Here is a 57671-nt window from a genome sequence, read left to right on the forward strand (position 1 = left end):
TACCGGAGCTGGACAGCAAGCTGTAAAAAGCCTGCAGTCAGCACCAACAAAAAACCCGGCCTTGTGCCGGGTTTTTTGTTATGGGATTGCGCTCAATCAGTCTGACTCCGGCTCTGTACACTCCAGCCTTACACTAACCTGAAGATCCGGCCAGGGGTCACTGATGTGGGTGGCGTCGCAGCGAGGCGTCAACCCAAAGGCGGGATCAGTGGGGGAGAGGGTGGCGAACCATTCGCCGCGAGGCCGGCCATTAAAGGCGTCGGTTGACTCACCGGCCCCCAGAGTGATCGGCCCGACGGCAGGATCGCTTGTGCGAAGCTGAATCGCATGTCCCGAGGTATTTGTCACCGTTATCACCTGCACGCTGTCACTGGCATAGCGTCGCTCACGCCATCCGTACTCCCGATCCAGATCGATGGATTGCCATCCGGGTGTGGCGCCGTTGCACACAAAGGGAAAGTCGAAATCCCGGGTACTGGGAGGCGAGAGTTGCAGCATTTCGGTGGCGACGGACATGTCATAGGTCTCGCCATCCGTGATCAGCGTGGCGGTAAACCGGGTACTGGCTCCGGGAGTGACTGTGCGGGAATCCGCCAGGGCCTCGTTTTCGCCATTTACCGGTGGGCTCAGGGTGAGCGTGTCAGCGGTGACCGTGATCGCAAAGGGGGGATAGCAGCCATCATGATTCGGGCAAACCTGGGCAACGCCGGGAGGAAAATCGGAGGGGCAGCAGTAGCCGTCCACACACCGTCCATCACTGGGGCATTCTGATGCCGTGGCACAGCTTGGTGCCGTGCTGTATGCGTCACCGAAAACGCTGCAGTGCGATTCGTCACGGGGCATATTGCGGGCATCCCAGCTGACGGTGATCGGGTCGCCGGGACAGAATAAACGGGGTTCCGCTTTCAGTTGCGCCGGGTCACCGGGTAGTCCATCCAGTTTTACGGCGCAGGCTGAGATCAGTAAAAGAGAAAATAGAAAAGCGGCAGGCAGTCCATTGCGCATCGTTGTTACTCCCTTGTGTTGGTGATAATGCCTCTCTCGGTTGGTGCTATTCCTGCCGCCGGGGTTGGCGCAGGGCGAGTCAGTTAAGTGTAGGGTCCGGCAAACAGGAAAGGGGTGAACTGCCTCACTTTTAGCAGTGATAATGCGTTTCCATCATGACGGACCCTATTTGGCATATCGGGGGCACTCCATGCAGATCTTCAAGGGTAAAACGGCGCTGATTACCGGTGCATCCAGCGGTATTGGTGAGGAAATGGCTAGGCAGCTGGCTGCGGTGGGCTGCAATCTGATTCTGGTAGCGCGGCGCACTGAGCGACTCGATTCCCTTGCCGCGGAGCTGGCATCGGTCACCGTTGATGTGATTACGGCTGATCTGTCTGATCCGCAAGCAGCCGAAGCGGTGTTTGCACAGACGCAGGCCGCCGGGCGGCAGGTGGATATTCTCATCAACAATGCCGGCTTTGGTTTCCAGAAACCGCTGTTGGCGGTGGATCAGCTGGGCATGGTTGATGTGAACGTCCGCAGTCTGCTGGCACTCACGCAGCTTTTTGCCACGCCCATGGCCGAGCGCGGAGAGGGCTGGATACTGAATGTCGCTTCTGTGTCGGCCTGGTTCCCCATTCCCGGTATGGCCACGTATGCAGCCAGCAAGGCCTGTGTGCTGCACCTGAGTCGGGCTCTCCATGAAGAACTCAAGCCTGCTGGCATTGTGGTGACAGCATTGTGCCCTGGCGGCACCCGCACGGAGTTTTCGTCCATCGCCCGTGAGCGGATGGATCCGGATCTGGAAAAAGCCATGATGCCAGCAGACGAGGTGGCAGTGGCAGGGCTGAAGGCGCTGGCCAGGGGGAAAGCGGTGGTGGTGCCTGGTGCCTTGTACCGAACCCTGGTCGCCTTGGTGCGGGTTTTGCCGGCTAGCTGGGTGACCCGCCTGGCGGGGGCGGTCATGGGGCGACATCACTGATGCTGCTCTTAATTTCCGCTGAGCGTAGGGTGCCACTGAGCCTAAGCGAACTGCACCGATCCGGCGTTTGGATGGTGCAGTTCGCTTAGGCTCAGTGGCACCCTACGTGAAGCTTAACCGTGGTTGGCGATGTCTTCCGCAATGGCCAGTGCTGCGGTCAATCCGGGGGATTCGATGCCCAGCAGGTTGATCATCCCTGTGATGCCGTGCTCCTTTTCTCCCTGTATCAGAAAATCCCGATAGGGTTCTCCTGCAATAAACAGCTTGGGGCGGATGCCGGCGTAGGCGGGGGAAAGCCTGTCTGAGTTCAGCTCTGGCCAGTAGTGACGGATGGCGTCTTTGAAGTGCGGCAGCCGGGCCGCATTGATCTGGTAATCCTTGTGTTCGATCCACTCCACATCCGGGCCGAAGCGGGCCTTGCCGGCCAGGTCCACGGTGAGGTGAATGCCCAGTCCGTCTGCCTCTGGTAGCGGGTAGATCAGCCTGCGGGTGGGACTGCGCCCACTCAGGGAAAAGTAGTTGCCCCGGGCCAGTCGTTGTTCGGGGATGCGTTCTTCGGGGAACCCGACACAGCGCTTCAGCAGCGGCACGGCATGCAGCCCAGCGGCATTGATCAGTTGTCGGCACTGTAATTCGAAAGGGCCGTCGTCGCTGTCCACATGGAGTAGCAAAAATCCAGGTTCACAGTCTATCCGGCGCACCCGGTGGCGATAGCAGAGCAGGGCATGCTGCGCCTGTGCATGCTCGGCAAGTCGCGCCATCAGCGCATGGCTGTCGAGGATACCGCTGTGTTCGCTGAGCAGGGCTTCGTTGGTGTGGAGCCAGGGCTCCTGTTGATGCAGCCACTTCTGGCTGCAGCGGTGTAATCCGGTGGCGCCGCTTTCCAGCGCGTTGTGATGCAGTCGCTCCAGTGCGTCCTGTTGTTGTTCATTGGCGACGACCAGTTTGCTGCACTGCCGGTAGGAAATATTCTGTTCCTGGCAGTACCGGTAAAGCAGAGCGTTACCGCGCAGACACAGGCTGGCTTTCAGGGAATCTGGTGGGTAATAGAGGCCGGCGTGGATAACTTCGCTGTTGCGGGAGGAGAGATGCTCGCCAAAGCGGCTTTCCTGCTCGAGCAGCACCACGGATCTTGAGGGCGCAAGTGCACGGGCGATGGCCAGGCCGATAACGCCGGCGCCGATAATGGCGGTATCGATGCTTTCCCGTGGTTGCACAATCATCAGCCCTGAAATGACAACGCCCTCAGTGTGAGGGCGTTGTCTGTATCGGACAAGACTGGCGAGCGTTACTCGTCCACGTTGTCATAGAACATGTAGCGCGCGGTTTCGTATTGCCCGCGAGCCAGCTTGAAAAGTCGGTCGAAGACCTCCGGATGCTCTGCGGCCACGTCTTGCTTCGGGGTATCGCTGTGAAGGTCATGCAGGGTGGCGTTGCTGCCATCCGCATTCATTCGCACCAGAAAATCTTTCGTCACCATGCCGTAGATGGGGTTCGGTCCCTCTCGCAGCACCACGAAATTGGCGCGATCACCTTCCGGGGCGGGGATCTGGAAATCCCGGCCCAGCGTGGTGTTGCGATAGTTGAGCCCCAGCATCCCGGCAACGGTGGGCAACACGTCTACCAGGCCGACGGATTCCTCTATGACCCTGGGTTTCAGATAACGGGGGGCATAAATGATGTGCGGAACATGGTTACTTTCCAGCCCCAGCTGATCCATGGCCGGCATATGGGGCAGGGTGGTAATGCGGTTACTGTGATCACCAAAAAACACGAAGATGGTGTTATCAAAGTAATCGCTTTCCCGGGCCCATTTCATGTACTCGCCCACGTTGTAATCCAGCAGCCGTACGGCATTGAACTGGGCGGCACTGCGAAACCCGAACTTGGCCAGCTCCTCATCGGACAGGTCCGTGCGCGGCTGGAAGTCACCATTATTCTCCGGGATGGTAAAGGGGCGGTGGTTACCGGCGGTCTGGATGAAGGCAAAGAAGGGTTGGTCATCCGGCAGGTCGGCGAGAATCCGGTTGGATTCGCGGAACAGATTCAGATCGGATATCCCCCAGACATCCACGTCCGGAGATTGCCAGTCGCCTTCCTCATGCAGTTCGAGGTCATCAATGGTCTGTTGCACCAGCCCGTCCAGGTTGGCCCAGCCGGCGTTACCGCCAATGAAATAGAAATTCCGGTAGTCCGGAAATTCATTCAGCACGGTACGCTGATGGCTGGTCAGGGGGTTGCGACTGGCGCTTTCAGTGGGAGCCACGTCGGGGATGCCGGTGAAGGTGGCCCAGATGGTTTTGGCGGTGCCGGTGACAGGCACGTAGAAGTTTTCGAACCGCCAGCCATCGCGGCTTAGTTTGTCCAGGTTGGGGGTGCTCTCAATGGGCAATCCATAGCTGCTCACCCGGCTTGCCCCGAGGGATTCCAGCATGATGAAGACCACATTGGGCGGACGCTCATAGTCGAGCTTGTGGCTTTGCACCTCCACCATGCGCTCGAAATTCAGGTCCTTGCGCTGATCTTCGGGGATGCCGAGGTGCTCCGCCATGAGGGGGTAATACTCGGCGACCTTTTCCTTGTCGAACGGGGAAACCGGAATCAGCAGGGTATCGCGAAAATAGAGGACCGGATTCAGGCCCAGGGCGCCAATGGCACGGTCACCGGAGACAAAGGCTTCGCTCCAGCGCAATGGAATCGGGTTAAGAATATTGATATTGCTGACCCGGCCAAGAATGGCAAAGAAGAACAGGGCAAAGCAGACCAGAAAACCGGCTGTGGCCTGGAGCCCGGAGATACCGGCGGCTGACCGCTGCAGCAATTTGCGCTCGGCAATCCGGGCCAGCCAGTAACTGCCTGTCACGCCGCCAATCAGGCCCAGGGTAATCCAGATTACCGGATAGCTTTCCCAGACCATCAGGGTGGAATCCCGGGTGTCCTGGAGGAAGCGCAGGGCGGTAACGTTCAGGCGTTCACCCAGATAGGCATAATGCCCAAAGTCGAGAATATAGGTGAGGCCGAGCAGGGTCAGTGCAACGATCAGGTAGGCATGCGCAAGGACCCGCATCACTGCGCTGGTGAGCAGGTTGAAGCGGGGCAGATAGGCCAGCGCGGCAAGCGGCAACATCATCAACAGGGCCAGACGCAGGTCGAAGCGCAACCCGATCCCCAGGGCGCTGAGCACGGCGCCTGAATCCGCATCCGGGGTGGAGGGAATTTCTGAAAAGCCGAAATAGAAAACCGCCCGCAGAATGACCATCAGGCTGAAAAACAATGCCGTCATGGCCAGCAGGTAGTGCAGGCGTCGTGATTTCAACCAGGTCATGCTGATGTCTCCGTACCGGGGAAACTGAAAAATTGGCGCCTATGCTACCGGGAAGGGGCCAGTGACGCATGGTCAAATCGCCGCTTTTGGCGGTTATTTGAACAAATTTCAGCGGGATGTCGCGGCTGGCTTGGGCGATGACGGGATAATGCCTTTAACCGGCCGGGACGCAATGGTATTAAAGGCATTCGCTGACGGGAGACGGACATGAATTTTGACGAGATCCTGGCCACGGTGGACGGCCAGGGCAGCGGCATGATGCCAGAAGGGTGGGGGCAGGGGCGTGCCCTGTTCGGCGGTCTGGTGGGGGCCGTGTTGTTTGATCATCTGGAAAAAACCGTGGCCGGGGGCAGGACCTTGCGCAGTTTTTCCCTGTCCTTTGTTGCCCCGATGGCGCCGGGCCCGATCAGCCTGCACAGCCAGGTGTTCCGGGAAGGAAAATCCGTGATGCAGGCCATGGTGTCGGCGCGCCAGGAGGGTGAGGTCGTGGCCGCCATGCTGGTCAGCCTGGGGGCTGCCAGGGAATCCGGGGTGATTGTGCCCCCGGCCGCCGCGCCGGCCATGCCGCCACCGGAACGCTGTATAGAGCTCCCTTTCATGCCGGGTCTGACACCGGATTTTCTGCAGCACTTCCAGATGCGCTATGCGGACGGCATGCCTCCCTTCAGTGGCAGTGCGGTGCCGGATTTCAGTGGTTACATGGGCTTTCGAACGCCGCCGCAGGCCATGAGCACGGCGGCCCTGATCGCGCTGGTTGATACCTGGCCGCCCTCGGTATTGCCCATGTTGAAGAAACCGGCGCCGGCCAGTTCTCTGACCTGGACCATGGAGTTGCTGGATGATCCCGGGTCGCGCCCCGCGGATACCCTGTGGCAGTATCGGGTAAAGACGGATCAGAGCAGCGATGGCTATGGCCAGAGCCAGGCAACGATCTGGGACGGGGAAGGCAAGGCGGTGGCATTGAGCCGTCAGACATTTACGGTATTCGCATGAAAAAAGAACTGCCGCCGATCAAGGCGAAAACCCTGGGAGATAAGGTGCCACGCCGTGGGCATTGGCTGTTGGCCGGTCTGGGCCGGGTGATCCTTGCTGCCATGGGATGGCGGATCGTCGGCACGCTCCCCAATGTGGAGCGCGCGGTCCTGGCGGTGGCGCCGCATACCTCCAACATGGATGGTGTGATCGGTATCAGTGCGATACAGAGCCTGCGTGTCCATGTGAAGTTCATGGCCAAACACACCCTTTTCGAGGGGCGGCTGGGCCGCTTGATGGTCTGGCTGGGTGGCATACCGGTGAATCGTGACAGTGCGGACGATGTGGTGGACCAAACGACGGCCGTGATGCGCGAGAAACCTTTCTGGCTGGGTCTTGCGCCAGAGGGAACGCGGGAGGGCGCCGAGCGCTGGAAAACCGGGTTTTACCGGATTGCCGAGCAGATGCAGATCCCCATCGTCGTGATTGGTTTCTGTTATCAGCGGCGTCAGGTCCGTATTGTCGGCAGCTTTATGCCCACCGGTGACCTGGAGCAAGATATGGCCCGGATTGTTCAGGCGTTGGCCGATATCGTGCCGCGTCGCCCGGATCGGCTTTCCGGGCCGTTACGCAACCATGGGCAGGGCCCTCAAGCCTGAGCAGTGCGGTCCCGCTCCCCCATGCGGTCGAGGAAATGCTGGCGGCGTTGGGCGGATTGCAGTGCAAAGGCCAGAGGCCGGTGTAGCTCGTTGAGCAGCGCTTCCTCGGGGGCAGAGAAGGGCCGGGCCCCGGCTACCTCTACAATACCCAGAGCGACGTCGCCCTGGTGAATCGGCCACATCAGCAGAGTGGCAGGTTGACGCTTGCCTTCTCCCACTTCCAGATCCAGATATCCTTCCGGCACGCTGTGTTGCTGTATCAGCAGCTTCTGATTGAGCGCCGCCCCCAGCAGTGTTTCATCCCGGGGAAGTCGGCGGCGCGCTTCTGCATCGGCATTAAGGCCCCAGGCCGCCAGGCGAACCAGCTCCTGATTTTCCAGCGTGTACGCGGCCCCGGCTTTTGCGTCGATTTGTTCAATGAGGTAGCTGAGCACCCGTTCCAGCAGTTGCGCGGGGGTCAGGTTGCCGGCGATACGTTCGAGAAAGAGGTTGAGCTGTTGTTGGCGCAAGGTGTCCCTTTCGGCCTGTTCGCGCCAGCGGGCCAGCTGGGCGGACTCACTTTCCAATAGCAGGTTGTTGGCGAAATTGCGGCGGGCACTGATATCCAGAATGTAGCCATTGAGCGTGCAGATCAGCAACGGAATGGCGAAATAAAGCAGCATGGAAAGAAGCGGCAGGGGCAGTTGTCGTAACAGGGCGAGAAGTAGCGCCGCGGCGAGTGCGCACAGGCAACTGGTCAGCGTCTGTCTTGGCGGCAGGCGCAGGATGGAGAAACCGATAATCAGGATATAGATGGTCTCAAAGGCGGAAATCTGTCCCGGGAAGAGTCCGTCGAAACGGATGGCGCCCAGCAGGGTGCCGGTGAGGGCAAGGCCGAGTGCCAGATAAAGGACTAGGACGGTATGCGGCTTGAGCCAGGACAGGCGGGTGCTGCACCACAGAGCCACCAGCGCCACCGCAATGGGGTATACGCCGTAATTGCGCCAGGCGACCATCTCGGCCGTATCCACCAGCAGCATCACGGGCACGACCACCACCAGATACAATAAACCCAGCAGATAGACGGAATGGCTGATCAGATCCCTGGCGCGGCTGTGAGCATGTTGCCGATACCGGGCTTCCAGATCCCCATCGAATGTCACCAGCAGGCTGTCCAGCGCGTTGCGCAGAACGGCCTCCTGACTTTTGCTGATCGCTGCTTCCGATGCTGCGGGCATGGCGTTACCTGATTATTATTCCGTTGCGGTATCTCTGAATAATGCTTTGCATATCCCGTGTGGCCTGAAGGGAGTGGTTGGCGTGCTTTGTCGCCACGCGCTGCATGGCGCTTCTTCCCTAAAGACTGCGGTGGTATCCAGAGTCTCCTTGATTCGCGAGCTGTGACAGCGCAGTATTTTGTCAGCCTGATCGCGAACAAATGGCGCTCGCGATATTCAATAATGATCACAATCAACAGGAAGCATCATGACCGATACCGCACGTTTTGAACAAGCCCAAAAAGATGTGAAAACCCTGGACCGCAAACCCGGCAATGATGATCTGCTGTTCCTCTATGCCCACTTCAAACAGGGCAGTGCCGGTGATGTCAGTGGCAAGCGCCCGGGGATGATGGACATGGTGGGCCGTGCCAAGTACGACGCCTGGGCCAAGCTCAAGGGCATGTCCGCGGATGACGCCAAGCAAAAGTACATTGATAAGGTCGACAGCCTGTTGAAAAGCCACAAAAGTTAATCGATCAACCTCTGGCTTGCAGCAGTTGGGCCTTGCCCAGCTGCGCTTCCCCGGCCAGGTTACGGTAAAACCGTTGTAGTTCGGGGAGCTGAGCCTGCAGGGCCTGGCGAACCTGTCGCCGGGCCGCCTCCATCTCTTGTTCAACGCGCTGCTGGTTTTCCTGCATCTCCCGCTTTCGTTTTTCCAGTTCCGCAGGCAGGGCGGTGCTTCCCAGTTTGTCCAATCGTGCATTGATACGCTGCAGACGGTCGCGGGCATCGTTCAAACGGGCCTGGAGATCCTTCGCATCCGGGGCGTTGTGCAGAACTCGTTCCAGGTCGGCAATTTCCTGGCGGGTGGCGCGCTTTTCCATCTTGGCTGAGGTGCGAAAGGCGCTGTTGGAAAGGTCCCGGGCGGTGGCATGGTGAATGGCGTTATGCAGGGATTTCTCCTGTTGCCGAAGACACTTGCGCACGTTGTTGGCGTTGATCAATTTACGGGTGGCATCCAGTACTCCGCTGTCATGATCGCGGACCATGGCCAGTACCAGCTGGTCCATGACCGTGGTGCTGTTACCGGCAACACTGTTGGTGAGCGACCGGTAGAGACGGTCCGGGTCATCGGCCAGGGTTTGCAGGGCTTTCATGTTTTCCGCCACCTTGTTCAGAGCCAGGTTGTAGACCGGCAGGGCCTGCTCCATGGCCCCCTGATTGCGCCAATCATCGCCGGCCAGCACCAGACCGGAAATTGCCCGTGGATTGCCCGGAAAGCGCGCGGCTATCCGCACAAACCAGTCCCTGGCCCGTTGCCGGTCCCCGTCCAGTCGATAGCTCTCGGCCAGTAGCAGGGCGGCATCCACCGCTGCCGGGCTGCGCTGTTCTACCTGACTGAGTTGTTGGCGGGCAAACTCGGTATCGCCATCGCGCAGGGCCATGGCTGCCAGGCGCAGACGGGCGTAGTTGCCAAGAATGGGTTTGTTGATACTGTCGGTCCGCTCGTTATAGCGGATCAGCTCGGGGGTGTCGCCGTTGTTGGCGCCTGCGCCCAGTATGGTCAGCAATTGCTGGTCCAGGGAGGACAGATGCACAGTGAACGACCCTTCTGCCTGGCAGTCCGCGGGGGCTGCCTGCAGGGCAGGGGTCTGCAATGCGCCTAGAAGGCAGCAAATGGCCAGGGTGATTGCTCTCATTGTCCCATCGTTTTGTTATTGGTTATCCGGGCTTCAGGCAATGCCGCTGGGGCGTATTGCACTGGCAGGAGCTCAGCGAGAACCTGCCTGGCAAATGGTGCGCCAACTGTGGGCGGAGAGAAGGAACTGGGTCACAGGGCGGTACACAAATTTATGCATTCCGGTGTGGCATTCCCCGCGGGGACCCTGTTGCCGAAGCGGCGGGGCAGGCAGGGCAAAGCCCCGCCTGTGGCACTCAGAAAGCCCTGATATTGGCGATAACAAGGCCGATTACCACGGTGGCTACCAGCAAGCCCACGCCCATAAGAACGGTGGCAATGATGCCCAGCACCTTGCCGGCGCGAGTCATGCCTTCCCCGGCCGGATCCATGTCACCTCTGGCCATGCTGTTCAGGTCCTTGCTGCCCAGTATCCAGGCGACGATCCCCAGCGGCGCGAAAAACAGGATACCCAGCAGACCGAAGGTCAGTACCAGCCCGCCTCGATGGGCCGGAAAATACCCTTCGGGACGAAATTCGACCTGAGGGGGCGCGGAGGCGGGAGCCTCGGGTGACTGGCGACCCGCAAAGGCCGCAAACAGCAGCAGGGCGCTGATGGCCAGATAGAACAGGTTGTAGGCGGCGGTAGCGATGATGGAGTAGGTGTCCGCACTGATCACGTCATCAAACATCCACTCCATCAAGACGATCTGGTTGAAGATGATCCAGCCGTTCTGCAGCAATGTGAGGAGACCGGCGATCAGGACCAGTATGGCGGCCGTGCGGGCACGCTCCATGAATATGCCGGCCAGCACAAAGGCAGTGATTGCTACCAGGGTGCCGGGAGCAAGGGCGGGAATCAGGGTGAGAAGATCCGGTCCCATAAGACATCCTTTTCGTTGGGGGTGAGGAAAGTATCAATCCTGTGTGGAAACACGTGACAGAACCTGTTTCAACAGGCTTCTGACCGCTCGCCAGCGATTGACCAGCAGTGACAGGAAAATCAGCGCGCAGCCAGCCACCTGCCACAATGTCATCTGCTCGGTAAACCAGGCGGCAGCCATAAGGGCCGTCCACATGGGTTCGAGTACCATGATCACAACGCCGTGGCTTTGCAGTGACAGGCTCTGTGCATAGGTTTGAACGAGAAAGCGCAGGGCGGTGCCGACGGTGGCGCTGAGGATGACCCAGATCGCCAGTTCGAGGGTGGCGTCCGCCGCGGCCTCGCCCCAGGGCTCGAAAATGGCGGACAGCATACCCGTCAGCACACCGACCACCGCCAGTACCACCGTGGTCAGCGCCAGGGCGGGAATGCGAGGATGTTCGATGGTGTTGCCACTCCGGTCAAGGGTGGAAATGGTGTTGGCGGCCCGGGTGTTGAGGTTGAAATAGAGGGCGAAAATGGTCGCCGCCGCCACAAAGAATAACTGCCCGGCTTCAAGATGAAGGCCCTGTTCCAGTGACAACAGGGCCAGTCCGGCGGCGGCTACCGGCAGCGCCAGCCAGGTGCTGCCTGGCACCGGCTCGGCAAACACCAGCCGCGCGATTACCGGTACCAGCACCACACCAAGACTGGTGAGAAAGGCCCCTTCGCCCACATGTTCGGCCATGGCCAGCCCCATGACCCAGCAGCTCATGGCAACGCCAAAAACCACACCTACCCGGGCACAGCGAAACAATTGCCGCCCGTTGAGACGGCGCAATTGCGGATAGGCGATCATGGCCAGCAGGCTTGCAGCCAGAAGGAAACGCAGCGACATGAACAGCAGTGGCGGCATGGCCAGTACCGCTTCTCGCGAGAACATCCAGCTGATGGCGGCGAGCAGGGTGACCAGCAGTAGTAGCAGATCGGCTTTGTGGGCTTGGCTAACAGGCACTGAACAGGATTCGCATGGGAAAAGAGCTGGCGATGGTAGCACAGGCCCGGACTCCGGTAACGACTGTTCAGGCGACATGGATCAGGTCAAAGTGGACACGGATTAGCGAGTTACGAGTCACGAGTTGAAAGGAGCGAAAGGCATATAACAATGCGGGCTCTGATCTTTTCGCTCCTTTCGACTCGTGACTCGCGACTTGGAGACTGCCAAGTCCGGGAACGGTGGTGATATATCGTAGCACCCGGACAGGGTGTGGCTTTATGGGTTGAGGTAACAATGTTTGCAGCCTGGCGAAACTGGCGCGACAAGCGCCGGGTCAAAAAAATGGGATACACCGAGGCGGAATGGGAAGCGGCGGTGGCCGACTGGCCGGTGTTGCAGCGCTACCAGGGAGAGGCGCGGGCCCGGCTGCGGGATCTGAGCTTTCGCTTTCTGGCGCGCAAGAGTATCGCTCCAGGTTCCGGTTTCGTGATTACCGACGCCATGTGTCTGCGCATTGCCACCATGGCTTGCGTACCGATTCTGGAATTGGGCCTGGACTGGTACGACGGCTGGTACACGGTCATTCTTTATGAAGGAGACTTTATCCCCAACCGGCCCTGGCAGAGTGAGGACGGTGTGGTGCACGCCAGTGGCCCGGTGCTGGCCGGTGAGGCCTGGCACCAGGGCCCGGTGATCCTGTCCTGGCAATCGGTGCTGGAAGCCGGGCAGGGCAGTAATGTGGTGATTCACGAGATGAGTCACAAACTGGATATGCGTCGCAACGGGGCCAATGGTGCACCGCCACTGCATCCGGGGATGAATCCGCGGCAGTGGCACGAGACCTTCACGGCAGCCTGGGATCGCCTGTTCGATGATTATGAGCAGCACCGGCCCCTGTCCATCGATCCCTATGCATTGACCGGGCCGGGGGAGTTTTTTGCCGTTTGCAGCGAAGCCTTTTTCGAGTCACCGGCGTCGTTGCTTGGGGACTGGCCGGATCTCTACCGGCTGTTGGCGCAGTTTTACCGACAGGGAGAACAGCCATGAAATTTGTTTTCGAAGTGCGCGTGAAACCGGGCTTTACCGTGGAGGAATATGCCCAGGGTTGGGTGGAAGCCAGTGAAATCATTCAGCAAACCCCTGGTGCCCGTGGTACCTACCTGCATCGCAAGATCGGTCACCCCGATACGGTTCTGGCCATCGCCCATTGGGACAGCAAGGCCCACCGGGATGCCAAGGACGACAGCCGCAGTGAAAAGGTGAAAGCGATCCTGGCGAAGCACGCCAAGGTCTGTGAGGTCACGGTAATCGGGGAATTCGACGAACCGGAATGGCAGGTGCTGCCGGAATAGGCGGCCTGCCGTAGCTCGTGGCCGCACCTTTATCACGAAGCCGCTGTAGGAGTTCCGCTTGGGGGACGAACCACGCGTCAGCGTGGAAATCAGGCGCAGAGTCTACCCGGGCTTCGGTCCGCAGCAGCAGAGCAACCGGCTCTCTAGAGTGATCAGGTGACGCTCGCATCGACTGTTTCTTCGCCAAGGCGCGGATTCGTCCCTCAAGAGGAACTCCTACAACAGGGCGTTCGGGGATTTGAAACAAAAGAGCCGCCTTGCGGCGGCTCCTGAAGCCGACTCAGGATTGCTGGGCGGCTTCTTCGGGCAGGGTGATGTTCAACTCGAGAATTTCGCAGCCGGACTCCCGGTCCAGCTGAATATTGACCGCATCCTGATCCACAGGAACATACTTGCGAACCACCTGCAGCAATTCTTCCTGCAGTTGCGGCAAGTAATCCGGTCCACCGCGGGTGGAACGTTCCCGGGCCACAATAATCTGCAGGCGTTCCTTGGCCACCGATGCGGAGCTCTGCTTCTTGGGAAGCAGGTAACTGAAGATGCTCATCCCTTAGCCTCCAAACAGACGGCCGAACAGACCTTTCTTGTTCACATTGACGAACCGATGGGGCAGTTGGTCGCCGAGGAAGCGGGCAACCGCATCGCTGTAAGCCTGACCGGCATCGGAATCGATATCCAGAATCACCGGGCTACCGGCGTTACTGGCGTTCAGCACCGCCTGGGATTCAGGGATCACGCCGAGCAGTTCAATGGCGAGAATTTCCTGCACATCCTCCACGGACAGCATCTGGCCGTTCTCCACCCGTTCCGGTGAGTAGCGGGTCAGCAGCAGGCGAGCCGGGATATCCCCTTCACCCTGTTCGGCACGGCGCGTCTTGCTGGCCAGAATACCGATGATGCGATCGGAGTCCCGCACACTGGAGACTTCCGGGTTGGTCACGACGACCGCCTCGTCCGCGAAATACGCGGCCATCAGGGCACCTTTCTCGATACCGGCCGGGCTGTCGCAGATGATGTAGTCCATCTTCATGTCATCGCGCAGGGCGTTGAGGACGCCTTCCACACCTTCGGTGGTCAGGGCGTCCTTGTCGCGGGTCTGGGATGCGGGAAGGATGAACAGATTGTCCACCTTCTTGTCCTTGATCAGCGCCTGCTTGATGTTGGCATCGCCACTGATCACATTGACCAGGTCATAGACCACTCGGCGCTCACAGCCCATGATCAGGTCCAGATTGCGCAGGCCCACATCAAAATCAATCACGGTGGTTTTGAAACCGCGCAGGGCAAGGCCTGTGGCCAGCGCTGCACTGGTGGTGGTTTTGCCGACGCCACCCTTGCCGGATGTCACGACCACAATCTTCGTCACGCTCTTCTCCTTACCTTCGTCTTTCCGTGGCGCCAGCTACTTTAGCTCAGCGCGGTAAATTGCATGGCGTCACCGTCCAGGGACAGATACACCGCCCGGTTGCGGTGCGCCTCGGGCAGATCTTCGGCTACCCGGTAATGGCCGGCAATGGACACCAGCTCGGCATTCAGTTGCTGGCAGAAAATACGGGCACTGCCGTCGCCGCGGACGCCTGCCAGGGCGCGGCCACGCAGTTTGCTGTAGACATGGATATTGCCTTCCGCCATCAACTCGGCACCGGTGCTCACGGGCGCCAGCACGATCAGATCGCCACGGCTGTAGACCTGCTGACCGGAACGGACCGGCTGATCCACCACCAGTGTCTCGATGCGCTGGGTGGCGGTGGGGACTTTCTCTTCTTCCACCTGCGGGGCCGGCTCACTGCGGCGCGGCACATCGCGGCCGCCAGACAGGCTCAGGGTACCCAGGCCCAACATGGCGGCGGTATCGCTATCGATGCCGGTGGTGCGGGCCAGGGCCACCAGATTCACGCCCAGGCTGCGCAGGGTGTCCACTGCGGCCATCAGGGCCACCGGCTCCACCTCCAGGTCCTTGCTGACGTCAATGACAACCGGAGCTTCCTGCAGCCACTGGGCGGCATCTTCCAGCCGTTGGCTGACTTCCTGGTGCAACAGGTTGGCATCCAGATTTTTCAGTTGCAGGACCGTCATCATCAGCATGCGGCCCTTGAATTCGAGAACGGTATTTTCTTCGACGACTGCTGTCATTCCTGACCTGTTGTCCGAGGGGCAAAGGACGCGGGACAGTCTCCAGGCGGAGGCTCTCCGGAGCACGTCTGGCCCGGTGGGGCGTAATTTTGGCAAAGCCTAGACGAAAGCGGCGAGCCGTAAAAGCGCCAAAAGGGTGATATGAATGTTAAATCTGCGTGATATCCCGGTGACAGCGTAATAACTGGTGGAAAAAGCAGCACTTTCCCTGTCGACGTGGCCTTGTGGCTTTTTGTGAAACTGTGGACGAGTTGGCGACCTTGCCAAAAATCTCCAGTAGGAGGCTGCTGCGACGAAGCCGCTGTAGGAGCTATGCTTGCATGGCGAACCGCGCTTGCGCGGAAATCGCCCGGAGGGCGATCAGAAATCTCAGAGCTCGACAGGTCTTTCCAGAAACGATGGAGGATAAATGTTGACTTCTGCCGCCTCGCTACGCTCGGTTCGCATGTCGCAGATCCCCCTGGGGGGACAAGCATAGCTCCTACGGGGGGCTTCGGAGTATAGGGGAAAGGAAAAAGCGGAGGGGCCTTGCGGCCACCTCCGCCTGGTTGGATTTACATCATCGGCCGCTCTGCGTGCACGTTGACGTCCTTCAGCTCCATATCGAAGGCGTCGGTGAGCAGGCAGTCGTAGCGCATGGCATCGTACTCGTTCACCGCCTCTACCTGATCGGCGTCGATGATGCCCTTGCTGGCGGCATCCTGCAGTTTCTCCAGCATGGTCTTGCCTTCCAGTTGGCCCTTGCCATCGGCTTTCAGGAACGCCAGATAGGCCGGCTCGACTTCCAGCAGTTTGTTGAAGGTTGCCTCCACGCGACCGATGGAATCCTCCGGGTCCTGGGAGATATAGGCCGGCTCCGCCAGGGCATCGCGTACCGAGCTGGGCGCCATGATCATGTCACCCAGGGTGCGGATCTGGTCGTCGCTGGGGGCCTGGGCCTTGCAGGGGCGACCGAACGGGAAGAACAACCCTTTCAGCAGGTAGCCGACACCAAAGAAGCCGAAGTTGCGGTAGAAGGCTTCCAGAGCGTCGTGGGCCTTGCTGAAGGACCGGCGCAGCGCATAGCTGGCATGGGCGTCATTGGCCTCGTCCCGTGGCAGGGTAGCGTGGTACTTGAGAATGGAGCAGGCAATCAGCAGCTGACTGTGCACATCCCCCAGCCGTGCCGAGAGCAGCTCGCGGCGCTTGAGGTCGCCACCCAGCAGGGCCAGTGCCATGTCGGCCGTGCTGGAGAGCACCGCGCTGTAGCGGTTCACCAGTCGATACCAGGGCGCGCTGAAGGCGTCCGCGTTGCCCGGCGCATCGGACAGATAGGGCCCGGCCAATGCCTGGATAATGCCGCTGCTGATATTGCCCAGGGTATGGCCGACGTGGGAGAAGAACAGGGCATCGAAATCCTGCAGCCCCTGTTTCTTGTCTTCCGCCTGGATGGCCTGCAATTCATCGTACAGGTACGGGTGGCAGCGCATGGCGCCCTGACCAAAGATCATCAGGGAGCGGGTGAGGATGTTGGCCCCTTCCACGGTAATGGCGATCGGTGTGGACTGGTAGGGCAGGGCCAGGAAGTTACGCGGCCCCAACTGGATACCGCGACCGCCGGCGATGTCCATGCCGTGGTTGATCAGCTCACGCATCATTTCCGTGGCATGGTATTTGGCCATGGCGGTGACCACCGACGGTGCACCGTCTTCCAGCGAACGGGTGACCAGGTGGCGGTAGGCTTCCAGGGTGTAGCCGATGGCGGCCACTTCCGCGGAAGCTTCCTGTACCCCTTCAAATTGCCCCACAGCGGTATTGAACTGGCGACGAATCCGGCCGAAGGCACCGGTCATCCGGTAGCCGATTTCGCCGCTGGCGGTGGCCAGGGCAGGCAGGGAGACACCGCGACCGGCGCCCAGACATTCGATCAGCATGCGCCAACCGCGGCCGGCCATCTCCGGCCCGCCAATGATCACATCCAGCGGAACGAACACGTCCTTGCCGTTGATGGGGCCGTTCATGAACGGGGAGCCCGGGTAATGGCGGCGGCCGATTTCCACTCCGGGAGTGTCGGCAGGAATCAGCGCACAGGTAATACCCAGCTCTTCCTTGTCGCCGAGCAGTTTTTCCGGGTCGTAGAGCTTGAAGGCCAGACCCACCACGGTGGCCACCGGGGCCAGAGTGATCCAGCGCTTGGCAAAATTCAGGCGCATGCCCAGCACTTCCTTGCCGTCAATCTCGCCTTTACAGATCACCCCGGTGTCCGGAATGGCGCCGGCGTCAGAGCCCGCTTCCGGACCGGTCAGGCCGAAGCAGGGGATCTCGTCACCCTTGGCCAGGCCCGGCAGCCAGCGGTCCTTCTGTTCCTGGGTGCCGTATTCGGCCAGCAATTCACCGGGTCCCAGGGAATTGGGGACCATGGCGGTGACTGCAGCGGTCAGGGAGCGGGTGGCGATCTTGCTCATGATGCGGCTCTGCGCATAGGGAGAGAACGCTTTGCCACCGTATTCCTTGGGGATGATCAGACTGAAAAAGCCTTTGTGCTTGAGGAAATCCCAGACTTCTTCGGGCAGATCCTTCAACTCGTGGAAAATTTTCCACTCATCCAGCATGTCGCACAGTTCCTGGACCTCGTTGTCCAGAAACGCCTGCTCTTCGTCAGTGAGGGTAGAAAACTGGATATGGGCAAATTTTTCCCAATCCGGTCGACCGGAGAACAGGTCGGTCTCGAACCAGGTGGTGCCCGCTTCAATGGCTTCACGCTCGGTGTCGCCAATGGCCGGCATGACTTTTCCCAGCGCGTTGTACACCGGCTTGGTGATAAATTTTTGCCGCAGATCCACATGATTGAGCAGAGCGACACCGGCCGCCAGCAGAATCAGGGAAATCGGGTGAACCAGCCAGGGGGCCAGGAAAGCGCTCAACAGCCAGACTACTACAAAGACAGTGCTGCCTATGCCGCGACTGATTCGCTGGTAGAACAGGGTCATCAGCGTGGCAATTAACACTACAATAGCCAACAGGCTAAGCATGGTGATCTCCTTTGCCGTGAACCCGGGCAAACAGGGCCCAGGTTGTTTTGAATACAATCCAGCGTACTCAAAGGTCATGTACATGGCGTGAAGCCTTACAGACCTTACTGTCTTGAGTCTAACCCGTGAAAGTGATCAGTTGCACAGGATTTAACCGGATTTAATGGCAGCCATCCCTTACAATTACGTGCAGATTCAAAGCTTTCAGGAGCAAGGCGTTGCAAGCGAACAACTACATCATTGAAGCAACTGAACAGAACATTCAGCAAATTCTTGAGCAGTCCCGGCAGGTGCCGGTGATTGTGGATTTCTGGGCCAGCTGGTGCCAACCCTGTCAGCAGATGGCGCCGATACTGGAGCGCCTTGTCAATGAGTACCAGGGCAAGGTGATCCTGGCCAAGGTCAACGCGGATGAGCAACAGATGCTGGCCAGCCAGTTCGGCGTGCGCAGTCTGCCCAGCTTGAAGCTGGTCTATCAAGGGCAATTGGTCAGTGAGCTGGATGGTGCCCAGACGGAGGGGGCGCTGCGGCAGTGGCTGGCACCGGTGGTCGATCCCGAGGCTGCTGAACAGCAGCAGGAAGAGGGCTTTATCGAGCAGATCCGCATGGCCATCGACGCCGGCCATGGTGAGCAAGCGGAAGCAGCCCTGCGACAGACCCTGCAGCAAAACCCGGACAAGCACGCCATCCGCGCCATGCTGGTGGAATACCTGCTCGGCGAGGGGCGACTGGACGATGCGCAATCGGTATTGGCGGAAGTGACGGAAGATGCGGAGCCGCTTCGCCCGTTCCGGGCCCGCTTTGCGTTGCTGGAAAAGCTGGAAGGGGAGAGCGTGTCCCTGGCCGAACTGCGCCAGCGAATCAATGATCAGGCCACACCGGAGGATCTCCATGCCTTCGGCCTGCAGGCCGCCGCCGCAGGCCAGTTCCAGCCAGGGCTGGAGGCCTTGCTGCAGTTGTTGCGGGATCACCGAGATTTCCGTGACGGCATTGCCCGCAGCGCGCTGCTGGAAGTGTTCGAGTGCCTGCCCAAGGGCGATCCCCTGGCCAGCGAATACCGGCGCAAGATGTTCAACTACCTTTACTGATCCTCGCTTCGCGCCCCTTTGCCGTGGCTGGCAGAGGGGCGAATCCCCTTGCCGCTTGTCTTCTTCTCACCCATCGCGCCTTACTGGTGCGCCCTGTGGGCTTTCTCTCTCCTGAATCTCCCTTTCTGCTTCATTTCGGAATGCCGTAGTGCATTAAATGGGTGCGTAACCGTGGTGCATGAGTTCTATTATGGTGCACTTTTGAGGTGTTATGCGTCCAAGTTACTGAAAATAAAACATAATAATGCTGGCCTGATTCTTGTATGCGCTATGCCGGTGCAAACTTTTCGGCACGTATTGTGTTGGTGCATTGCTGGCAGCCTGTCGGGGTGCACGAGGATCAGGAGACAATCATGAAAATGCTGACTGCGGTGATCAAGCCGTTCAAAGCGGATGAAGTCCGCGATGCACTGGCCCAGGTTGGGGTCCAGGGCATGACCATTACGGAAGTCAAAGGTTTCGGTCGCCAGAAGGGCCATACGGAGCTGTACCGGGGAGCGGAGTACGTGGTCGATTTCGTGCCCAAGGTAAAGCTGGAGCTGGCGGTCCGCGAAGAGGATGTGGACCAGGCCATTGAAGCGATCATGAAGGCAGCGGGAACCGGCAAGATCGGTGACGGCAAGATCTTCGTTTCCGACCTGGAACAGGTTATCCGCATTCGTACCGGTGAAACCGGCAACGAAGCCATTTAAGGGGGCCACGATGAAATCATTACTTGCTGTCCTGTTGATGCTGCCCTCACTGGCCCTGGCCGATGGCCTGGATACCGGTGACACCGCCTGGATTCTGACTGCCACCGCCCTGGTGCTGTTCATGACCATTCCGGGTCTGAGCCTGTTCTATGGCGGTCTGGTGCGTAGCAAAAACGTGCTGTCCGTCCTGATGCAATGTTTTGCCATTACCTGTGCGGTATCGCTGGTGTGGCTGATCTGCGGTTACTCGCTGGCGTTTTCCGATGGCGGCAGCATGAATGCCTGGATTGGCGGTCTGGACCACGCTTTCTTTGCCGGCATCGGCAAGGACACGCTGGAAGGGACGCTGCCGAAAAGCCTGCACGGCTTGTTCCAGATGACCTTCGCCATTATTACCCCGGCGTTGATTGTGGGTGCCTTTGCCGAGCGTATGCGTTTCGGCCCCATGCTGGCGTTCTCCGTACTCTGGCTGCTGGGTGTCTACGTGCCTGTCTGCCACTGGGTGTGGGGCGGCGGCTGGTTGGCTGATCTGGGCCTGTATGACTTCGCCGGCGGCACCGTGGTGCATATCACGGCCGGTGTGGCAGCCCTGGTGGCGGCGCTGGTCCTGGGGGGGCGCAAGGGCTTCCCGGGGCAGGGTATGCTGCCGCACAACATGACCATGACCGTGACCGGTGCCGGCATGCTGTGGGTAGGCTGGTTCGGCTTCAACGGTGGCTCGGCACTGGCTGCTGGCGGCGATGCGGCCATGGCCATGCTGGTGACGCATATTTCTGCGGCAGCAGGCTCGCTGGCCTGGATCACCATGGAGTGGAAGAAATTCGGCAAGCCCTCGGCGCTGGGTATTGCCACCGGTATGGTGGCTGGCCTGGGTACCATTACCCCGGCATCCGGTTTTGTCGGTCCGGCGGCGGCGCTGGTGATCGGTCTTTCCGCGGGCGTGATCTGCTTCTACGCGGTGATTTTCATCAAGCACAAGCTGAAGATCGATGACTCCCTGGATGTCTTCCCGGTGCACGGGGTGGGTGGCATTCTCGGTACCCTGTTTGCCGGTCTCTTTGCCTCCACCGAGCTGGGTCTGTTCTCCGGTTACGGGTTTGCCAAGCCGGAGTACACCATGCTGGATCAGTTCGGTGTTCAGGCACTGGGTGTGGTCGCCACGTTTGTCTACACCGCCGTGGTGACCTGGGTGTTGCTGAAGCTGGTTGGTCTGTTCGCGGAACTGCGGGTGGAAAGCGACGAAGAAACCCAGGGGCTGGATATTGCCCTTCATGAAGAGCGCGGTTACGACCTTTGATTACCGTGTTATGACCGTCATCGAAAAGCCCGGCCCAGTGCCGGGTTTTTTGTCCCGGATAGACGTGGATTGTGCTATTGCCACCCCCTGGGGCTTTCTATAAGGTACGGGTAAGTTTCGAACGCTCGTTTGAATGGCGATGCCGGTTTATGCGGGGTGTCGAAGCCACAACGATAGGTCAAGGAGATATAAGAATGAGCCTGGAATTTTTGTCTGACGAGTGGTTTGCGAAGGTAAAAGAGATCCGTGACGGTGCCGGCGATGTGGAAACTCCGGCTGCCCTGGCAGACCTGGTAATCAACATCACCGTATCCGGTGATAACGGTGACAAGGAAATGGCGCTGGTAGGCGGCATGATTGAAGAAGGTCACCACGCGGATGCGCCGACCACCATGATTCTGCCCGCCGACCTGGCCAAGCGCATCTTCATCGAAGGTGACCAGTCCGCAGGCATGCAAGGCTTCATGAGCGGCCAGATCCGCATCGAAGGGGACATGAGCAAGCTGATGGCGCTGCAAACTGCACAGCCTTCTGCTGACCAGGTTGCCCTGATGAAGCAGATCCAGGAAGTGACTGTCTGATATAACGACGCTGTCGTTTATCCGGAGTCTTTCCCCAATGCCCGCCTTGTGCGGGCATTGTTGTTTCTTGGGGAATCAGTTTCGAGGAGCGAGTCACGAGTGACGAAAAGCAGAACCGCGACGGGTTGTTTGGGTTAGTCTTTTCGCTCCTCGCTCCTCGTAACTCGTTCTTATATCTCTTTGTGATTCAGATTCTGTAGCGGCGTGGCCACGGCCACCGGGTGCACAGGGACCTGATCGAGCCAGCCGTAGGCGCTGCGACCGCCACTATCCAGATAAATGTGCAGGGAGGCCCGCCAGCGCTCCGCATAGAGTGCCAGGCACAGTGGCTGGCGGCGTATCGGGTCCTGGGCCACACAGACGTGATCCGGCCCGGCCTTTTTCAGCAGGTCGCCGGGCATGGGGCCGGGGGGTTGTACCAGGTCGCAGGGCAGGCACAGACAGAGTCCCTGGCTGGCATCCAGTGCCGCTTCCAGCCCGGCCATGGGCCCCTGGAATCCGTCCCGTTCATCGCTGACCACCTGATCCGCCCAGTGCCGGTAGGTGGTCTGGTTGCGATTGGCGCTGATCACGATGCGGGCGGGGGAGGGTGTCAGGTGATCCAGCAGGTGGGCAATCAGCGGTTTGCCGTCCAGTTCCAGTAATCCCTTGTCGGCGCCGCCCATTCGTTTTCCCTGGCCGCCCGCCAGGATGATCAGGGTATAGTTTTCCACGCCCAACTCCTTTGGGGTTCCGCAGGTGAATGGTATGCTCTGTCGCTTGCTTCCCTTCCGACATCCTCAGGACATCGTGTGACCAGCGCCCGTAACCATCTTACCGATCTGACGCGCTTTGCGCCGCTTTTGCCGGGCTATCAGCCCCGTGAGGCGCAGCTGGCCATGGCGGACGCCGTGGATGCGGTCATCGGTACCGGTGGAACCCTGATGGTCGAGGCGGAAACCGGCACCGGTAAAACCCTGGCCTACCTGGTGCCGGCCCTGTTGTCGGAGGGGCCAACGCTGGTTTCCACCGGCACCAAGAGTCTCCAGGATCAGCTTTTCTTCAAGGATGTGCCGCTGGTCAAGAAAGCCCTGGGCCTGCCGCGCAAGGTGGCGCTGTTGAAAGGGCGCGCCAATTATCTGTGTCCCTATCGGATGACCCTGCATCAGGAGGAGGCGCGCTTTCTGACCCGGGAAACCGCCGAGCAATTGCAAATCGTGGCCCACTGGGCCGGGCGCACCCAAACCGGTGACATTGCCGAGCTGCAACAGATTCCTGAAGACGCCCCGGTATGGCCCTGGGTCACCAGCACCGCCGATAACTGTCTGGGGACGGACTGCCCCAATTATCAGGAATGCCCGTTGATGAAGGCCCGCAAGGAAGCCCAGGAGGCGGACCTGGTGGTGGTCAATCATCACCTGTTCTTTGCCGATGCGGCCCTGCGCGGGAATGGTTCGGCCTCGGAGCTGTTACCCAGCGCCAATACGGTGATCTTTGACGAAGCCCATCAACTGCCGGAAATCGCCGCCGCCTTTTTCGGTGACACACTCAGTACCCGTCAGGTTCAGGAACTGGGCCGTGACAGCCTGTCCGAAGCCGGACACACCGCCGCCGACCTGGCGCGGCTCAACCAGTTGATCGCGGCGGTGGAGAAGGGCTGCCTGGATCTGCGTCTGAGTCTGGGGGACGGCGAGCGTCGTGAGCCCTGGTCGGAAGTGGCGGAAAAGGACGCGGTCATTGAAGGGGGCGAAACCCTGCTGGCGGCCCTGCGGGATCTGGAAATGTTTCTGGGGCCCCTGGCCAAGGCCAGCCGTGGCATGGAAGCCTGTGCCCGCCGGGCCAGTGAGCAGGTGGACTGCCTGGCGGCGTACCTGAAAGGGGAACAGCCCAACCGGGTGTACTGGTTTGAAACCTTCAAACGCACGGTGGTGTTGCACAGTACGCCCCTGTCTGTGGCTGCCCAGCTGCGGGCCCAGCGTGAGCGCCAGCCATGTAGCTGGGTATTGACCTCGGCAACGCTCTCCGTGGGCGGTCGTTTTGAACACATCCAGAAGCGCCTTGGCATGGACGCGGCGACCACCCTGCGGCTGGAAAGCCCGTTTGATTTCAAGCGTCAGGCGGTCTTTTACGCCCCGGAGGGGCTGCCGGCGCCGAATGATCCCGGTTATACCGCAGCTCTCTGTGACGCCATGGTGCCGGTGATCAATGCGGCAAAGGGGCGCACTTTTTTCCTTTTCACCAGTCACCGGGCGCTGCGCGAGGCTGCCCAGTTACTGCGTCCGCGCCTGGACTACCCGTTGCTGGTGCAGGGGGAGTCCGGGCGGCGGGAGTTGCTGGACAGCTTCCGGGAAAAAGGCAACGCGGTGCTGCTGGGCACCAGCAGTTTCTGGGAAGGCATTGATGTCCGCGGCGAGGCCCTCAGCTGCGTGATTATTGATAAACTGCCTTTCGGTTCCCCGGGGGATCCGGTGGCGGCGGCGCGTATCGAACATATCAATCGCAACGGCGGTAATGCCTTCCGCGATTATCAGTTGCCCCAGGCGGTACTGGCCTTGCGCCAGGGCGCCGGGCGCCTGATCCGTGATCCGAAAGATACCGGTCTGCTGGTCGTTGCGGATCCCCGACTGCTGACGCGCAGCTACGGAAAATTATTTGTTAACAGCCTGCCAAACATGACCCGCACCCGGAAACTGGACGTGGTACAACGGTTTTTTGATTACCTGGCCCGGCAGCAGCAAGGGCAGGCAACGGAACAGATGGAATCATGACACGAATTCTGGCTCTGGAAACCGCCGGCGAGACCTGCTCGGTGGCCATCATGGACGGTGACGAGGTGCTCGAGCATTTTGAGCAGGCCCCCCGTCGTCAGACCGAAAAAGTGCTGCCCATGGTGGAGGCGCTACTGGCGGAATCGCAACTGACACTGCGCCAACTGGACGGTATTGCCTTTGGCCATGGTCCCGGTGCCTTCACCGGCGTGCGGGTGGCGGCGGCGGTGACCCAGGGGTTGGCTTTTGCGGCAGACTTGCCGGTGATCGGCATTTCAACCCTGGCCGCCTGTGCCCTCAGTGCTCAGGACATTGCCCCCCATCGGGATGTGATTGCAGTATTTGACGCGCGTATGGGAGAAATTTATCTGGGTGCCTATGCCTGTGAGGGAGCGGGTGCCCGTGCCTTGGCCGATGACGGCCTGTTTCACCCGGATACCTTGCCGGCCTTGCCGGAAAAGGACTGGATAATCATTGGTTCCGGTCTGGTCTATGGTGAGGCGCTGCGCAAGGCCTATGGCGCAAGTCGCTGTGAGGCTGGCGTGCATCCCCATGCGAAAGCGGTAGCACAGCTGGCATTATCGGGTTTCCAGCGCGGGGAAGGGGTGAGTGCGGAACAGGCACAACCGGTTTATCTTCGCGATCAGGTAATTCAGGGAGCAGTACGATGATCAATTGGGACCTTCCCAATGTGCATGAACTGGCGGTAACCGTGCCAGCCGAAGCCATTGACGTGATGGGGCATGTGAACAACACCGAATACCTGCGTTTCATGGAAAAAATTGCCTGGGACCATACCGCGTCCCTGGGGCTGGGCTGGGACCTGTATCAGAAGCTCAACCGGGGCATGGTGGCCCGGCACACGGAAGTGGATTATCTGGCCCCGGCTTTCGAAGGTGAGCACCTGAAAATCGGCACCTGGATCGTGGAAAACGACCAGCGTATCAGCATCACCCGTCGTTACCAGATCGTTCGCGAATCAGACGGGCGGACCTTACTGCGCGGTCGCACCCGTTGGGTGTGCGTGGCACTGGATTCCGGCAAGCCCCGTCGCATGCCCCCGGAATTCCTGCAGGGCTACCAGATTACCGCCAGCGAATAGAAAAACGTTACGAGTCACGAGGAGCGAGGTACCAGTCGCGAAAAGCAAACCGGTTTTGATTTTCGCAACTCGTCACTGAAGTTTCATTAACAAGGACATTCCATGGATTGGTTCCAGGCCCTGGTGCTGGCCCTGATACAAGGCCTTACCGAATTTCTTCCCATTTCCAGTTCTGCCCACCTGATTCTGCCGTCTCAGGTTTTGGGGTGGCCCGATCAGGGGCTGGCATTCGATGTGGCAGTCCACCTGGGCACCTTGATGGCGGTGATGGCCTACTATCGCCGGGATCTGTTTGCCATGATCGGCGGTGCCGGCGTGGCTGTGACACAGCGCACCATGAATGAGGATCTGAAGCTGGGTCTACTGGTGGTGCTGGCTACCATCCCGGCAGTGGTATTCGGTTTTCTTGGTGGCGACTGGATCGAACAGGAGTTGCGTTCCGCGCTGGTAATCGCCATCACCACCCTGGTATTCGGTGCCTTGCTGTGGGCAGCGGATGCGTTTGGCAAGCGCCAGTTCAGCCTGGTGCGCCTGGGGGTTTTGGGGGCGATCTTTATCGGTCTGGCCCAGGCCCTGGCGCTGATTCCCGGCACCTCGCGCAGCGGCATTACCATTACCGCGGCGCTGGCACTGGGTTACCGGCGCGAGGATGCCGCCCGTTTCTCCTTCCTGCTGTCCATTCCGGTGATTCTTGGCGCTGGCCTATTGAAGACAAAGGATCTGATCGAACAGCAGCTGGCGGTGGACTGGGGAATGATGGCTCTGGGCGTGGTAGTCAGTGCGGTGACCGCCTACCTGACCATCGTGTTTTTCATTCGCCTGCTTGAGCGTATCGGTATGCTGCCGTTTGTGGTGTATCGCCTGATCCTTGGCGTTGCGCTGCTGGCGTGGCTGGCCTGACCCATGTACGGATCGATGCTGGGCCTGTTACCCGGGTGCCCCGAAGGGCTTCCCGGTACCCCGGTCGAGGAGGCTGGCAGGGCTGAGGAACTGGGTTTGTCGCTGGTGCTGGGCTGGCACGAAGAGCGTCTCAGCCTGTGGCGGCCGGACGGGCGGGAAACGCCTTTGAGTGTCAGCTTCAGTGACGGCAAGCAGGGTTACCGGCTGACTCCGGAGCGGGTCCGGCACGAACGATTGATCAAGGCATTGGGGAAACCCCGGCAAGAGACTCTCACCGTGCTGGATGCCACTGCCGGCCTGGGTCGGGATGCAGCCCTGATTGCCATGGCGGGTTTTTCCGTGCTGTTGGCTGAGCGCTCGCCGATACTCCATGCCATGCTGGCGGACGGTTTGCAGCGGGCGCCCGGGGAGCTGGCTGAAACCATGCAATTGTTGCCCTGCGCTGATGCTGACACGCACACCTTGCCGCCACTCCATGCGGTCTATCTGGATCCCATGTTCCCGTCCCGGGACAAAAGTGCCGCCGTTAAAAAAGACCTGCAATGGCTGCAGCAGTTGGCGGCGTACCCGGATCAGCAGGAAGAAACGGCTTTATTGGAGTGGGCGCTAGGGCTTGACCCGCAACGGGTCGTGGTCAAACGACCCGGCAAGGCAGAGCCGCTGGCAAAACGCCGCCCTCACCACCAGATTGTCGGTAAGGCTATTCGTTTTGATGTTTATGAGTAAAATCTCGCCTGACAACACAGGTGCGCAAGGTGCGATAGTCAGACGAGTGCTCTTGATTGAGCGGTTAGCTGGTGCAGTTCGCTACGCTCAGTGCACCCTACGAGCAGAGCGCTGGTCAAAAGGGGAGAGGTAGGAGCTTGCCTGCAAGCGAAACGGCGTTGATCGAAAGATTGCCGCCAGCAGGCTGGCTCCTACGGTAGCCAATCCCATCAGGCGCTTGCCGGTTTTTCCTCCACCAGGTGCTCAATATCGGTAACCCGCGTCACCCGTTGAATGGCATCGCTGATATCCGGGCTGAGGATACGGCGGGCTTCATCGTCGAGGGATTCCAGCTTGTCATCAAAGACCAGCGCACCGGCACCGTCCGTGGTGACCAGTCCGGTGCCGTACAGCTGGCTGATGAAGTTTTTCAGCACCACCTTGTCGAAGAATTCCGGAGAGTTGAATTCGTAGAGCAGCGACAGTCGTTGCGCGGTCTGGTGCGCCAGTTCCCCCAGCTGCTCGGCAGTGAGCATGCCTGACCCGTATTGGACCAGCAGGCGAATGGTCAGGTAGTAACGCTCCAGTGATGGCATTACCGTCTGGCCGAGATGATCCAGCATGTCGGATTCGTGGGTGTGGATAGGGGCACCGTGCAGACAGTTATCCTCACGGCTGATCAATTGCTCGGCTTCCAGCACATCCACAGTCTTGCTGACTGCCTGGGACAGGTCATCGCCATCCTGCCAATGGAGATAGTATTCATTGCGCAGGAAGGGGTAGAGCAGGTGGACCATGCTTTGCAGGGTGTCCATGCTGATGGAGCGGGCGTTCATCACCAGGGAACAAATCAGACCGGGAAGAATGAACAGGTGCAGGCTGTTGTTGCGCACATATGCCATCTGCAGGGCCGTTTTTTCATCGGTGGTGACCACGTCTCCCAGCTTGTGCTCGATGCGCTCCAGGAATTCGTTGTCGAGACCATACTGGATGATGGCAGAGGCATCGTCCGTGGCGATGGAGGCGCTATCGCTGTAGGGCGCCTGCTTCAGCAGGGCGATGTACAGATTCAGCTGCTGGCGTAACTGGGCCACATCCATGGTGTGCTTGGGGGACGCCAGCAGGGCCAGGCTGAGCAGGTTGATCGGGTTGGCCACTGCCGCCGCATTGATGGATTCCACCACCTCCTGCCCCAGCTCATTGACCACATGCTTGAACCAGGCGGGGTTTTCACTGGCGGCCAGATCCTCGCTACGCCAGGCACCATGGTGTTGATCCAGAAAATCCACCAGCTTGATGGGTTTGCCGAAATTCACATGCACCTGGCCGAAGTGACTGCGCAGCACCGACAGGGACTTCATCAGCCCGCCAACGGATTCCTTCTGCTTTTTCTTGCCATGCAGCTCGCCGATATAGGAGCCGGACTCGATAACTTTTTCGTAGCCCACATAGACGGGAACAAAGGCAATGGGTTTGCGTGCATCGCGCAGGAAGCTGCGCAGGGTCATGGCCAGCATGCCGGTGCGGGGTTTGAGCATCCGGCCGCTGCGACTGCGACCGCCCTCCACGAAGTACTCAATGGAGTAGCCGCGTACGGTGATGGTATGCAGGTATTCGCTGAACACCGTGGCGTAAAGGGGGTTGTCCCGGAAGCTGCGGCGCATGAAAAAGGCGCCGCCACGGCGGAGAATGGTGCCAACAATGGGCATGTTCAGATTGATGCCAGCGGCAATGTGTGGCGGCACCAGGCCGTTCCGGAACACCACGAAGGATAACAACAGGTAGTCAATGTGGCTGCGGTGGCAGGGCACATAGATCACTTCATGATCCCCGGCGACCTTGGTCAGGTTGTCCATATTGTACAGCCTGACCCCGCCATACAGCCGGTTCCAGACCCAGTTCAGGAACAGCTCAAGGAAGCGGATGACGGTATGGGAGTAATCCGCCGCGATTTCCATGGCATAGCGCCGGGCTTTGGCTTCCACCTTCTCGACGCTGGTTTCCTGACGCTCAGCCTCGGCACGGATAGCTTCCTGTACCGGAATGGATTCCACCACGGTATTGGTGAGAGTGCGCCGGTGTGACAGGTCCGGGCCAATGGCGGCCTCCTGCTGTCGGCGGAAATGCACGCGCAGGATACGGGAAGCCTTGCGGACGGTCTGTTCATCCGTGGGGCACTGGTCTACCAGGGTGCGCAGGGACATGGGCTTGCTGAAATGGACGTACAGCTGTCGGCCCTGGGTGACGATAATAAAGAACTTCTTGATAAAACCCGCCGGCGACCAGTTGTCGGAAAACAGGATGCGCCACATGGAGCTTTCCTTTTCCGGACGACGACCCCAGAACACGGAGACCGGGACCAGCTGCACATCGGCTTCCGGGTTGGCGCGCAGTGCGCTGACCAGTTTTTCCAGCCGGGGCGGTGATACCGGGGTGCGCTGCCGGCCATTGCTGAATTTGCGACGGTAAAGCTGGAAGTAACTGTGGCTCAGGTGACTCTTGCCCAGCGTCAGTCCATGCAGGGCGGAAGCCAGACCCAGCTGTCGTGCGGATTGATCGGCTGCGGCGGCGTCGGCGGCAGAGCGATCGCGCAGCACATAGACCACCGGGGTATTCGGGGCAAGTTGCAATTCGTCGGGGTTGGAAGGCAATGCGTTAGCACGTGTGCACAAACGCAGAAAAATGCGGATCAGGAAAAAGCCCAGGCGATCCAGGCCAAGCCAAGGTGTCATAGTCGGATTCAGTTAACCAATGTGGACCAAGTGTAGCGAAAGGCCCGGGCAGGGAACACCAGCGCATATTTCAATTTGTTTCAGAATTGCGTCCGAAATCTTGTACGTATGTTCCTGATATTCACGGGAACCCGCCTTTGAGCCCTGCTACACTGGGTGTGAGAGATGACCAGGACTAAGGAGTGACAGGTGTCGACACCGCAAACGGGGATTTTTGATCGTAGTTATCAGCATCATCTGTTCTTCGAATTTTGCCTCAGCAGTGGCCAGGACATACAGGCGGTGAAAGCCGCACTGGGCCAGCTCAATGCGCTCAAAAGCGAGAAGACGCCGGTGTTGATGGCGTTTGGCCCGGCCCTCTGGGAGCAGCTGGATAGCCGGTTCACCTTCCCGCCGTTTTCCCTGGAGGGGCATGTGCCGGCCACCCAGGGCGATCTGTGGATCTGGGTTCAGGCGAAAGAGCGGGGAGACCTGTTCGACACCGGCATGCAGGTCCGGGATGCGGTGGGGGAGTTGTTCTCCACGCAACTGGAATTAAACAGTTTTGTCTATCACGACATGCGTGATCTGACCGGGTTTGTGGATGGCATTGGCAATCCCACCGGAGACAAGGCAGAAAAGGCCGCCTTCATTGCCGAGCCCCATCCTGGCGCAGGCGGCAGCTGGGTGCTTAGCCAGAAATGGGTCCATGATCTGAAGTCATTCAATCAGCTGCCGGTGAACGAGCAGGAAAACGTGTTTGGCCGTACCAAGGAAGATGCGGTGGAGTTCGATGAAGAGCGTATGCCGCCGGATTCCCATGTGGGCCGCACTGACGTGGATCGGGATGGTGTTCCCCAGAAAATGTGGCGCCGTTCTGTCCCCTACGGTGACAGCACCGAACACGGCCTGTATTTCCTGGCGTTCTGCTGCGAACTGGACCGCTATGACTATCTGCTACGCCGGATGTATGGCATTGCCGACGACACCGTCAAAGACCGCCTGCTGAACTATACCCGCCCGGTAATGGGCTCATGGTGGTATGCGCCGGATCAGGAGTGGCTCGACAGGATCAATTAATAGTTAATAATTAATAGTTTCGCGGACAGGACTGTTCTGTTTTGAAACGCAAGAGGCCGCGCCCAGATGTATGGGCGCGGCCTCTTTGTTTTCAGCTGACTACGCGCTCTCGCGCGTAGTTATTCACTATTAATTATTCATTATTAATTGCTTCTTAGTCCGTTTTCCATTTGGTAAACATCTTCTTCACCAGGAACGGTGTGAGTTTCAGTGAGGCACTGAGCATCTGGCCGATGCCCCTGGGGAAGACGAAGTGCAGAGCATTCTTTATGCCGTTGTAGGTGGCTTCGTCGAAGGGGTACCAGAAGATGTTGCGCTTGGAGGGCAGGATGTCCCAGTTGACCACTTTGGCCTGGGTCATTTCTTCCAGACCTTCCGGGCCATGGGTGCGGCCAATGCCGGACTCCTTCCAGCCCCCCCAGGGGGTTTCGGACAGGCCGTGGCTGTAGAGGTGGTCGTTGATGGTGGTGACCCCGGACTGCAGGCGGGCGGCAATGGCGCGGCCGCGCTTGTTGTCTTTGGTCCATACCGAGGAGGTCAGCGCCAGTTTGGATTCGTTGGCCTTGCGAATGGCGTCTTCTTCGTTGGCCACACGCTGCACGGCTATCAAGGGCCCGAAGGTCTCGTCGCACATGGTGAGCATGTCGTCGGTGACATTGGTGAGCAGCGTGGCCGGGTGGAAGAAGCCGTTTTCCACATCGCCCACCGGGCGGGACTGGGCTTCGATCCGGGCGCCCTTGGCCAGGGCATCTTCCAGATGCTGCTGCACGGTGCGCAGCTGGCCGGCGGTGGTCAGACTGCCGATATCCACATCGAAATCCTTGCAGCCGACTCCGTGACGAAGCTGGCGGGTCTTTTTGGCAAGCAGATCCACAAACTGGTCGTAGACCGCATCTACCACATACACCCGTTCCACGCCGCCACAGCTTTGTCCGGCATTCTGGTAGCCGGCCCAGGCGGCGCCGTTGGTGGCACGTTCCAGATCCGCGTCTTCCAGCACCAGCATGGGATCATTGCCGCCCAGCTCCAGGGACACCGGGGTGAGGGTTTCGGCGGCCTGGGCCATCAGGGTCTTGCCGGCGGGGACGCTGCCGGTGAAGAACAGTTTGTCCACGCCATTCTCGAAAAAGCCGGTGGCCACTTTGGAACCGGAGCCGACGATATGATGGAACAGGCCTTCGGGTAACTCACCGGCAGCGATGATCTGCTCGATAGCACGGCCCACGGCCGGCGTGGCGGCAGCCACTTTCAGCATCACGGCGTTGCCGGCCATCAGGCCCATGACAATTTCGCCGAAGGGAATGGATAGCGGGTAGTTCCAGGGGCTGATGATACCCACCACACCCAGGGGAACACGGAGCATGTGGGTCTTCTTGTTGAAGAACAGGATGCTGCCGCCGGGGCGATTCTTTTCTTTCAGCGTTTTTTCAGCGTTGTTCGCATACCACTTGCAGGCCAGGGCGCAGGGCAGGACTTCCGTGGCCAGGGCGTCGGTCAGGGTCTTGCCGTTGCTCTCGCTGACAGTGCGAGCCAGGTCGTCAGCCCGATCCACGATGTAGCTGCGCATCATGGTGATATGGCGAGCCCGTTCCTTGAACGATTTGGCCGCCCAGATCGCCTGGGCTTCTCGGGCTTTGCTCATGATCTCCGGCAGTTTGGCCAGATCGGTTTCATTCAGCTCAGCCACGGCGGTGCCGGTGGCCGGGTTGGTATCCAGTACGGTCTTGCTGTCGAGTTTTTCTTGCGCGGTCATGTGAGGACGTCTCCATCACGACAGGTCGCCAGGGCGGCCTGTGGGCAGTTCAGAGGGGGCCAGTGTCTGGCGCCGGGAAAGGCGCATAGGTAAACACAGAGTAGACATCCTGGCTAGTGCTGTTCGGGCCGATTTCAGGCGGTGACGCCCCGGTTTTGTTGCGTTTGTGCCAGGCGATACGCCATGCGCTCGAAAGTCAGTGCAATTCGCTCAAGGGCACCGGCAATCAGCTCCCGGTCGCGCTGGGCCAGGTTGCCAGCGTCTTCCATGTCCAGTTTGAGCTTTTCCGACTGTTGGCGAAAGCCCTCGTCGACTTTGCCCTGGGAGCAGGCCTGATAGGCGGCCGACAGTGCCAGTTGCCACAGGTTGGCGCTGTCTGCCAGGGAAGCAGGGGCATTACTGCGCAGCCGGCTTTGAATCCACAGGGAGACCTGGCCCAGGTTCAGCCCGGTGAGTCCCAGGTCGGTGAAGTGGCGGTGTGCCTCTGGCAGCGCCTTGTCACAGATGGTCAGCCAGCGCAGGCGGTCGGCCATGCGCGCATTGAACCATTCCTCGTTAACGTTGGCGTTGCCGCCGGAAGCCTGGGACGGAACTCCCAGAAGCGTCAGATCCGCAGCGGTCTGGCGGATCAAACGCCGGCGCAGGTTGGGGCCATTGGGTGGGGTAATCAGCCGGAACATGAGGAAGGCGATGGCAATTCCCGTACTGATCGCCAGCCCGTTACTGGCCACTCTGGCCACGTCAAAATCCATGGCGTTACCCGGTTGCACCAGAATGATATAGGGGGTGCAGAATCCCAGTCCCAACGGCAGGGTCAGTCGTTTGCTGATCGCCAGCAGACCGATAAACAGGGGCGCGCCGAGAATCAGGATGAGCAGGGGAAAGTTGCCGTTATTGATCGCCAGCAGGGGCAGGGTGAAGAACAGTGCCACCGGTGTGGCCAGCACGGAACTGAACGTGGCCCGCTTCAGTACCTGATCCGGTTCGGGCAGTCGTGCAAAGAGGATCGTGAACATGACCGGCATGATCATCAGCATGATCGCCATGGGGCTGGCCGTACCGACCCAGAGGCCCGCTGCAAGGGCGAATACCAGCGCACTGCGCAGGCCCACGGCGGCGGCGATTTGCAGATCCCGGTAGGGTTTCAGGCCCTGGGGCCGCAGCTGTACCTCGTGGCTCATATGCAGGGCCCGGTTGGCTTCCAGCGCCAGGATCAGATCAGCGGTCAGGTTCTGGGCGACCTGGAAGAAGCGACGCTGCAATGGCGGCGCATCATCGGCCTGGTCTCCCCGGGCCTCTCGCAATTGCTGGCGCAGTGCCTGGGCCTCTTTCATGGCCTGTTCGGCGGAAGGGGTTTCGCGCATGCGCTGGAAGGCGGTCCGCAAGGCATCCAGCAGGTCGCGCAGGGCCGGGGTCAGCAGATCGTCGTGGTTGCGCATCAGGCGCCCGATCACGCGAATGCGAGCGACCAGCGACAGGGTTTTGTGGCAGATTACCGTGGCTGCGCGGGCTCGCCCCGGCCCATGGCTGCCTTCGTAGTGGACCGCGCTGCTGTCATCACTGAGGGCAAAAATACCCTGCAGCAGGGTATCCACCTGATGGTGGCGTTTGGCGTGGGTGCCCGCCGGGTCCAGTTCCAGTTCCAGATAGGCCAGTGTCTGGTTGAGGGCGGTACGGGCATGCTCCTTGAGCAGGCTGCTGACCCGCACCGGCCACAGCAGGCTGCTGACCAGGGTGGCGCAGAGGGCGCCAAGAATGATTTCGCTGACCCGGGCGTTGGCAATGTGGAAGATGCCCAGACTGGAGGTGTTGGCCGGGTCGACAATCGCCAGCACCACAATGAGGGTGGCGGTGATCCCCGCCATGGCAAATCCGTAGATAAAATTGGCCTGGCGTACCCAGGCGGAGGCGCCAGCGTTAAGCCCGATCCACAGGGTCAGTGCGCCAATGGCGAGGGCCGGGTAGGGCAGCAACCAGGCCAGAATCAGCAGCCCCACGGCGCCGCCCACCAGGGTCCCGCCGATCTGGCAGAAGCCTTTTTCAATGACCAGCCCGGTCTCCGGACGCACTTGCAGGAAGACGGCGGAAATCAGCGCCCAATAGGGGCGGTCCAGCTGTAACAGCATGGACAGATAGAGTGCCAGCGCCATGGCGATGACACCCTTGGTGGCGAACAGGACAGACTGGCGGTCTGGAGTGAGCAGGACGGCCAGTCGCGGATCCAGTGTCATTGGTCGCTCTGGTTTTCCCGCTCGTGGAGTCGCACGGTGGCGGTCATGCCGGCGGCCAGCAGGATGTCGTCGGGGATGTGGTCCAGTTCGATATGGACGGGAATGCGCTGGGCCAGCCGCACCCAATTGAAGGTCTGCTGGACCTGGGGCAGTAACTGGCCGTCGGTCTGGGTGTTGGCGTTGGCGATGGCCTGTCCCACGCTGGTGACCTTGCCGCGCAGTTTGCGGGCGCCGTTCATAAGCACCACCGTGGCCCGCTGGCCCACTTCCACCATGGGTAGCTTGGTTTCTTCGAAGTAGCCGGTTACATAGAAGCTGCCGGCTTTGACCATGGAAACCACCGGGGTGCCCTGTTTGACGAAGTTACCCTGTTGCAGGGTCAGGTTGACGATGGTGCCGTCTGCGGGAGCTTCCACCTGTGTCCGCTCCAGGTTGATTCGGGCGCTGGCCACTTCTGCCTGGGCCAGCGCCACATTGGCGGCGGCTAACTGGGCCTCAATACGCGCACTATCCAGCTCTTCAGGGCTGATGCTGTTGCTGGCGTGCAGCTGCTTGCGCCGTTCGTACTGGTGCTCGGCCAGGCGCAGGGATTCCTGCTCGTGTAGCAGCTGGGCTTCCGCCCGCGCCAGGGTGGCCCGGTAGCGGATATCATCGATACGAAACAGTGGGTCTCCCTGTTGTACGGTCTGGTCGTCTCGAATATGCAGTTCCCGTACCCAGCCGGACACATCCGGAGAGAGTGTAATGATCTCGGCGCGCACCTTGCCGTCGCGGGTCCAGGGGGCATAGAGGTAATAATTCCACACCCAGTTGCCGGCCAGCAGGGCCAGAATCACCAGCACTACGGTGAGCAGAATGCGTAGCGGTTGTTGCATGAATTGTCCCTAGCTCAGCGCTCTCAGGAAAAGGGCTACAAAGCAGATAAACAGTGACAGATAGACCCAGGCACTCTTCCAGAGTTGCTGATGCCAGCCCAGTTTGCGCAGCAGCAGGAAGGTCAACAGGGTAAGCACCATGCCCAGCAGCACGAACAGCACCATGGGGCTGATCAGCAGTCCGCCAACCGGAATTTCATGCAGCCACATCGTTGTTTCCCGGCAGTGTCATGTTAGCGAGCATGGTAACGGATAATTCGGGGCCGCTGTAGGAGCACCATTCGAGGGACCAAAGGCAGTTGCGAGTTACGGGGTACGAGAAGCGAACTGCAAAATCGGTTTTGATTTTCGCAACTCGGAACTCGTGACTCGCTTCTGGCTTTTTTCGCACCTCGAGAGGGACTCCTACAGGTGCCAAAAGAGAGGTCGGCTTGATGCCTATTTCTGTTGCCGCTTCACTGCATCAGCTTTTCGAGCAGGCGGGTGTAGATTCCGGTCAGCGTATTCAGCTCACTGATGCTGGTGTGCTCGTCCACCTTGTGGATGGTGGCATTGATGGGGCCCAGTTCCACCACCTGGCTGCCGGTGGGCGCAATAAAGCGGCCGTCACTGGTGCCACCGGCGGTGGACAGCTCGGTGTCGCGCCCCGTGATATCGCGAATCGCCGCGACGGCAGCATCCACCAGGGCGCCTCGATCGGTGAGGAACGGCTGGCCGGACAGGGTCCATTGCAGGTCGTAATCCAGGCCGTGCTTGTCCAGGATCGCCTCGGTACGTTCGCGCAACAGGGCATCTGTCAGCTCCGTGGAGAAACGGAAATTGAAGATGACCTCACAGGTACCCGGGATCACATTGGTGGCACCGGTGCCGGCGTTGATGTTGGAGATCTGGAAACTGGTGGCGGGAAAGAACGCATTGCCCTGATCCCATTCCGTGGCGGCCAGTTCGGCCAGGGCCGGTGCCACATCGTGGACCGGGTTGCGGGCCAGGTGCGGGTAGGCCACGTGGCCCTGGATGCCTTTGACTGTCAGGCGAGCCCCCAGAGAGCCACGGCGCCCGTTCTTGATCACATCGCCCACGGTGTTGGTGGAGGAGGGTTCGCCCACCAGGCAGTAGTCGATATGTTCGTTGCGGGCCTGCAGATGCTCGACCACCTTGACGGTGCCGTTCACTGACGGTCCTTCTTCATCGGCGGTGATCAGCAGTGCCAGACTACCCTTGTGTTCCGGGTTGGCGGCAACGAAATCCTCAATGGCCACCATCATGGCCGCGATGGAGCCTTTCATGTCGGCCGTGCCACGGCCATAAAGCAGATCGCCTTCCTCGGTGGGGGTGAAAGGGTCGTACTTCCACGCTGTCACATCCCCGGTAGGGACCACGTCGGTGTGGCCGGCAAAGGCAAATACCGGTCCCTCCGTGCCACGGCGGGCCCACAGGTTGCGGACCTCCTCGAACCAGAGGGTTTCGCACTGGAAACCGAGGGCTTCCAGTTTTTCAATCATCCAGTCCTGGCAGCCTTCGTCCTCGGGGGTAACGGAAGCGCGGCGGATGAGTTCCTTGGTGTAATCGAGGGTGCGGGACATGACGATTCCAGTATCGGTGATTCAAAGCCGCTGTAGGAGCACCTCTCGAGGTGCGAAGGGTGGTTGCGAGTCACGAGTTACGAGAAGCGAACGGCAAAACCGGTTTTGATTTTCGCAACTCGTACCTCGTTACTCGCTTCTGGCCTTGGTTCGCACCTCGAGAGGTGCTCCTACAGGTGGCCCGGTCGGGGGCTTGGAGCCTCAGTTGTGTTTGTGCAGCTCTTCGTTCAGGGCGATGGCGCTCTTGTTGGTCAGGCACTGCACCGCACCATTGGTGGTGTTGCGGCGGAACAGCAGGTCGGACTGGCCAGCCAGATCGCGGGCCTTGACGGTGTCCACAATCTCGCCCTTGTCGTCCAGCAACTGCACCTTGGAACCGGAGGTGATGTACAGGCCGGCTTCGATGGTGCAGCGGTCTCCCAGCGGGATACCGGTACCGGCATTGGCGCCCAGCAGGCAGCCTTCGCCCAGGGAGATGATGATGTTGCCGCCACCGGACAGGGTGCCCATGGTGGAGGCGCCGCCGCCAATGTCGGAGCCCTTGCCCACGAACACGCCGGCGGAAATACGGCCTTCGATCATGCCCGGGCCTTCAGTGCCGGCGTTAAAGTTGATAAAGCCTTCGTGCATGATGGTGGTGCCTTCGCCCACATAGGCGCCCAGACGCACCCGAGCCGTGTCGGCAATCCGTACGCCCTTGGGCACCACGTAGTCCGTCATCTTGGGGAACTTGTCCACGCTGTTCACTTCCAGCACCTTGCCGTTAAGGCGGGCCAGCAGTTGACGCTCGGGCAGTTCGTCCAGATCCACGGCACCTTCGTTGGTCCAGGCCACGTTGGGCAGCAGCGGGAACATGCCGGAGAGATTGACGCCGTGAGGCTTTACCAGACGGTGGGAGATCAGCTGCAGTTTCAGGTAGGCCTCCGGGGTGGACGCCGGCTCCGCATCGGTTTCCAGCACGGTGAGAACCACCGGACGATCGGATTCCTGGAACGCCACCGCATAGCTGGCTTCATGTTCAAAGCCGGCTTCACGCCATTCGCGGGCAATGTGCTGCACCTGACGGTGGGTCAGTTCGATGGCGGCATTGCCACCTTGATAACCCAGTTCCTCGCGGATCACTTCCACCAGTTTGTTATCCGGGTTGATGGCCGGATCCGGGTAAAACACTTCCAGCCAGTTGTCGTTGCGGTTCTTGGTGCCGCAGCCCAGGGCGATGGCGAAAAAGTTGCTCATGGTGTCCTCTCTTCAATGCGTCGAACGACAGGCGTCTGACGCTTAATTCAATGTGTCTTTCCACTCGTCGGCCTTGAAACCGGCGAGGATGAAATCGTCGTTCTGCAGAATCGGGCGTTTGATGATGGACGGATTCTCCGTCGCTACGGTAATCGCCTTTTCCGTGTTCATGGATTCCTGGACCGCATCATCCAGCTTTTTCCAGGTGGTGCCGCGTTTGTTGATCACGGTTTCCCAGCCCAGTGCTTCCAGCCACTGACGAAGACGTTGCTCAGGCACGCCTTCCTTTTTGTAGTCATGGAAGTGATAGACGATACCGTTGTCGTCCAGCCACTTCATGGCTTTCTTCATGGTATCGCAGTTCTTGATACCGAAGAGGGTCAGTTCCATGTCGGTTCCTTCTAACGCTTTCTGTAGGAGCGTCGCTGGCGGCGCGAATCAGGCCGGGTGGCGAGTCACGAGTTTCGAGTTGCGAAAACCTTAAAACAATGCGGGTTTTACGTTTTTGACCTTCGAAACTCGCTTCTCGTAACTCGAAACGCTTGTCCCCTTGCTGTCAGCACCGCGCCTGCGGCGATGTTACAGCGTATCCAGCAACGCCTTGATCCGTTTCGCCCCTTCCACACATTCTTCCAGTGGTGCCACCAGCGCCATGCGAACCCGGTTCTTGCCCGGGTTCTTGCCATTCACCGTGCGTGACAGGTAGCGGCCGGGAAGGACGGTCACATTCTGTTCAGCCTGCAGGCGCTGGGCGAATTCCTCATCGGAAATCGGTGTCTTCGGCCACAGGTAGAAGCCCGCTGCCGGGGCGGATACCTTAAGAGCGCCACCGAGAATGTCCAGTACCGCGTCGAATTTTTCCCGGTACAGGGCCCGGTTCGTTTCCACGTGGGTTTCATCATTCCAGGCTGCGATGCTGGCCAGCTGATGATGCATCGGCATGGCGCAGCCGTGGTAGGTGCGGTAGCGCAGGAAACCCTTGAGGATTTCGCTGTCACCGGCCACGAAACCGGAGCGCAGCCCAGGCAGGTTGGAGCGTTTTGACAGGGAATGAAACACCACGCAACGGCGGTAGTCATCCCGGCCCAGTTCCGCACAGGCCTGAAGCAGGCCGGCGGGGGGCTTGTCCCGGTAGATTTCCGAATAGCACTCGTCCGAGGCGATCACGAAATCGTACTTGTCGGCCAGCTGTATCAGGGCCTTGAGCTGGGCCTTGGTCAGGGTGGCACCGGTGGGGTTACCGGGGGTGCAGATAAACAGCAGCTGGGTGCGAATCCAGGTGTCTTCGCTGACGGCATCGAAATCCGGCTGCAGGCCGGTGTCATCGGTGCAGGGCAGATACACGGGTTCGCCACCGGCCAACAGGGTGGCACCTTCATAGATCTGGTAGAAGGGATTGGGCATCAGCACCAGAGGCTGACGCTGGCGATCGATGACCGCCTGGGTGAAGGCAAACAGCGCCTCCCGGGTGCCATTCACCGGGAGTACCTGGCTGCTGGCATCCACGCTATTGAGATGGAAGCGGCGCTTCAGCCAGGTCGCAATGGCGTCGCTCAGCTCCGGAATGCCGGCGGTGGTCGGGTAACGCGACAGCAGGGCAGTGTTGTCGCGCAATACCTGTTGCACGAAGTCCGGTGAAGGATGTTTCGGTTCGCCAATGGACAGGGCAATGGGGGACTTGTCCGAGCCCGGCAAGTCCTTGAACAGGAGCTTCAGTTTTTCAAACGGGTAAGGGTGCAACCGTTCCAGATCTGGGTTCATAGGGTCAGGAGTTTCCGTTGTTCTTGTCGTCGAGCTCTTTGATGAGGGTTTCCTGCAGTTGCTGACACAGGGCCGGGTCGGAAACCGGCTCACCATCAAGATCGGTAATGAAAAAGACGTCTTCTGCGCGCTCGCCCAGGGTGGCAATGCGGGCATTTTGTACCAGCAGTTCGAAGCGCATGAAGATGCGGCCGATATGCGCCAGCAGGCCGGGGCGGTCCAGGGTCTGGATGTCTACGGCGGTGCGATCGTTGACGATGTCGTTGCTGATCACCACCTGGGTGGGCACATCGAAATGTTTGTGTCGACGCGGCATGCGCCGGCTCACCGTGGAGGAGAAACGTTCCGGGTGTTTCAGGGTTTCGGTGAGCGTTTTACGAATCTGTTCGATGCGAGGCCAGTCTTCGCCAATGGGGGTGCCATGCTCGTCCAGAACGATGTAGGTATCCAGACTGAAGCCGTCGGCACTGGTGATGATCCGTGCGTCCATGATGGTCAGGCCCAGGGTGTCCAGGGCGTTCACCGTGGCGCTGAACAGGTTGCGGGTGTCCGGGGTGTAGATAAAGATCTGCGACCCTCCCGCCAGCACGCTCTGACTGGACTCCCGAATCAGCACCAATGGGTCGTCCGGATCTTCCCGGTCCAGCAGGGCTTCGGTATGCCAGGCGATGTCCCGGGGTGTCTCGCGCAGGAAGTATTCGTCACCAATGTTCGCCCACAGGGATTCGATGGCTCTGGGATCGTGATCCCGCTCGGTGAGCATCTTCATGGCGGCATCGCGGGTTTCGTCGATCCAGTCCTGTTTCTCCACCGGATTGTTGAGACCCCGGCGCAGGGCGCGCTTGGTTTCCGTGTAGAGCTGACGCAGCAGGGAGGCCCGCCAGGAGTTCCACAGGGTGGGGTTGGTGGCGTTGATATCCGCCACGGTCAGCACATAGAGATAATCCAGATGGACCAGGTCGCCCACCTTGCGGGCAAATTCGTAGACCACATCCGGGTCGGAGATGTCCTTGCGCTGGGCGGTCACGCTCATGGTCAGGTGGTTTCTTACCAGCCAGGCCACCAGCTTGCCGTCCCAGGCGGTCAGTCCGTGGCGCTGGCAGAAGGCAATGGCGTCTTCCGCGCCCAGTTCGGAATGGTCGCCGCCGCGGCCCTTGGCGATATCGTGGTAAAGCCCGGCGGTGTAGAGCAGTTCCGGCTTGGGCAGGCGGTAGAACACCTCGCTGGCCAGGGGGAATTCCTCGCGCAGGTCCTCATAGCGCAACCGGCGCATATTCTTGATCACCAGCAGGGTATGGGCATCCACGGTGTAAATGTGGAACAGGTCGTACTGCATCATGCCGATGATGCCGCCGAACTCCGGCAGATATTTGCCGAGGATGCCGTAGCGTTTCATGCGCCGTAGCTGCGAGAACAGGGCATGGGGGCTGCGCAGCAACTGCATGAACAGGCCGGTGTTTTCCGGGTTGCTGCGGAAGGCATCATTGATCTGCCGGCGATGATAAATCAGTGCCCGCACCGTGGCGGCCCGAATCCCTTTCAATTCCGGGTTCTGGGCCATCAGCACAAAGGCTTCCAGCAGGGCGCTGGGGTGTTTCTCGAAGACGTCCGGGCTGGTCACTTCCAGGTAGTCGTTGCGCACCTGGAAGCGCCGGTTCAGTGGTCGCACCTGGTCCGGCTTTTCGTTGTGCAGGATTACCTCATCGAACAGCTGCAGCAGCATTTCGTTGAGTACTGACAGGGCCAGTGCCACCCGGTAGAAGCCTTTCATGAAATGTTCCACCGCCAGGTTGGCGTTGGAATCCTCGTGGCCCAGACGGGTGGCGAGTTGGCGCTGGTGATCGAACAGCAGCCGGTTTTCGTTGCGCTCGGTATGGACATGCAACTGCCAGCGTACTTCCCAGAGATAATCCAGGCACTTGCGCAACACGCCATACTCTTCGGCAGTGAGAAAGCCCACATCCACCAGGGCTTCCAGGCTGTCGGCATTGAAGTGTCGTTTGGCAACCCAGGCGATCATCTGCACATCACGCAGGCCGCCCGGCGCATTCTTCAGATCCGGTTCCAGGTTGTATTCGGTGTCATTGAAGCGCTTGTGGCGGGCCACCTGTTCCTGCCATTTGGCCGCAAAGAACGCCGCGGAGTCCCACATATGTTCCGGACCGGTGCGTTCTTCCAGCTGTTCGCGAAGGCTGTCGTTACCGCCCAGGGTGCGCGCTTCCATGATGTTGGTGGCAACAGTGATGTCTTCCCGGGCCAGCTCTACGCACTCATCCAGGGTGCGCACTGCATGGCCGATTTCCAGGCCCATGTCCCAGAGAAACGCGACAAAGCGTTCCAGGCTGTCCCGGAGGCTCTGATCCGGGGCTTCGGCCATCAACACCAGGACATCCACATCGGAGCAGGGGTGCAGCTCGGCCCGGCCATAGCCGCCCACCGCGACCAGAGACAGGTCATCACGGTCGGCCAGCCCGAACAGGGACCAGGCGGCGACCATCACCTGGTCCACCAGTTCTGCCCGGGCGCGGACCAGCTCGGTAATGTCTGTGTCTTCAAAGGCCTGATTCAGGCGCTCCTGGCCCTGTTCCAGGTACTGGCGGGCATACTGGCCCGGCTGGGCGCTTTCCTGGAGGGCCTCAAACAGATGTTCCTGGGGCAGGGCGGGGGAGAGAGTCATACAGATCCTGTAATGGCGTTGCGGGCATGCCAGCTCCACGATAAGGCTGGCATGTCTCCGGTGGCTGAACCGTGTCAGTAGAGATCGGTTTCCTCGCTACGGGCCGTCAGTACCTCGTAACCGTCGGCGGTGACGGCAATGGTGTGCTCCCACTGGGCAGACAGCTTGCGGTCCTTGGTGACCACGGTCCAATTGTCCGGCAGCAGCTTGTTGGCCGCCTTGCCGGCATTGATCATGGGTTCGATGGTGAACACCATGCCTTCCTGCAATTCAAGACCCGTGCCAGGCTTGCCGTAATGGACCACCTGGGGCTCTTCATGGAAGCCTTCACCGATACCGTGGCCACAGTACTCGCGCACCACTGAGAAGCGCTCGCCTTCAGCCATTTTCTGGATGCGATGGCCGATATCCCCCAGACGTGCCCCGGGTTTGACCATTTTGATGCCGGCCAGCATGCACTCGCGGGTGGTTTCCACCAGGCGGCGGGCCAGTACGGAGGGCTCACCCACATAGAACATCTTGGAGGTATCGCCGTGCCAGCCATCCTTGATGACCGTCACGTCGATATTGATGATGTCGCCGTTCTTGAGGGCCTTGCGGTCATTGGGAATGCCGTGACAGACCACGTGGTTCACGGAGGTGCAGACGGATTTCGGGAACGGAATCCGGCCCGGCGCGCCGCCATAGCCCAGACAGGCGGGGATAGCATGCTGCTTGTTGACGATATGGTCGTGACAGATGCGGTCCAGTTCCTCGGTGGTGACCCCCGCCTTGACGTGCTCGCCGATCATTTCCAGGACTTCGGCGGCCAGTTTGCCCGCTTCGCGCATTTTGGCGATCTGTTCGGGGGTTTTGATGACTACATTCATGATACTTGAGGAAACTCCAGCTATTTCAGTGGGTTGAGCGGGTGTGTGCCAGCGCTCTCTGCGCCGGTAATGCGCCTTTGGCGTTGCCCGGGAAGGGTGTCTGTGGTATAAAGCGCGCGCTTTCCCGCTCACTGACGGCCCTGTGGCGACAAGTGCCGCATTGTAACCGCCGTTGGGTGGGGAAGGAAATCACACATGCCCCGTCACATAGCCCCGGGTGCCGGCTTTCCTGTTTAAGGTTGCTGGTTGGGTTTATGCGGGGGCGTGGAGGCCTAACCCAAAGTGGAGTATTAACAATGTCCAGCGTAACTATGCGCGATATGCTGAAGGCCGGTGTGCACTTCGGCCACCAGACCCGTTACTGGAACCCGAAGATGAATGCATACATCTTTGGCGCCCGTAACAAGATTCACATCATCAACCTGGAAAAGACCCTGCCTCTGTTCAACGACGCCATGGCGTTCCTGAACAAGCTGGCTGCCAGCAACAACAAGATCCTGTTTGTTGGTACCAAGCGTGCAGCGCAGAAAGCGGTGAGCGAAGAAGCTCAGCGCTGCGGTATGCCCTATGTGGATCACCGTTGGTTGGGCGGCATGCTCACCAACTGGAAAACCATCCGTCAGTCCATCAAGCGGTATCGCGAACTGGAAGCCCAGTTCCAGGATGGCACCTTCGACAAGCTGACCAAGAAAGAAGCCCTGATGCGCAAGCGTGAGATGGACAAGCTTGAGCGTTCCATCGGTGGTATCAAGGACATGGGCGGTCTGCCCGATGCCCTGTTCGTGATCGACGTGGATCACGAAGACATCGCCCTGCAGGAAGCCCGCAAGCTGGGTATTCCGGTTGTCGCGGTGGTGGACACCAACTCCAACCCGGATGGCGTGGATTACGTGATCCCGGGTAACGACGACGCGATCCGTGCGATTCAGCTGTACGTGAAAGCGGCGGCCGACACCATTCTGGAAGGCAAGCAGTACGCCCAGAACCAGACCGGTGGCGAAAGCGAATTCGTCGAGGTAGCCGACGAGGCCGAAGGCGAGAAAGCCGAAGGTTGATCCGTCGAGGCAGGCCTGCGGGCCTGCCTGTATTACCGAAACTTACCAAATTGAGAGGATAATCATGGCTGCTGTAACTGCTGCAATGGTTAAGGAACTTCGCGAGCGTACCGGTCTTGGCATGATGGAATGCAAGAAGGCGCTGGTGGAAGTGGGTGGCGATATCGAAAAAGCCATCGACGAAATGCGTAAGTCTGGACAGGCCAAAGCGGCCAAGAAAGCCGGCCGTACCGCTGCGGAAGGCGCCGCTGTGATTGCCACCAATGACGACAACACCGTTGCTGTCATGGTAGAGATCAATTCAGAAACCGACTTCGTGGCTCGTGACGACAACTTCCTGGGCTTTGCCAACAAGGTGGCTGAAGCCGCTCTTGCCGCTGGTGAAACCGACGCTGCCAAAATCGGCGAATTGAAGCTGGAAGATGGTTCCACCGTTGAAGAAACCCGCCAGGCGCTGGTTCAGAAGATCGGTGAGAACATCCAGATCCGTCGTGCTGCCAAGCTGGAAGCCGAGGGTGCCATCGGTGCCTATGTCCACGGTGGCAAAATTGGTGTTCTGGTTGCCCTGAAGGGTGGCGATGAGGCTCTGGGTCGGGATGTGGCCATGCACGTTGCCGCGGTAAACCCGATGGTGGTCAGTGGCGACCAGGTTCCCACTGAGGTTCTCGAGAAAGAGAAAGAAATCATCCGTGCCCAGCCGGACATGGAAGGCAAGCCCGCTGAAATCGTTGAGAAGATGCTGGGTGGCCGGATCAACAAGTTCCTGAAGGAAGTGAGCCTGCTGGATCAGCCCTTCGTGAAGGATCCCAATACCTCTGTTGGCAACCTGGTGAAGGGTGCTGGCGCCGAAATCGTCGCTTTCGAGCGTCTGGTGGTCGGTGAAGGTATTGAAAAAGAAGAAGTCGATTTCGCTGCTGAGGTAGAAGCCGCAGCCAAAGGCTGAGGGCTGAGCATCGATCGATGAGAAAAGACGCCTTGCTGGCGAGATCAGCAGGGCGTTTTTTTCGCCTGTTGACTGGCTGTTACAGGCGATTCAAGGAAAACCGCTTGCAACCATCGTGCGGGGAGGTACTGTGCTAGCAGGCCATACACCGACGCGGATTGAGTGCAGCGTAAAAGCCGGCTGATGCCGGTAACACAGCAAGATGATGGCGGGTATTCATGGGTGGCGCTTTCTTATGAGTGGTGGAGAACAAGACATGCCGACGAACAAGGAGCGCTCGCCGCGCTATAACCGTATTCTGCTCAAGCTGAGCGGGGAAGCGCTGGCGGGTGACGAAGGCTTCGGGATTGATCCCAAGGTGCTGGATGCGATTTCCCTGGAAATCGGCCAGCTCGTCGGTATCGGGGTCCAGGTGGGCCTGGTGGTAGGTGGTGGTAACCTGTTCCGCGGTGCAGCCTTGCAAAGTGCCGGCCTGGATCGGGTGGCAGGCGACCATATGGGAATGCTGGCTACGGTGATGAACGGGTTGGCCCTGCGGGATGCCCTGGAGCGATCCAATATCCGCACCCGTCTGATGTCGGCCATCCCCATGAGTGGCGTGGTGGAGCATTATGACCACCGGAATGCCAATCGCCATCTCAAGAATGGCGAGGTGGTGATTTTCTGTGCCGGTACAGGCAACCCCTTCTTTACGACGGATTCTGCGGCCTGTTTGCGCGGCATCGAGATCAGCGCCGATGTGGTGCTGAAAGCCACCAAGGTGGATGGCGTCTATAATGATGACCCGCAGAAGAATCCGGCGGCCGTGAAATACGACACCTTGACCTATGACGAGGTGCTGGATAAAAAGCTCGGGGTCATGGATCTGACGGCGATCTGTCTTTGCCGGGATCACTCCATGCCGCTGCGGGTGTTTGATATGAACAAGAAGGGCGCGCTGCTGAACCTGATGCTGGGTGGCAGCGAGGGAACCCTGGTGGAGGCCGGATAATTCCGGGCGGCCCGTTCAGAACGTTTTGTGTTGCCCGCTTGTGGGCGTTGTCTACAAAGGTCTGGTGGCCATTTCGGGGCTTTCCAGACCCAGCTGAAAAGAAAGGCGAGGAATAACGGTGATTGACGATATTCGTAAAGATGCGGAAGCCCGCATGAAGAAAAGTCTGGCTGCGCTGGATACTGCTCTCAAGCGTGTCCGTACCGGCCGTGCCCACCCCAGTCTGCTGGACAATATTACCGTGGACTACTACGGCGCTGAGACGCCGCTGCAGCAGTTGGGCAATATCTCCGTGGAAGAGGGGCGTACCCTGACCATCTCTCCCTTCGACAAGAGCATGATTCCGCAGATTGAGCGGGCCATCATGACCTCTGACCTGGGTCTGAATCCCTCCACGTCCGGCAGCCTGATCCGTCTGCCCCTGCCGCCGCTCACCGAAGAAACCCGTCGGGATCTGGTTAAAGTGGTCCGTGCCGAAGCCGAGCAGGCGCGGGTTTCCCTGCGCAGTGTTCGCCGTGATGCCAACAGCGACCTGAAGGAATTGCTCAAGGAAAAGGAAATCTCCGAGGACGAAGAGCGTCGCGGCGAAGAGCTTATCCAGCAGCTGACCGACAAGATGGTGGTGGAAGTGGACCGCGTGCTGAAAGAGAAAGAAGAGGAGTTGATGACCGTATAACACGGCCGGTCATCATTCACGGATGCGGGCTGCATGTCAGCCCGCTTTTGTTATTGGCGGATGCAGTATGGCCAGCGAAAACCCTCATTCCAGCGCCCCGGATATCGACTCCCATCAGGGCGAACTTCCCCGGCATGTGGCCATTATCATGGACGGCAACAACCGCTGGGCCCGCAAGCAGGGCTTGCCGGGGGAAGAAGGACACCGTGCCGGCGAAGCCACGGTACAGACCATTATCCGTACTGCCGCAGAGCGCGGCATCGAAGCGCTGACCCTGTTTGCCTTCAGCTCGGAGAACTGGCGGCGTCCCCAGGCGGAAGTGGAGCATCTCATGGCGCTCTTTCTCAAGGCTCTGGGAGGCCGCGTGGAAGAGTTGCATGGCCATGGTGTCCGTATCCGTTTTATCGGGGATCGCAGTGCCTTTGCCGAGGACCTGCAAGCCGGTATGGCCGACGCGGAAGCGTTGACTGCCGACAACCCGCGCATGACGGTGGTGATTGCGGTGAATTACGGTGGCCAGTGGGACATTGCCCAGGCTGCCCGTGAGCTGGCTACCCAAGTGGAGCAGGGCGCTATGCGCGCCGATCAGATAACGTCTGAAGCCCTTGGTCAGCATGTGGCCATGGCGGATCTGCCCCTGCCTGACCTGTTGATTCGAACGGGCGGCGATCAGCGAATAAGCAACTTTCTGCTGTGGCAACTGGCCTACAGCGAACTGTTTTTTTCCCCGCTTTTATGGCCTGATTTTGATGCGGACGCCTTTGCTGCCGCCTTACAGGACTATGCCGGCCGCCAGCGGCGTTTTGGACGCTCTGGTGAGGAAGTGGCCGGATTGAAAGGAGAATAAGAATGCTCAAACTGCGCGTGATTACCGCGCTGGTGCTTTTGCCCATCGTGCTGGGGGCCGTGTTTGGCCTCGACCGCTTGCCTTTTGCCCTGGTGGCCGGGGTTTTCTTCCTGATGGCCGGCTGGGAATGGGCGGCGATGATGGGAAAGGTGTCCGCCGCAGTGCGAAGCGGTTGGGTCATTGGTCTGGGCGTGGTGATGGCATTGGCGGAGATCTACCGCCCGGCATGGCTGCTTAACGCCATTCCTGTCTGGTGGTTGCTGGCGCTGGTGCTGGTGATCGGTTACCCCGGTAATGCGCGTGTCTGGTACCGGCCTGTCCTGATGGCCCTGGTGGGTCTGCTCTTGCTGGTACCTTCCTGGGCGGCGATTGTGCAACTTCAGGACGAGGGCGCCCTGGGCCTGGCAGGTCCCTGGGCACTGATGTTCATCTTGCTCTGGGTATGGGCCGCGGACACCGGGGCCTATTTCGCCGGTCGTGCCTTCGGAAAACACAAGTTGGCGCCGCTGGTGAGCCCGGGCAAAACCATTGAGGGGCTGGCCGGCGGTGTGGCCCTGGCCCTGGCTGTGGTGGCCGGTGTCTATGCCGCCGGACTTCTGGAGGCCAACCTGCTGCCGCTGATGATCGTTGCCCTGATGACGGTGCTGGCATCGGCATTGGGAGATCTGTTTGAAAGCATGGTCAAGCGTGAGCGCGGCTTCAAGGACAGCGGCACCATTTTGCCGGGCCATGGCGGCATGCTGGATCGTATTGACAGTGTGACGGCGGCGATGCCCATTGCCCTGGCCGGGTTCAACTGGTTTTCCCTGCCCGGAGGCAGTCTGTGACACCCTCTGGCAGACAACGCCTGACCGTTCTTGGTGCCACCGGCAGCATTGGCCAGCAGACGCTGGACGTGGTGGCCCGGCATCCGGAGCGTTATGAGGTATTCGCCCTTACGGCCAGCTCCCGCTGGCAGCTGATGGCGGAGCTTTGCCTGGCGGTTCGGCCGCGCTTTGCGGCCATGTCGGATCCGGTGGCGGCGACGTCACTCAGGAACCATCTGGCCGAGGCCGGGTCTCAAGTGGAAGTGTTATCCGGCCCCCAGTCCCTGGCGGATCTTGCCGCGCATCCGGATGCGGATACCGTGGTGGCAGCCATTGTTGGCGCGGCGGGGGTCAGGCCCACGCTGGCGGCGGTGGAAAGTGGCAAGCGAGTATTGTTGGCCAACAAGGAAGCCCTGGTCGTCACCGGTTCATTGTTTATGGACGCGGTGAAGCGTCACGGGGCTACGTTGTTGCCACTGGATTCCGAGCACAATGCGATTTTCCAGTGCCTTCCGGCAGAAGGGGTTAACGCGGGGGTTGAGAGACTGCTGCTGACGGCTTCCGGTGGCCCGTTCCGGGAATTCAGTGCCGCCGAGCTTGCCGCAGTGACACCGGCCCAGGCGGTAAAACACCCTAACTGGGATATGGGACCGAAAATCTCGGTGGATTCTGCCACCTTGATGAACAAGGGGCTGGAATTCATCGAAGCCTGCTGGTTATTCGATGTGTCCCCGGAGATGGTCGATGTGGTGGTGCACCCCCAGAGCGTGGTCCATTCCATGGTGGCCTACCGGGACGGTTCGGTACTGGCACAAATGGGCACGCCGGATATGCGTACCCCCATCGCCTGTGGTTTGTCCTGGCCGGAGCGAGTGGAGTCCGGTGCCCAGCGACTGGATTTTTCCACCCTGGTGGGGCTGAACTTCGAGGCGCCGGATTTGCAGCGTTTTCCCTGCCTGGGGCTGGCCCGGGATGCCATGCGCGCAGGCGGAACCGCCACGGCGGTATTGAATGCGGCCAACGAGGAAGCCGTTGCCGCCTTTCTGGCTGGCAGGCTGGATTTTATGGGGATTCCCGCCGTGGTGGCGCGCACGCTGGAAAGCCAGTCTGCTCCCGCCTGTCAGGATGTGGAATCGGTAATGGACATTGATCGACAGGCACGCAGTGCCGCCTGTCAGTGGATCAAGGAGCGCGGATGCTGACGATTCTGGCCTTTGTCGTCACCATTGTCATTATTGTGGCTTTCCATGAATGGGGCCACTTTCTGGCCATGCGAGCCTTCGGCGTCCGGGTGCTGACTTTTTCCGTGGGCTTTGGCCCCAAGCTGTTTCGGTTCAAGGACAGGAAAGGGACTGAATGGGTGATCAGCGGCATTCCTCTGGGGGGCTATGTTAAGCCCCTGGATGCCCGCGAAGACGAAACCGCAGCCGGGGACCCGGGTGAATTTTCCAGCAAACCTGCGTGGCAGAGAGTCGTTACCTACGCTGCCGGCCCGGTATTCAATTTTATCCTCGCCATGCTGATCTACTGGTTGTTAATGGTCAGTTTCGGGCAAAGTCGTATGCAGGCGGTCGTAGGCCCGGTAACGCCCGGGACGGTGGCGGAGCAGGCAGGGTTTGCGCCGGGAGACCGGATTGTAGAGGCGGGCGGAACGGCGGTAGAAGGCTGGCGTCCCTTTTATAACGAACTGATTCTGCACCTCGGTGAGAAAGAAAAGCTGCCGGTAACGGTGACGACGGCATCCGGTGATACCGCCGTACGCGAGCTGGATACCTCCCCCTGGTCGGCTGACCTGGAACAGCTTCCTCTTGATGCGCTGGGCATCAGCCAGGCGGTATTGATCGGTGAAGTGGTGGCGGGCAGTGCGGCTGATCAGGCGGGTTTGCGCGCACAGGATCAGGTGGTTGCCCTCAATGGTGAGCCGGTGGCTGGCTGGGAGAGCTGGCAGGAAGCCATCATGGCCTCCGCGGGCGAGACACTGGAAATCACCGTGTTGAGAGACGGTGCCCTGCGGCGTTTTGCCGTGACGCCGGAAACTGTCACGGAAGGGGAGCAGACCTTTGGCCGTATCGGTGTGGCCATGGGCGGCATCTATCAACAGCAATTCGGCCCGGCTGGTGCCATCCTGGCGGCTTCCGAACGCTTTGCGGAGCAGTGCGAGGTCGTTTGGGCCAGCCTGGTGAAACTGGTCACCGGCAAACTGTCCCTGGATAATCTGGGTGGTCCCATTACCATTGCCCAGGTGGCCGGGGAGAGCGCCTCCTACGGGATTGCCAGTTTTCTGGCATTGCTGGCTTATCTGAGTATCACTCTCGGCATTATCAATCTGTTACCGGTACCCATGCTGGATGGCGGCTGGATTTTCTTTGGAATCATTGAAATGATCCGCGGTCGCAGTTTACCGGAGCGGTTTCTTATGGCCGCACAAGGAGTAGGGCTGATGTTTGTTGTCAGCTTTATGCTACTGGCCATTTACAACGACTTGGTGAAGCAGTTTTCATGAGATTTGGGGACAAACTAAACCGCCTGCTGAAAGGCCTTCTGGCGGTAGCCTGCCTGTGTCTGATTCCCTGGGCGAACGCGGAATCCCTGTTGCCGTTCAAGGTGCACGATGTGCGCGTGGAAGGGCTGCAACGTCTGCCGGTGGAACGGGTCTATGCGGAATTGCCCATTCAGGCGGGGGATACCGTGGACCGCGACCAGATTGTGGATGCGGTACAACGCCTGTTTGCCACCGGCAATTTCGAGGATGTTCAGTTGGGGCGGGATGGCGATGATCTGGTCGTGGTCGTGGCGGAAAGGCCCAGCATTGCCCGTATTGATCTGTCCGGTAACAAATCCATCGATGAGGAAAACCTGCGCAAGGGGCTGACCGAGGCGGGACTGGTCGAAGGTGAGGTGTTCCAGCGCTCTACCTTGCAGGCCATTGCCGGCGAGCTGGAACGCCAGTATGTGAGCCAGGGGCGTTACGGGGCCGACATCAAGACCGAATCCGTGCCCTTGCCGCGTAACCGTGTGGCCCTCAAGATCGAGATTTATGAAGGGAAGGCCGCCCGCATCCGCGATATCAATATCGTTGGTAACGACCTGTTCGATGATGAGGAACTGCTCAAGGATTTCGAACTGAACTCCACGGGCTTCTGGTCGTTCATCAAGGGGGATGACAAATATTCCCGGCAGAAACTGAGCGGCGACCTGGAGCGTTTGCGTTCCTATTACCTTGATCGCGGTTATATCAACTTTTCCATCGAGTCCACGCAGGTGTCGGTGACACCGGATCGCCGCAGTGTCTTTATCACCGTCAATGTGGCGGAGGGTGAACAGTACACGGTGAATGAAGTGAAACTGGCCGGGGATCTGGTGGTGGCCGAGGAGCAACTCGAGCCGCTACTGATCGTCAAAAAAGGGCAGGTGTTCAGTCAGCAGCTGGTCACCTATACCAATGACCTGCTCAAACGTCGTCTTGGTAACGAGGGTTATACCTTTGCCGAGGTCAACGGCCGCGATCACAACGCCAATGATGAAGACAATACCGTCGACGTGACCTTTTATGTGGAGCCGGGTCGCAAGGTTTACGTGCGCCGCATCAATTTCAGTGGCAATGCAAAAACCGATGATGAAGTGCTTCGCCGGGAGTTGCGTCAGTTTGAACAAGCGCCGGCCAACACCTCCCTGGTGGATCTGTCCCGCCAGCGTCTGCAGCGTCTGGGGTACTTCAGTGTGGTGGAAGCCGACACGCCCCGGGTACCGAATTCCGAAGACCTGGTGGATGTGGAGTACAAGGTGGAAGAGCAGCCCTCCGGTTCCATCGGGGCCAATGTGGGCTTTTCGGATGCATCCGGCTTTATCTTTGGTGCCAACGTGACCCAGAATAACTGGCGTGGCTCCGGCAACCGGGTGTCATTTGCGCTCAGCCGCTCTGATATCCGTGATTCCTACAGCTTTTCCCACTACAACCCTTACTACACGCTGGACGGGGTGAGTCGCGGCTTCAGCTTGTTCTATTCCGAAATTGATTTCGATGAGACCACGGTGGCGTCCTATGCGGCGGACCGTCTGGGTGGGTCAGTGACATTCGGTTATCCGATTTCCGAATATTCACGGCTGAGTTTCGGGGGTACCTACGAGAGGACCGATATCACCACCGGGGATTTTGTCGCCGTTGATATCTTCAACTTCCTGGAGAAGGAAGGTACCGAGTTCAACGAATACAAATTCAATGCTTCCTTGCAGACCAGCACGCTAAACCGGGGTGTGTTGCCGGACCGGGGCTGGTCCAGCAGCGTGGGGCTGGAAGTTGCGGTCCCGGGTTCCGACTACGGGTTCTACAAGCTGAACTGGAACGGTCAGAAATACTTCCCGATTACCCAGCGATGGACATTGCGGACCCGGGCGGATGTGGCCTATGGGGACGGCTATGGCGATGATGCCGTATTGCCCTTCTTCGAGAACTATTACTCCGGCGGTATTGGTTCGGTAAGGGGTTATGAATCCCGCTCTCTGGGGCCTCGCTCAGAAGGTCTGGCGTTCTTCCTCAATGGTACCCGTGATCCGGATCCGGACCCGATCGGTGGCAACCTGCTCACCGAGGCCAGCCTGGAGCTGATTTTCCCGACGCCGTTTGCGCCGGAATCCCGAAGCGTGCGAACCTTCCTGTTCGCCGATGCGGGCAACGTGTTTGAAACCGAACGTAGTGATATTGTGGCCGATTTCGATGTCACTGACTTGCGTACTTCCGTGGGGGTGGGCCTGACCTGGCTGACAGCAATCGGCCCGCTCAGTTTCAACCTCGCCAAGGCATTGAATGACCAGACTGGCGATGACACGGAAGTTTTCCAATTTTCTCTGGGACAGACTTTTTAGGAGTTTAATAATGATGAAAAAATGGATTGTTGCTTTTGTTGTGATGCTGCCCGCGCTTGCCATGGCTGAAAGCCGTGTGGGTGTGATTGATCCCATCGGTGCGCTGCAAGCTGCCGATAATGTGAAAGCACGCATGAGCGCACTGGAAAAAGAGCTGGGCGCCGATGAACAGCGTCTTAACAGCCTGCGCCAGGAAGTGGGCAAGATGCAGGAAAAAATCCAGAAAGAAGGCATGACCATGTCTTCCGAGCAGCAGGAGCAGATGCAGACCGAAGGTCAGCAGAAAATGATCGAAATCCAGAGCCTGCAGCGCAAACTGCAAAAGCGTGCCAACGATGCCCAGCGTGAACTGCTGCAGGAAATGGAACCCAAATTGCAAAGCGCCGTGGCCGAGGTCGCCAAGAAAGAGAATCTGGACCTGGTTGTCAGTGCCCAGGCTGTGATCTACACCAAACCGGACCTGGACATCACCGAAGCGGTGACCAAGCAACTGAACAAGATGAAGTGATGCTGACTCTGCGCGAATTGGCCAGCCAGCTGGATGCGGAGCTGGTCGGGGACCCCGACCAGCAGGTTGATGGCCTGGGAACAATACAATCTGCCACGGGCAGCCAGCTGACGTTTCTGGCCAATCCCCGTTATCGCAGTTTTCTGGAGCAGACCCGGGCTGCCGCAGTGCTGATTCCTGAATCCCAGCGGGAATTCTGCCCGGTGGCTGCGCTGATCGTGAAAGATCCCTACTTGTCATTTGCCCGGGCCAGTGCCTTTTTTGAAACCGCATCCGTGGCAACGCCGGGGATTCATCCCTCTGCCGTGGTCGACGATCAGGCAACGATTGCCGCTTCCGCCTCGATTGGCCCGAATGCAGTGATTGATGCCGGCGTGATGGTGGGCGAGGGGGCCGTGATTATGGCCAATTCCGTGATAGGCGCCGGTTCTCAGATCGGTGACCAGTGCAGAATCTGGCCAAATGTTACAATTTACCATGGTGTCACACTGGGACCGCGCACTATCATACACGCCAATTGTGTAATTGGTGGCGATGGGTTCGGTTTCGCCTTCAATGGCGGTGGCTGGACCAAGCTGCACCAGGTCGGCGGAGTCGTCATCGGTGCCGATGTGGAAATCGGCGCCGGGACAACCGTGGATCGGGGTGCCATTGAAGATACCGTGATCGGCGATGGGGTGATTCTGGATAATCAGATCCAGGTCGCTCACAACGTGGTAATCGGCAATCATACCGCTATCGCCGGCAAAGCCGGCATTGCCGGTTCAGCGAAAATCGGTGCTTACTGCCTGATTGGCGGAGCCGCCGGCATTGCCGGACATATCGAGGTATGTGACAAGGTCCAGATTCTCGCCATGTCACTGGTTTCCAGCTCCATCACCGAACCGGGTACCTACGGTTCTGCGTTGCCTGTGGATACCCAGAGCCGCTATCGTCGGAACGTGGCTCGCTTCCGGAACCTTGATGATCTGGCCCGCCGTGTGCGCAAACTGGAACGTTCAAGCGATTAACGGCCGCGTATTGCGGCACTTGCCTGTGTGGAACACATGATGATGGATATTCAGGCGGTCAGGGAATACCTGCCGCATCGTTACCCTTTTTTGTTGGTTGACCGGGTTCTCGACGTGGAGCCAGGCAAGCGCATTGAAGCGATCAAGAACGTGACCATTAACGAGCCTTTCTTTAATGGTCACTTCCCCCACGAACCCATCATGCCGGGTGTGCTGATCATTGAAGCCATGGCCCAGGCTGCCGGTATTCTGGGGTTCGTTACCGAAAACAAGAAGCCCGGTGATGGCTACATCTATTTGTTGGTGGGCACGGACCGTGCACGCTTCAAGCGCCGGGTGGTGCCGGGTGATACTCTGCACCTCAGTGCCGAGTTCATCATGACCAAACGCAATATCCTCAAGTTTGCCTGCGAGGCCAAGGTCGACGGCAAGATTGTCGCCAGCGCCGAGATGCTGGTAGCTGAGCAGAAGGTCTGAGTCGGGCGGCATATTCCCGCACGGGTTTGACGTATACTTCCCGTATTCACAGCAGAATAAAGCGAAACTTTCATGATACATCCGACCGCCCTTATCGATCCGGCCGCGGAGCTTGCAGAGGACGTGCAGGTCGGCCCCTTCACGGTCATCGGCCCCGATGTGAAAATTGGTGCTGGTACCGTCATTGAGTCTCATGTGGTCATCAAGGGACCGACCACCATCGGCAAGAACAATCGCATCTTCCAGTTCGCGTCCGTGGGCGAGGAGTGCCAGGACAAGAAGTACAAGGGTGAGCCGACCCGGCTGGAAATCGGCGATGACAATGTGATCCGTGAATCCGTGACCATCCATCGCGGCACGATCCAGGACAATTCCCTGACCAAAATCGGCAGTCGTAATCTGCTGATGGCCTATGTGCACGTGGCCCATGACTGCATCGTGGGTGACGACTGCATCTTTGCCAATAACGCCTCGATCGCTGGCCATGCCCAGGTCGGTAACGGGGTGATTCTGGGAGGCATGACCGGGGTCCATCAGTTCTGCAAGATTGGCTCCTATGCGATGACGTCCGGCTGCTCCTTTGTGATCAAGGATATTCCGGCCTACGTCATGGTCTCCGGGAACCCGGCCCATGCCCGAAGCATGAATTTCGAGGGAATGAAGCGCCGTGGCTGGTCGAAGGAGACCATCGCCTCCCTGCGCACGGCGTACAAGGTACTGTATCGGCAGGGTCTGACCCAGGAGCAAGCGGTCGCGGAAATGGAGGCCATGGACGCTTCCCCCGAACTGCAGATCCTGATCGACTCCCTCAAGGCGTCCGAGCGCGGTATTACCCGCTAGATGAGCTCGCGCAAGGACGCTCCAAGGATTGCCCTGATCGCCGGAGAAGCCTCCGGCGATATTCTTGGTGCCGGCTTGATGCAGTCGCTGCAGGCGCGTTACCCGGGTGCCCGTTTTATCGGGGTGGGCGGCGAGGAAATGACCGCTGCGGGCCTGTCCAGTCTGTTCCCCATGGAAAAACTCTCCGTGATGGGGATCACCGAGGTGATATCCCATTTGCCGGAGCTGCTGCGTCTTCGCAAGCAGCTGGTTGGCTTTCTGCTTGAACAGCAGCCGGATGTGGTGATCGGGATCGATTCCCCGGATTTTACCCTGCCCATTGCCCGTCGCCTTCATGACCAGGGTCTGAAAACGGTCCACTATGTGAGCCCCTCGGTATGGGCCTGGCGCCAGGGTCGGATCAAGGGAATCAAGCGCAGCATCGACCTGATGCTGTGTCTGCTGCCTTTCGAAGCTCGCTTTTATGAGCAGCACCAGGTGCCCGTGGCCTTTGTGGGTCACCCGCTGGCCGATCGGGTACCGCTGGAAACCGATACCCCTGCAGCCCGGGCCGAACTGGGGCTGACGGACAAGGGGGATATCCTGGCGGTTCTGCCTGGCAGTCGGGGCG

Annotated in this window: 53 protein-coding genes (1 of these 53 running past the window's edge); 30 read left to right on the plus strand and 23 right to left on the minus strand. The window is 59.5% G+C overall.

Annotated features, from left to right (window positions below):
- Positions 1-96 precede the first annotated feature (96 nt).
- Positions 97-1005 (minus strand): hypothetical protein, encoded by a 909-nt coding sequence (locus A0251_RS15400; RefSeq protein ID WP_062817728.1) that lies wholly within the window; start codon positions 1003-1005, stop codon positions 97-99.
- Between the two features lie 190 nt (positions 1006-1195).
- Between A0251_RS15400 and A0251_RS15405 the strand changes: the two genes are divergently transcribed.
- Positions 1196-1969 (plus strand): SDR family oxidoreductase, encoded by a 774-nt coding sequence (locus A0251_RS15405; RefSeq protein WP_062817778.1) that lies wholly within the window; start codon positions 1196-1198, stop codon positions 1967-1969.
- Positions 1970-2082: 113 nt separating this feature from the next.
- On the opposite strand, the gene A0251_RS15410 is transcribed toward A0251_RS15405, so the two are convergent.
- Complete coding sequence (locus A0251_RS15410; RefSeq protein ID WP_062817729.1) at positions 2083-3192, minus strand: NAD(P)/FAD-dependent oxidoreductase; 1110 nt, start codon at positions 3190-3192, stop codon at positions 2083-2085.
- A 65-nt stretch (positions 3193-3257) separates the two neighbouring features.
- Positions 3258-5294, minus strand: a complete 2037-nt coding sequence (locus A0251_RS15415) for an LTA synthase family protein (protein ID WP_062817730.1) — start codon at positions 5292-5294, stop codon at positions 3258-3260.
- Between the two features lie 207 nt (positions 5295-5501).
- Here A0251_RS15415 and A0251_RS15420 point away from each other — a divergent pair, with 207 nt between their 5' ends.
- Positions 5502-6287 carry a thioesterase family protein gene (locus tag A0251_RS15420; protein WP_062817731.1) on the plus strand — a complete coding sequence of 262 codons (786 nt, stop codon included), beginning with the start codon at positions 5502-5504 and terminating at the stop codon, positions 6285-6287.
- On the plus strand, positions 6284-6925 hold the full coding sequence (locus A0251_RS15425) for a 1-acyl-sn-glycerol-3-phosphate acyltransferase (RefSeq protein WP_062817732.1): 642 nt from the start codon (positions 6284-6286) through the stop codon (positions 6923-6925). Before A0251_RS15420 ends, A0251_RS15425 begins: the two co-directional genes overlap by 4 nt.
- On the opposite strand, the gene A0251_RS15430 is transcribed toward A0251_RS15425, so the two are convergent.
- A complete protein-coding gene (locus A0251_RS15430) occupies positions 6916-8142 on the minus strand; it encodes a GAF domain-containing protein (protein WP_062817733.1) in 1227 nt (408 codons plus the stop codon). The two genes, A0251_RS15425 and A0251_RS15430, sit on opposite strands and share 10 nt — an antisense overlap.
- Before the next feature lie 247 nt (positions 8143-8389).
- Here A0251_RS15430 and A0251_RS15435 point away from each other — a divergent pair, with 247 nt between their 5' ends.
- A complete protein-coding gene (locus tag A0251_RS15435) occupies positions 8390-8656 on the plus strand; it encodes an acyl-CoA-binding protein (RefSeq protein WP_062817734.1) in 267 nt (88 codons plus the stop codon).
- 4 nt (positions 8657-8660) lie between these two features.
- On the opposite strand, the gene A0251_RS15440 is transcribed toward A0251_RS15435, so the two are convergent.
- The 3 genes from A0251_RS15440 to A0251_RS15450 form a co-directional block, all read right to left on the minus strand.
- Positions 8661-9824, minus strand: coding sequence for an OmpH family outer membrane protein (locus tag A0251_RS15440; protein WP_062817735.1), 1164 nt, complete (start codon positions 9822-9824; stop codon positions 8661-8663).
- 235 nt (positions 9825-10059) lie between these two features.
- Entirely contained in the window at positions 10060-10686 is a 627-nt protein-coding gene (locus tag A0251_RS15445; RefSeq protein WP_062817736.1) for a hypothetical protein, read from the minus strand.
- A 33-nt stretch (positions 10687-10719) separates the two neighbouring features.
- The gene (locus A0251_RS15450; RefSeq protein ID WP_062817737.1) at positions 10720-11679 is read right to left on the minus strand and encodes a DMT family transporter; all 960 of its coding nucleotides are present in this window, start codon (positions 11677-11679) and stop codon (positions 10720-10722) included.
- Positions 11680-11955: 276 nt separating this feature from the next.
- On the opposite strand from A0251_RS15450, the gene A0251_RS15455 reads away from it, so the two are divergent.
- Together A0251_RS15455 and A0251_RS15460 are read left to right on the plus strand one after the other, a co-directional pair.
- Entirely contained in the window at positions 11956-12708 is a 753-nt protein-coding gene (locus A0251_RS15455; protein ID WP_062817738.1) for a zinc-dependent peptidase, read from the plus strand.
- Positions 12705-13013: an antibiotic biosynthesis monooxygenase gene (locus tag A0251_RS15460; protein ID WP_062817739.1), complete on the plus strand. Its 309-nt coding sequence runs from the start codon at positions 12705-12707 to the stop codon at positions 13011-13013. The genes A0251_RS15455 and A0251_RS15460 overlap by 4 nt, the downstream gene beginning before the upstream one ends.
- A gap of 280 nt (positions 13014-13293) precedes the next feature.
- Here the strand turns inward: A0251_RS15460 and minE are convergent, their stop codons facing one another.
- The 4 genes from minE to A0251_RS15480 all read right to left on the minus strand — a co-directional run bounded on the left by minE (position 13294) and on the right by A0251_RS15480 (position 18157).
- The gene (gene minE, locus A0251_RS15465; protein ID WP_062817740.1) at positions 13294-13560 is read right to left on the minus strand and encodes a cell division topological specificity factor MinE; all 267 of its coding nucleotides are present in this window, start codon (positions 13558-13560) and stop codon (positions 13294-13296) included.
- A gap of 3 nt (positions 13561-13563) precedes the next feature.
- On the minus strand, positions 13564-14379 hold the full coding sequence (gene minD / locus A0251_RS15470; RefSeq protein ID WP_062817741.1) for a septum site-determining protein MinD: 816 nt from the start codon (positions 14377-14379) through the stop codon (positions 13564-13566).
- A gap of 41 nt (positions 14380-14420) precedes the next feature.
- Positions 14421-15146, minus strand: a complete 726-nt coding sequence (minC, locus tag A0251_RS15475; RefSeq protein WP_062817742.1) for a septum site-determining protein MinC — start codon at positions 15144-15146, stop codon at positions 14421-14423.
- Positions 15147-15700: 554 nt separating this feature from the next.
- Positions 15701-18157: an acyl-CoA dehydrogenase gene (locus tag A0251_RS15480; RefSeq protein WP_197461959.1), complete on the minus strand. Its 2457-nt coding sequence runs from the start codon at positions 18155-18157 to the stop codon at positions 15701-15703.
- 218 nt (positions 18158-18375) lie between these two features.
- On the opposite strand from A0251_RS15480, the gene A0251_RS15485 reads away from it, so the two are divergent.
- From A0251_RS15485 to A0251_RS15500, 4 genes are all read left to right on the plus strand, one after another.
- Positions 18376-19245: a tetratricopeptide repeat protein gene (locus tag A0251_RS15485; protein WP_062817743.1), complete on the plus strand. Its 870-nt coding sequence runs from the start codon at positions 18376-18378 to the stop codon at positions 19243-19245.
- A gap of 353 nt (positions 19246-19598) precedes the next feature.
- Positions 19599-19937 carry a P-II family nitrogen regulator gene (locus A0251_RS15490; protein WP_062817780.1) on the plus strand — a complete coding sequence of 113 codons (339 nt, stop codon included), beginning with the start codon at positions 19599-19601 and terminating at the stop codon, positions 19935-19937.
- 10 nt (positions 19938-19947) lie between these two features.
- A complete protein-coding gene (locus A0251_RS15495) occupies positions 19948-21234 on the plus strand; it encodes an ammonium transporter (protein WP_062817744.1) in 1287 nt (428 codons plus the stop codon).
- A gap of 194 nt (positions 21235-21428) precedes the next feature.
- Positions 21429-21815: an SCP2 sterol-binding domain-containing protein gene (locus A0251_RS15500; protein ID WP_062817745.1), complete on the plus strand. Its 387-nt coding sequence runs from the start codon at positions 21429-21431 to the stop codon at positions 21813-21815.
- A gap of 170 nt (positions 21816-21985) precedes the next feature.
- Here the strand turns inward: A0251_RS15500 and A0251_RS15505 are convergent, their stop codons facing one another.
- Positions 21986-22528 (minus strand): molybdenum cofactor guanylyltransferase, encoded by a 543-nt coding sequence (locus A0251_RS15505; protein ID WP_062817746.1) that lies wholly within the window; start codon positions 22526-22528, stop codon positions 21986-21988.
- A gap of 78 nt (positions 22529-22606) precedes the next feature.
- Between A0251_RS15505 and A0251_RS15510 the strand changes: the two genes are divergently transcribed.
- The 5 genes from A0251_RS15510 to A0251_RS15530 all read left to right on the plus strand — a co-directional run bounded on the left by A0251_RS15510 (position 22607) and on the right by A0251_RS15530 (position 27290).
- Positions 22607-24562, plus strand: a complete 1956-nt coding sequence (locus tag A0251_RS15510) for an ATP-dependent DNA helicase (protein ID WP_062817747.1) — start codon at positions 22607-22609, stop codon at positions 24560-24562.
- On the plus strand, positions 24559-25233 hold the full coding sequence (gene tsaB, locus A0251_RS15515; RefSeq protein WP_062817748.1) for a tRNA (adenosine(37)-N6)-threonylcarbamoyltransferase complex dimerization subunit type 1 TsaB: 675 nt from the start codon (positions 24559-24561) through the stop codon (positions 25231-25233). The genes A0251_RS15510 and tsaB overlap by 4 nt, the downstream gene beginning before the upstream one ends.
- Positions 25230-25664: a thioesterase family protein gene (locus A0251_RS15520; protein ID WP_062817749.1), complete on the plus strand. Its 435-nt coding sequence runs from the start codon at positions 25230-25232 to the stop codon at positions 25662-25664. Before tsaB ends, A0251_RS15520 begins: the two co-directional genes overlap by 4 nt.
- Positions 25665-25766: 102 nt before the next feature.
- Positions 25767-26564, plus strand: a complete 798-nt coding sequence (locus A0251_RS15525) for an undecaprenyl-diphosphate phosphatase (RefSeq protein ID WP_062817750.1) — start codon at positions 25767-25769, stop codon at positions 26562-26564.
- Positions 26565-26567: 3 nt separating this feature from the next.
- The gene (locus A0251_RS15530) at positions 26568-27290 is read left to right on the plus strand and encodes a class I SAM-dependent methyltransferase (RefSeq protein ID WP_062817751.1); all 723 of its coding nucleotides are present in this window, start codon (positions 26568-26570) and stop codon (positions 27288-27290) included.
- Positions 27291-27499: 209 nt separating this feature from the next.
- Here A0251_RS15530 and plsB read toward each other — a convergent pair whose 3' ends face one another.
- A complete protein-coding gene (gene plsB / locus A0251_RS15535) occupies positions 27500-30001 on the minus strand; it encodes a glycerol-3-phosphate 1-O-acyltransferase PlsB (RefSeq protein WP_062817752.1) in 2502 nt (833 codons plus the stop codon).
- Between the two features lie 189 nt (positions 30002-30190).
- On the opposite strand from plsB, the gene A0251_RS15540 reads away from it, so the two are divergent.
- Positions 30191-31060: a Dyp-type peroxidase gene (locus A0251_RS15540; protein ID WP_062817753.1), complete on the plus strand. Its 870-nt coding sequence runs from the start codon at positions 30191-30193 to the stop codon at positions 31058-31060.
- Positions 31061-31214: 154 nt separating this feature from the next.
- On the opposite strand, the gene A0251_RS15545 is transcribed toward A0251_RS15540, so the two are convergent.
- The 10 genes from A0251_RS15545 to map form a co-directional block, all read right to left on the minus strand.
- Positions 31215-32813, minus strand: a complete 1599-nt coding sequence (locus A0251_RS15545) for an aldehyde dehydrogenase family protein (RefSeq protein ID WP_062817754.1) — start codon at positions 32811-32813, stop codon at positions 31215-31217.
- 134 nt (positions 32814-32947) lie between these two features.
- Complete coding sequence (locus A0251_RS15550; protein WP_062817755.1) at positions 32948-35044, minus strand: FUSC family protein; 2097 nt, start codon at positions 35042-35044, stop codon at positions 32948-32950.
- Positions 35041-35919: an HlyD family secretion protein gene (locus tag A0251_RS15555; protein ID WP_062817756.1), complete on the minus strand. Its 879-nt coding sequence runs from the start codon at positions 35917-35919 to the stop codon at positions 35041-35043. The genes A0251_RS15550 and A0251_RS15555 overlap by 4 nt, the downstream gene beginning before the upstream one ends.
- A 9-nt stretch (positions 35920-35928) precedes the next feature.
- On the minus strand, positions 35929-36129 hold the full coding sequence (locus A0251_RS15560; protein WP_062817757.1) for a DUF1656 domain-containing protein: 201 nt from the start codon (positions 36127-36129) through the stop codon (positions 35929-35931).
- A 245-nt stretch (positions 36130-36374) separates the two neighbouring features.
- Positions 36375-37502 carry a succinyl-diaminopimelate desuccinylase gene (gene dapE / locus A0251_RS15565; RefSeq protein WP_062817758.1) on the minus strand — a complete coding sequence of 376 codons (1128 nt, stop codon included), beginning with the start codon at positions 37500-37502 and terminating at the stop codon, positions 36375-36377.
- A 201-nt stretch (positions 37503-37703) separates the two neighbouring features.
- The gene (gene dapD / locus A0251_RS15570; protein WP_062817759.1) at positions 37704-38738 is read right to left on the minus strand and encodes a 2,3,4,5-tetrahydropyridine-2,6-dicarboxylate N-succinyltransferase; all 1035 of its coding nucleotides are present in this window, start codon (positions 38736-38738) and stop codon (positions 37704-37706) included.
- A 42-nt stretch (positions 38739-38780) separates the two neighbouring features.
- Positions 38781-39128, minus strand: a complete 348-nt coding sequence (locus A0251_RS15575) for an ArsC family reductase (protein WP_082810930.1) — start codon at positions 39126-39128, stop codon at positions 38781-38783.
- A gap of 189 nt (positions 39129-39317) precedes the next feature.
- A complete protein-coding gene (gene dapC / locus A0251_RS15580; RefSeq protein WP_062817760.1) occupies positions 39318-40499 on the minus strand; it encodes a succinyldiaminopimelate transaminase in 1182 nt (393 codons plus the stop codon).
- 4 nt (positions 40500-40503) lie between these two features.
- Entirely contained in the window at positions 40504-43176 is a 2673-nt protein-coding gene (locus A0251_RS15585; RefSeq protein WP_062817761.1) for a [protein-PII] uridylyltransferase, read from the minus strand.
- 74 nt (positions 43177-43250) lie between these two features.
- On the minus strand, positions 43251-44048 hold the full coding sequence (gene map, locus A0251_RS15590) for a type I methionyl aminopeptidase (protein WP_255357641.1): 798 nt from the start codon (positions 44046-44048) through the stop codon (positions 43251-43253).
- A 293-nt stretch (positions 44049-44341) separates the two neighbouring features.
- Here map and rpsB point away from each other — a divergent pair, with 293 nt between their 5' ends.
- From rpsB to lpxB, 14 genes are all read left to right on the plus strand, one after another.
- Entirely contained in the window at positions 44342-45100 is a 759-nt protein-coding gene (rpsB, locus tag A0251_RS15595) for a 30S ribosomal protein S2 (protein ID WP_062817763.1), read from the plus strand.
- A gap of 64 nt (positions 45101-45164) precedes the next feature.
- Positions 45165-46043 carry a translation elongation factor Ts gene (gene tsf / locus A0251_RS15600; protein ID WP_062817764.1) on the plus strand — a complete coding sequence of 293 codons (879 nt, stop codon included), beginning with the start codon at positions 45165-45167 and terminating at the stop codon, positions 46041-46043.
- Positions 46044-46299: 256 nt separating this feature from the next.
- Complete coding sequence (gene pyrH, locus A0251_RS15605; RefSeq protein ID WP_062817765.1) at positions 46300-47034, plus strand: UMP kinase; 735 nt, start codon at positions 46300-46302, stop codon at positions 47032-47034.
- A gap of 118 nt (positions 47035-47152) precedes the next feature.
- Entirely contained in the window at positions 47153-47710 is a 558-nt protein-coding gene (frr, locus tag A0251_RS15610; RefSeq protein WP_062817766.1) for a ribosome recycling factor, read from the plus strand.
- Between the two features lie 67 nt (positions 47711-47777).
- Entirely contained in the window at positions 47778-48557 is a 780-nt protein-coding gene (gene uppS, locus A0251_RS15615) for a polyprenyl diphosphate synthase (protein WP_062817767.1), read from the plus strand.
- Between the two features lie 2 nt (positions 48558-48559).
- Positions 48560-49384 carry a phosphatidate cytidylyltransferase gene (locus tag A0251_RS15620; RefSeq protein ID WP_062817768.1) on the plus strand — a complete coding sequence of 275 codons (825 nt, stop codon included), beginning with the start codon at positions 48560-48562 and terminating at the stop codon, positions 49382-49384.
- On the plus strand, positions 49381-50565 hold the full coding sequence (ispC, locus tag A0251_RS15625; protein ID WP_197461961.1) for a 1-deoxy-D-xylulose-5-phosphate reductoisomerase: 1185 nt from the start codon (positions 49381-49383) through the stop codon (positions 50563-50565). The genes A0251_RS15620 and ispC overlap by 4 nt, the downstream gene beginning before the upstream one ends.
- On the plus strand, positions 50559-51866 hold the full coding sequence (gene rseP / locus A0251_RS15630; protein ID WP_062817770.1) for an RIP metalloprotease RseP: 1308 nt from the start codon (positions 50559-50561) through the stop codon (positions 51864-51866). Before ispC ends, rseP begins: the two co-directional genes overlap by 7 nt.
- Positions 51863-54226 carry an outer membrane protein assembly factor BamA gene (gene bamA / locus A0251_RS15635; protein WP_062817771.1) on the plus strand — a complete coding sequence of 788 codons (2364 nt, stop codon included), beginning with the start codon at positions 51863-51865 and terminating at the stop codon, positions 54224-54226. The genes rseP and bamA overlap by 4 nt, the downstream gene beginning before the upstream one ends.
- Positions 54227-54236: 10 nt before the next feature.
- A complete protein-coding gene (locus A0251_RS15640; protein WP_062817772.1) occupies positions 54237-54734 on the plus strand; it encodes an OmpH family outer membrane protein in 498 nt (165 codons plus the stop codon).
- Complete coding sequence (gene lpxD / locus A0251_RS15645) at positions 54734-55744, plus strand: UDP-3-O-(3-hydroxymyristoyl)glucosamine N-acyltransferase (RefSeq protein ID WP_062817773.1); 1011 nt, start codon at positions 54734-54736, stop codon at positions 55742-55744. Before A0251_RS15640 ends, lpxD begins: the two co-directional genes overlap by 1 nt.
- A gap of 36 nt (positions 55745-55780) precedes the next feature.
- Positions 55781-56221, plus strand: coding sequence for a 3-hydroxyacyl-ACP dehydratase FabZ (fabZ, locus tag A0251_RS15650; RefSeq protein ID WP_062817774.1), 441 nt, complete (start codon positions 55781-55783; stop codon positions 56219-56221).
- Positions 56222-56293: 72 nt separating this feature from the next.
- The gene (gene lpxA, locus A0251_RS15655) at positions 56294-57061 is read left to right on the plus strand and encodes an acyl-ACP--UDP-N-acetylglucosamine O-acyltransferase (RefSeq protein ID WP_062817775.1); all 768 of its coding nucleotides are present in this window, start codon (positions 56294-56296) and stop codon (positions 57059-57061) included.
- A protein-coding gene (gene lpxB / locus A0251_RS15660; RefSeq protein ID WP_062817776.1) for a lipid-A-disaccharide synthase crosses the window boundary here: on the plus strand, positions 57062-57671 show its 5' portion. The gene runs 545 nt beyond the window's last position; 610 of the gene's 1155 nt are visible here — the first part of the coding sequence; it begins with the start codon at positions 57062-57064; its stop codon lies off the right edge, out of view.

Source organism: Alcanivorax sp. NBRC 102024 (assembly GCF_001602235.1).
Taxonomy (GTDB): Bacteria; Pseudomonadota; Gammaproteobacteria; order Pseudomonadales; family Alcanivoracaceae; genus Alcanivorax.

Coding starts and splice junctions, on each gene's coding strand:
- A0251_RS15400 (WP_062817728.1), bottom strand. CDS start 1,005: ATGCGCAATGGACTGCCTGCCGCTTTTCTATTTTCTCTTTTACTGATC.
- A0251_RS15405 (WP_062817778.1), top strand. CDS start 1,196: ATGCAGATCTTCAAGGGTAAAACGGCGCTGATTACCGGTGCATCCAGC.
- A0251_RS15410 (WP_062817729.1), bottom strand. CDS start 3,192: ATGATTGTGCAACCACGGGAAAGCATCGATACCGCCATTATCGGCGCC.
- A0251_RS15415 (WP_062817730.1), bottom strand. CDS start 5,294: ATGACCTGGTTGAAATCACGACGCCTGCACTACCTGCTGGCCATGACG.
- A0251_RS15420 (WP_062817731.1), top strand. CDS start 5,502: ATGAATTTTGACGAGATCCTGGCCACGGTGGACGGCCAGGGCAGCGGC.
- A0251_RS15425 (WP_062817732.1), top strand. CDS start 6,284: ATGAAAAAAGAACTGCCGCCGATCAAGGCGAAAACCCTGGGAGATAAG.
- A0251_RS15430 (WP_062817733.1), bottom strand. CDS start 8,142: ATGCCCGCAGCATCGGAAGCAGCGATCAGCAAAAGTCAGGAGGCCGTT.
- A0251_RS15435 (WP_062817734.1), top strand. CDS start 8,390: ATGACCGATACCGCACGTTTTGAACAAGCCCAAAAAGATGTGAAAACC.
- A0251_RS15440 (WP_062817735.1), bottom strand. CDS start 9,824: ATGAGAGCAATCACCCTGGCCATTTGCTGCCTTCTAGGCGCATTGCAG.
- A0251_RS15445 (WP_062817736.1), bottom strand. CDS start 10,686: ATGGGACCGGATCTTCTCACCCTGATTCCCGCCCTTGCTCCCGGCACC.
- A0251_RS15455 (WP_062817738.1), top strand. CDS start 11,956: ATGTTTGCAGCCTGGCGAAACTGGCGCGACAAGCGCCGGGTCAAAAAA.
- A0251_RS15460 (WP_062817739.1), top strand. CDS start 12,705: ATGAAATTTGTTTTCGAAGTGCGCGTGAAACCGGGCTTTACCGTGGAG.
- minE (WP_062817740.1), bottom strand. CDS start 13,560: ATGAGCATCTTCAGTTACCTGCTTCCCAAGAAGCAGAGCTCCGCATCG.
- minC (WP_062817742.1), bottom strand. CDS start 15,146: ATGACAGCAGTCGTCGAAGAAAATACCGTTCTCGAATTCAAGGGCCGC.
- A0251_RS15480 (WP_197461959.1), bottom strand. CDS start 18,157: ATGCTTAGCCTGTTGGCTATTGTAGTGTTAATTGCCACGCTGATGACC.
- A0251_RS15490 (WP_062817780.1), top strand. CDS start 19,599: ATGAAAATGCTGACTGCGGTGATCAAGCCGTTCAAAGCGGATGAAGTC.
- A0251_RS15495 (WP_062817744.1), top strand. CDS start 19,948: ATGAAATCATTACTTGCTGTCCTGTTGATGCTGCCCTCACTGGCCCTG.
- A0251_RS15500 (WP_062817745.1), top strand. CDS start 21,429: ATGAGCCTGGAATTTTTGTCTGACGAGTGGTTTGCGAAGGTAAAAGAG.
- tsaB (WP_062817748.1), top strand. CDS start 24,559: ATGACACGAATTCTGGCTCTGGAAACCGCCGGCGAGACCTGCTCGGTG.
- A0251_RS15520 (WP_062817749.1), top strand. CDS start 25,230: ATGATCAATTGGGACCTTCCCAATGTGCATGAACTGGCGGTAACCGTG.
- A0251_RS15525 (WP_062817750.1), top strand. CDS start 25,767: ATGGATTGGTTCCAGGCCCTGGTGCTGGCCCTGATACAAGGCCTTACC.
- A0251_RS15530 (WP_062817751.1), top strand. CDS start 26,568: ATGTACGGATCGATGCTGGGCCTGTTACCCGGGTGCCCCGAAGGGCTT.
- plsB (WP_062817752.1), bottom strand. CDS start 30,001: ATGACACCTTGGCTTGGCCTGGATCGCCTGGGCTTTTTCCTGATCCGC.
- A0251_RS15545 (WP_062817754.1), bottom strand. CDS start 32,813: ATGACCGCGCAAGAAAAACTCGACAGCAAGACCGTACTGGATACCAAC.
- A0251_RS15550 (WP_062817755.1), bottom strand. CDS start 35,044: ATGACACTGGATCCGCGACTGGCCGTCCTGCTCACTCCAGACCGCCAG.
- A0251_RS15555 (WP_062817756.1), bottom strand. CDS start 35,919: ATGCAACAACCGCTACGCATTCTGCTCACCGTAGTGCTGGTGATTCTG.
- A0251_RS15560 (WP_062817757.1), bottom strand. CDS start 36,129: ATGTGGCTGCATGAAATTCCGGTTGGCGGACTGCTGATCAGCCCCATG.
- dapE (WP_062817758.1), bottom strand. CDS start 37,502: ATGTCCCGCACCCTCGATTACACCAAGGAACTCATCCGCCGCGCTTCC.
- dapD (WP_062817759.1), bottom strand. CDS start 38,738: ATGAGCAACTTTTTCGCCATCGCCCTGGGCTGCGGCACCAAGAACCGC.
- A0251_RS15575 (WP_082810930.1), bottom strand. CDS start 39,128: ATGGAACTGACCCTCTTCGGTATCAAGAACTGCGATACCATGAAGAAA.
- dapC (WP_062817760.1), bottom strand. CDS start 40,499: ATGAACCCAGATCTGGAACGGTTGCACCCTTACCCGTTTGAAAAACTG.
- A0251_RS15585 (WP_062817761.1), bottom strand. CDS start 43,176: ATGACTCTCTCCCCCGCCCTGCCCCAGGAACATCTGTTTGAGGCCCTC.
- rpsB (WP_062817763.1), top strand. CDS start 44,342: ATGTCCAGCGTAACTATGCGCGATATGCTGAAGGCCGGTGTGCACTTC.
- tsf (WP_062817764.1), top strand. CDS start 45,165: ATGGCTGCTGTAACTGCTGCAATGGTTAAGGAACTTCGCGAGCGTACC.
- pyrH (WP_062817765.1), top strand. CDS start 46,300: ATGCCGACGAACAAGGAGCGCTCGCCGCGCTATAACCGTATTCTGCTC.
- uppS (WP_062817767.1), top strand. CDS start 47,778: ATGGCCAGCGAAAACCCTCATTCCAGCGCCCCGGATATCGACTCCCAT.
- A0251_RS15620 (WP_062817768.1), top strand. CDS start 48,560: ATGCTCAAACTGCGCGTGATTACCGCGCTGGTGCTTTTGCCCATCGTG.
- rseP (WP_062817770.1), top strand. CDS start 50,559: ATGCTGACGATTCTGGCCTTTGTCGTCACCATTGTCATTATTGTGGCT.
- bamA (WP_062817771.1), top strand. CDS start 51,863: ATGAGATTTGGGGACAAACTAAACCGCCTGCTGAAAGGCCTTCTGGCG.
- A0251_RS15640 (WP_062817772.1), top strand. CDS start 54,237: ATGATGAAAAAATGGATTGTTGCTTTTGTTGTGATGCTGCCCGCGCTT.
- lpxD (WP_062817773.1), top strand. CDS start 54,734: ATGCTGACTCTGCGCGAATTGGCCAGCCAGCTGGATGCGGAGCTGGTC.
- fabZ (WP_062817774.1), top strand. CDS start 55,781: ATGATGATGGATATTCAGGCGGTCAGGGAATACCTGCCGCATCGTTAC.
- lpxA (WP_062817775.1), top strand. CDS start 56,294: ATGATACATCCGACCGCCCTTATCGATCCGGCCGCGGAGCTTGCAGAG.